This is a genomic window from Lapidilactobacillus dextrinicus DSM 20335 (assembly GCF_001436095.1).
Lineage (GTDB): Bacteria > Bacillota > Bacilli > Lactobacillales > Lactobacillaceae > Lapidilactobacillus > Lapidilactobacillus dextrinicus.
Genome location: NZ_AYYK01000017.1, coordinates 1 through 57,671, shown reverse-complemented (window position 1 = coordinate 57,671; position 57,671 = coordinate 1). Strand labels below are relative to the sequence as shown.

Below are 57,671 nucleotides of genomic sequence, written 5' to 3'. Positions count from 1 at the left end.
AAAATGGCTTTTTACTGGCGACTTAGATCGTGCTGGTGAATTGGCCATCACTAAAAAATATCCAACGTTAACAGTTGATTACTTAAAAGCTGGTCATCATGGGAGTAAAACATCTAATGATCCTGGCTTTATTTCTCAAATCAATCCTCGGTTAGTTGTGATTTCGTCGGGACGAAATAATCGTTATCACCATCCTAGTCAAGAAACTTTAACCACTCTTAAACAGTTACAAGTCCCGTATTTAAACACTGCTCAATATGGTATGATTGAATGGTATTTTAAACCGTTAACCAAGCAAAGTCAGTTACGAACAAAATTAGTAGGGAATGAACAAAACAGTGGCCAATAAGAAAGCCAATCGTATTTCTGTTACACAACTAAAGAAAATGTCATTGACTGATTTACCACCAGTCGTTTTAGTCTTGGGCCAAGAACAAGCTTTATTAGATCAAGCCAAAGCTTATTTTGAACAGCTATTGTCACCTGAAGAGCAAGAGATGAATTATGGTCGCTACGATTTATCTGAGGACAGCATTGGGACGGCTTTAGATGATGCAGCTTCAATTCCGTTTTTTGGAGATTGGCGAGTTGTGATGCTAACCCAACCCACTTTTTTAACAGGTGAAGCGCGTAAAAATAAAGTTGATCATGAATTTGATGCGTTAATTGACTATTTGGCACAGCCTCAACCAAGTACAAAACTTATTTTTTGGGCCAATTATGAAAAGCTAGATGAGCGTAAAAAAGTCACTAAGGCAGTTGAAAAGCAGGCTTTGATCGTTGATGCCAGTAAACTTCAGGGCTACCAATTAACCAAAGCACTACAACAATTGTGCCAAGAACAAAAGATTCAAATTGAGACAGCGGCTTTGGAGTTATTGCAACATCGCGTAGATGATCAATATACTTTAGCGGCTAAGCAATTACAGCAACTGGCATTGTATGTAGGTCCGGGACAAAAAATTACCATGGCAGATGTTGATCAAGTCGTTGAGCAGGTGGTTGATGATGATGTTTTTAGTCTAGTCGCTAATACACTTAATGGCCAGCAAAGGGCAGCTTTAACCACTTATCGGCAATTATTGATTAATGGCAATGAACCAATCCAATTATTATCGTTAATTACTTCTCAAGTTCGTTTACTGTTACAAACTAAAATTTTACGCCAAAATGGTTTTTCTCAAGGCGATATTGCCGGCCAATTAAAGGTTCATCCTTATCGGGTTAAACTAGCCCTTCAACAAGAACGCCAATTTGGCTTGCAACAACTAAAGGATATGTCGTTAGAATTAGTTAACTTGGATTATCAAATTAAATCAGGGCGCGCAAACAAGGAACAAGCTTTACAATTACTCATTATTAAATTTTCCAGTCGTAATCATTCCCAGACAAGAAAATAAAATCAATTATGTAATCAGCTGATTTAACAATGATTGGCATAATAAAGCACACACTTTTTAATAAAGTTACTTGCATATCTAGCGTAGTTTGGTATAATATTTAACGTTGAGTTTGAATTAGTCTATTCTGGAGGTGACCTTAATGCCACAAATCAAATCTGCAATCAAACGTGTAAAAACAAACGAAAAAGCTCGTTTAGCAAATGCTAGCCAAAAAGCTGCTATGCGTACAACAGTTAAGAAATTCGAAACTGCTAATGCTGCTAACGCTGAAAATACTGATGCTTTGTACAAGGATGCTATTCGTTCAGTCGATATGGCCGCTTCCAAAGGCTTAATCAAAGCTAACAAAGCTGCTCGCGACAAATCACGTTTGACAAAATTAAACAACGCTAACTAAGAATGATTCGGGAGACCGAATCTTTTTTTATACTTGCTTTTTTAGTGAATTTTCGCTAAAGTAATATTGTTCACCAATTACTTAGTTCTGCGACTCACCGACGCTTTACTAAGTTCTTGGAATAAAAAAATGAGGTGGAAGAAACATGGCTATTTCTCAAACAGAGAAGAACGAAATCATTAAAAAGTACGCTCGCCACGAAGGCGATACTGGTTCTCCAGAAGTACAAATCGCAGTATTGACTGCTGATATTAATGCATTGAACGATCACTTGAAGTCACATAAGAAGGATCATCATTCATATGTTGGTCTTTTGAAGAAGATCGGTCATCGTCGTAACTTATTAGCATATTTACGTGAAAAAGATGTTGTTCGCTATCGTGAACTTATCAAGAGCTTAGGCTTACGTCGTTAAGCTTATCCAAGCGAGATCATATCGATCTCGCTTTCTTTATACATAGAATTACAAATCCAAGTAAAGGAAGCACAACTTATGGAACAAACTAAACGTGTTTTTAAGCTCGAATGGGCAGGTAAACCGCTGCAAGTTGAAATTGGTCAAGTCGCAAAACAAGCCAATGGCGCTGTTTTAGTCCGTTATGGCGAAACGGTTGTTTTAAGCGCAGTTGTCGGCAAACCAGCTAAAGCAAATCAAGATTTTTTCCCATTGACTATCAATTATGATGAGAAAATGTTCGCTGCTGGTAAAATCCCTGGTGGTTTTAATAAACGTGAAGGTAAGCCTAGTACCCATGCGACTTTAACGGCACGTTTAATTGATCGTCCCATTCGCCCGTTATTCCCCGAGGGTTTTGTTGACGATGTTCAAATTACGAATATCGTCTTTAGTGCTGATCCTGAAGCTGGTCCTGAATTAATGGCCATGTTAGGTTCATCGCTAGCATTAGGTATTTCTGATATTCCGTTTGCTGGACCAATTGCTGGGGTTAAGGTTGCCCGTGTTAATGGGGAACTACAATTAAATTCACACTCCGAAGAATTAACTGACTCTGATCTAGACTTAACAGTTGCAGGAACTGAAGAAGCCATGAACATGGTTGAAGCCGGCGGCGATGAGATTCCCGAACCTGAGATTTTAGAAGCATTACAGTTTGGTTTTGAAAAGGTTCAAGAGTTATGTCAGTTTGAAAAACAAATCATTGCTGAAGTTGGCAAAGAGAAAATTAAATTTACTTCACCAAGTGCGCCTGCAGATTTAGCTGCAGAAATTCAAACCAACTATTATTCAACAATGCGTGAAGCCATTATCACAGAAGATAAGTTGCAACGCGATGAGAATATTGAAGCAGTTAAGGCTCTTGCTCATGAGCATTACGCTTCTTTAAGTGGCGCTGATGACGACCCAGCTTTCCTAAATCAAGTTGATGAACTAATGGCTGAATTAGAGCGGCAAGTTTTACGGGAGCTGATCGTTAAGGATAAAGTTCGTCCTGATGGTCGTCAACTAGATGAAGTACGTCAATTAAGTGCAGAAGTAGGCCTCTTACCTCGTGCACATGGTTCGGGTCTCTTTGACCGTGGACAGACTCAAGTGCTCTCTGCGCTCACGCTAGCACCTTTAGCAGAGGCACAGACGATTGATGGCTTAACTTCCGAATATCATAAAACATTTGTCCATCATTATAATTTTCCACAGTTTTCTGTTGGTGAAACTGGGCGTTATGGTGCGCCAGGTCGCCGTGAAATTGGTCATGGGGCTTTAGGTGAACGGGCTTTAAAACCAATTATTCCTAATACTGAAGATTTTCCGTATGCAATTCGTTTAGTTGCCAATGTACTGGAGTCTAATGGCTCTTCATCACAAGCAAGTATTTGTGCCGGTACCTTAGCTTTAATGGATGGTGGCGTACCGATTAAAGCACCTGTTGCTGGTATTGCCATGGGTTTAGTTAAAGAAGGCGCTGATTACACGATCCTAACAGATATTCAAGGTATTGAAGATCACTTGGGAGATATGGATTTCAAAGTTGCCGGTACAAGTTCTGGTATTACCGCTTTACAAATGGATATTAAAGCTGACGGTGTGACAGAAACGATTCTGGCTGAAGCTTTAGCACAAGCCAAAAAGGCACGTTTACAAATTCTTGATGTCATTCAAGCAACCTTATCTGAACCACGGCTATCTTTAAGTAAATATGCACCAAAAATTGTTCAAATGACAATTGATCCAGCTAAGATTAAAGATGTTATCGGTCGCGGTGGCGAGACGATTAACGAGATTATTGACAAGACTGGTGTTAAAATCGATATAGAGCAATCTGGTGCGGTCACAATTAGTTCTGATGATGAGGAAGCTATTGAAGAAGCCAAGCAAATCATCAGTGATTTAACGCGTGAAATTAAAGTCGGCGAAGTTTATATGGGCACAGTTAATCGAATTGAACCATTTGGTGCTTTTGTAGAGTTAGCTAAGGGTAAGAACGCACTGATTCATATTTCGCAATTAACTGCTGGTCACTTAGATAAAGTTGAAAATGCTGTTAAGCTAGGTGATCAATTGTTAGTCAAAGTTGTTAGCATTGATGGTAAGGGCCGAATTAACGCCTCACGTAAAGCATTACTTTCAGATGAAAATTAATAGTTTAGCGATGTGGAATTTTACGATGGCATCACCAGTGAAATTCCACTTTTTGCTAAGCATTGAAAAAATAAACAAGGAGTTCATATGTTACAAAATTTAAGAGTTATTCCATTAGGCGGCGTTCGCGAAAATGGAAAGAATATGTACGCCGTTGAAGTTGAAGATGAAATTTACATCCTCGACTGCGGCTTAATGTACCCAGAAAATGAGTTGTTGGGAATTGACGTTGTTATTCCTGACTTTACTTACGTAAAAGAAAACATCGACAAAGTTGTCGGTATCTTCTTAACTCATGGTCATGCAGATGCAATCGGTGCTTTGCCATACTTTTTGGTTGAAAACCAAGTTCCCGTTTTTGGCTCTGAAATGACAATTGCTTTGGCTAAAATTGCTGTTTCTAGTGAGAAGAAGTTACGACGGTTTGATGATTTTCATATCATTGACGAGAAAACAGCAATTGATTTTAAAAACGCAACTGTTTCATTCTTTAAGACGACGCATTCAATTCCTGGCTCTTTGGGGATTGACTTAAAGACTAGTGCAGGTCACGTGGTTTATACAGGTGATTTTAAATTCGATCAAGTTGCAACACCTGAATATCAAACTGATTTTGGTCGTTTAGCTGATATTGGTCGCGATCATGTTTTAATGTTACTCAGTGATTCTTCCAATGCTGAGTCACCTTATGAAACTAGCAGCGAACGTGATATTTCAAGCTATATCTTAGAAACATTTAAATATCATGAAGGCCGTATTATTGTGGCCTCGGTGGCTAGCAATATTGTGCGGATTCAACAGATTTTAAATGCGGCGGCTCAAATTGGTCGCCGAGTAGTGCTAACTGGCCGTGACTTAGAAAAAATCGTTAAAACGGCCTTAAAACTGAATTACTTAACTTTGCCAGATCCTAACCTGTTAGCAACAACTAAGGAATTACGAGAATTACCACCAGAAAAAACAGTCGTTTTAGAAACTGGTAAGATGGGCGAGCCGATCAAGTCATTAAGCAAAATGGCGACTAATCGTCACCGCTTATTGCACATTAAAGAAGGCGATTTAGTTTTCATTACCACAACGCCTTCCCATGCCATGGAAACTAACGTCGCTAAGATGCGTGATTTAGTCTATCGTGCTGGTGGTACTGTTAAGGCCATTAGCGATGATATGCATTCATCTGGCCATGCTAATAAATCTAACTTGCAATTAATGTTGAATTTATTACATCCTGATTATTTAATGCCAATTCAAGGCGAGTATCGTTTGCTTGATGCTCATGCTAATATTGCCGAAGAAACTGGTATGCCTGCTGATCATATCTTTATTACGAAGATGGGTGACGTGGTTAAATATAACAAGGGCGGTTTCCATTTAGGCGCTGCTGTTAATGCTGGCGATACCATGATTGATGGTAGTGGTGTTGGTGATATTGGTAATATTGTCTTGCGTGATCGGCGTTTATTGGCTGACGATGGCATTTTTATCGCAGTGGTAACCATTGATCGTCGTAAGAAGAAGATTGTTGCTAAGCCAAAATTAACATCACGGGGCTTTGTTTACGTGAAAGCTAATCGTAACTTAATGGCAGAGAGTTCTGACATTGTTGTGAAAGCTATTGAAAATAATTTAGCGAATAAAGAATTTGATTGGAACGACTTAAAACAAGATGTCCGTGAAGATTTAAGTAAATATCTATTTGAGCAGACTAAACGCCATCCGGTAATTTTGCCTGTGATTATGGAAGTTAACCAAAATCGACATCGTTAGTCATAAATAGGACCCATTTTTATCTTTTAGATAAGGGTGAGTTCTATTTTTTATTAGGAGGTGTTGAAGATCGCACAATATACGGAGTCCATTGCTAATCTGGTTGGTTTGGCTCAAGAGGCTGAGCAAAATAAAAACAGGCTACAGGCAAAAAAATATTTTCAACGAGCACTGGAACTAGCCCAACCATTTGAATTAGTACAACAGTATTTTGATTTTCTACAACGTAGCCAGGATTTTGCTGAAGCGCGTCAATTGTTAGCGGATTTTGAGCAGGAGTTTTTGAGAAATGGGCAGTTAACGGATTATTGGCAAAAATTATGGCTGATTGCTGATTATGTAATCTTGGATCAAAGCTACCAGCGGTTACAGTATCAGCATTACCAATTCTCTGCTGTTGAAAAGAAACAGTGGCAAGGTTTACAGCAACAATTGGCAACAGTTGTCATAGAACCAGATAAAATTGCTCAGTTAACAGCCAACTTACTTCAAGCCGCAACAACAAAAACAGGTGGCAACGCAGCAGTTGTCTTAGCAAAAATGCAATCTCTGACACCAGACGCCTATGTCCAAGTGGCGCAACCTACTTTAGCAAGTCCAATGTTGAATCCGGAAGTGCGGGTTAAGTTGCTTGATGAAATCAGTTTGTTTTCAGCAACCTATTCACTGACGTTGAATTGGCGTGGTGAATTACGTTTGTTATCAACCGATCAGTTAACTCCAATGCAATATGTACCAGAGTTAGAACAGTTTGCGGTTGACTTTGCCCAAGCTCAATTTGACCAGACACCTGATACAGTTGACCAACAATTGGCGATGAGTAATTTATTGACTTATATTTTATTGACTTATCCATTTTGTGAACAAGAATTACAACCCCACGAAATTTGGCGTCAATTTTTAAGTAAGGGTCAAATTCCAGCAACGGCTAACGCAAAAGAGGTCAAGGAATTAAGTTATTGGCAAGAACAAGAACGTAATTTGCTCAATAATTTGAATGCCTAGCCATTTTACAGTCAATTATGCGAAATATTTTTGAAATCTTAGGTCAAAAGTGTTTACAATTTCAATAACTCTCCGTATAATCAGAGAGGATATTTCTCTAAGGATAACCGTTGGTTTTCTGGACGAGAAGTAGTATAATTAAACATAAAGGATTTTCAGCTACACATTGTCGGGCTGATTTTTACTTGTGAATATTACAGGAGGTTCATTTTATAATGGCAGAAAAAGAGCATTACGAAAGAACTAAGCCCCATGTAAACATTGGGACAATCGGCCACGTCGATCATGGTAAGACTACATTGACGGCCGCAATCACTAAAGTATTGGCATCAAAGGGTCTCGCTAAAGCAGAAGATTACGCTGATATCGATGCAGCTCCAGAAGAAAAGGAACGTGGCATTACAATCAACACAGCCCACGTTGAATACGAAACTGAGAAGCGTCATTACGCACATATCGATGCCCCAGGACATGCTGACTACGTTAAGAACATGATCACTGGTGCCGCTCAAATGGATGGTGCTATCTTAGTTGTAGCCGCAACTGATGGCCCTATGCCACAAACTCGTGAGCATATCTTACTTGCTCGCCAGGTCGGCGTTGACTATCTTGTTGTCTTCTTAAACAAGATTGACTTAGTTGATGACGAAGAATTAATCGACTTAGTTGAAATGGAAGTTCGTGAATTATTATCTGAATACGATTACCCTGGTGACGATATTCCTGTTCTCCGTGGTTCAGCTTTGAAGGCTCTTGAAGGCGACCCAGAACAAGAAAAAGTTATCTTGGAATTAATGGATACTATTGACGAATATATCCCAACTCCAGAACGTGACACTGACAAGCCATTCTTGATGCCTGTCGAAGATGTCTTCACAATTACTGGTCGTGGTACTGTTGCTTCTGGCCGTATTGATCGTGGTACTGTTAAAGTCGGCGATGAAGTTGAAGTTATCGGTTTGAAGCCAGAAATCTTGAAGACAACTGTTACTGGTTTGGAAATGTTCCGTAAGACCCTTGATTTAGGTGAAGCCGGCGATAACGTTGGTGCCCTTCTTCGTGGTGTTAACCGTGACCAAGTAGAACGTGGCCAAGTTCTTGCTAAGCCAGGTTCAATCCAAACTCATAACAAGTTCAAAGGCGAAGTTTATATCTTAACTAAAGATGAAGGTGGCCGTCATACACCATTCTTCTCAAACTATCGTCCTCAATTCTACTTCCATACAACTGACGTTACTGGCGTTATCGAATTACCAGAAGGTACTGAAATGGTAATGCCTGGCGACCACGTTACTTTCGAAGTAGACTTGATCGCTCCAGTTGCTATCGAAAAGGGTACTAAGTTTACTGTCCGTGAAGGTGGACGTACTGTTGGTGCCGGCCAAGTAACTGAAATCTTAGACTAATTTATTAAGCTAAAATTATAAGAGACTAGAACATTTATGTTCTAGTCTTTTTTTATCGGTAAATTTATCAAGTAGTCTACTTTTAGTGGTGACATTCTTAATTGTTTTTACGTCGCTAAACAGATATACTTAAATTGGTATTATAGTACAGTATGAAAGTTGTTGTTATATTCGCACATGTTGTAAAGATATGTGCTGAGTTTAAACAGCGTTCTAGGGAGTTGATGATTTTTTGGCGACGAAACATGAAGAAATCATTCATTATTTAGAGAAGCTACCAATTGGTCGTAAGGTTTCTGTACGAGCAATTGCTCGTGACTTAAAAGTTAGTGAAGGCACGGCTTATCGAGCCATTAAATCAGCTGAAACAAACGGTTTAGTAGCGACAATTGAGCGGGTTGGGACAGTTCGAATTGAAAAGGATCGTCCTAAAAAAATCGATGAATTATCTTTTGCAGATGTTTTAGATGTTATTGATGGTCGCGTTCTTGGTGGTGCTAATGGTCTGGATAAAGAATTAAACAAGTTTGTCATTGGAGCAATGACCGAGACAGCGATGATTCCTTATATTTCGCCAATGTCGTTAGTGATTGTTGGTAACCGTGATGAAGCACAGAAGATTGCTTTAACACATGGTGCAGCTGTACTGATTACTGGTGGTTTTGATGCAACTAAGGAAAATATTGATTTAGCCGATGAAGCGGCTTTACCATTAATTAGCACTAATTACGATACTTTTACCGTGGCTAGTTTAATTAATCGGGAAATCTCTAACAAGAATATTCAACAAGAGATTATGACCGTTGCGGATGTTTTTGCTCCAGTTGATCAAATTCAAGTATTGCGGCAAACGCAAAAAGTTGCTGATTATCAAGCTTTGCGTCGCAGCACGAATAATACGCGCTTTGCGGTAGTTACTGACAAAGGGCGTTTGGTTGGCGTGGTAACTTTACAAGATGTTAAGGGCTTTTCTGAAGGGACCCTTTTGGATAAAGTGATGGTCAAAAATCCGATTACCGTTACTCGTCATACGTCTTTAGCCAATGCAATTCATTTACTGACGTCGAATTCAATTGACTTATTGCCAGTTGTTAATCGTAATTTTGATTTAGTTGGTGTGGTTAATCGCAATAATGTTCAGGCCTTAGATCAACCGTTGTCTCATGAGCGGACTTGGACCTTGCAATATCAGATTAGTGAGTCAATGTATACAATAGAACACGAGCAAGTAGAGACAGATGCTATTTTTCCCGATTGGGGTGTTCATACCACACCACAAATGGCAAACGAACTTGGTGCATTATCGATTGGGGTTTTATCCGAATTTATCACGTTAGCTACAACTCGTTCGTTGCGGATTTATCAGCAAAAAGCTAGTATGGTTGATCAAATCGATTTGAATTATTTCCGCTTAGTGCAAATTGATCACGATTTAGAAATACATTTAAATGTCGTTAATGAAAATCGACGTCTGGCTACGTTTGATGTGGATATGATTTCAGACCATACGTTGGTTGCTAAGGCATTGGTAACTTGTCAGATTATTGAGGAGATATAAGTAATGGATACAAATACAACATTTTCAGAAATTATTGCTAAAATTGCAGCTAGTGATAAAATTGTGATTCATCGTCACGTTAATCCTGATCCAGATGCCTTAGGTTCACAGGCTGGATTAGCAGAAACAATTAAAAATAGTTTTCCCGCTAAAGATGTTCGCATTGTCGGCAGTTCAGTTGGTGATCTAACTTGGATTAATCAACCTGAAGAAGTTCCTGATAGCTTTTATGAAGGGGCTTTGGTTATTGTCACTGATACGGCCGATACGCCACGGGTTAGCGATCCTCGTTTCAATCAAGGCAGCTATTTAATCAAGATTGACCATCATCCTAATGATGATGCTTACGGTGATCTTTATTATGTTAATACTGATGCATCAAGCTGTTCAGAAATTATTGTTGACCTGATTAATGCTAGTGAAGGTCAACTAAAGTTAACTACTGAGGCCGCTCGCGTATTATACGCAGGGATTATTGGTGATACTGGTCGTTTCTTATACAACGCCACAACCGAGCACACTTTTAACGTTGCTGCTCAATTGGTTAGTTTTGGTTTTGACCACAGCCAAGTTAGTCAAAATCTTAACGAAGTAACACTAAATCAAGCTAAGTTACAATCAGTTGTTTATGATCAATTACAATTTGATGGTAACGGCGCAGCACACATGGTGATTACTCGCGCTTTATTAGCTAAGTTAGGTGTTGCTGATGATCAGGTTAATTCTGTCGTTTCCACACCTGGTCATTTACGTGAAGTATTGTTGTGGAGTATGTATGTAGAAAAGGAAGATGGCACTTATCGCGTTCACTTCCGTTCTAAAGGTCCAATCATTAACGGTATTGCTAAAGCTCATCATGGTGGTGGTCATCCATTAGCAAGTGGCGGTAATGCAGTTGACGTCGAAGAAATTAATCAAATCGTCAGCGAGATGAAAGCAGCTGGCGCGGCATATCAAATTGGCCAATAAGTGCCAACGAAAGGAATTTTATGGAAACAACATTTGCAACATTTAATTTAAAAGATTCATTGGTAGCGGGTTTGGCAAAAATCCATTTTACTAAACCAACACCAGTTCAAGAACAGGTCATTCCAATTCTGTTAAAGGGTCAGGATGCCATTGTTCAATCACAAACGGGTAGTGGCAAGACTCACGCCTTTTTATTACCATTCTTTAGTCAGTTAAAGGTAAATCAAGATTTACCACAATTAGTTATTACATCACCAAGTCGTGAATTAGCCAATCAAACTTATGAATTGGCCAAACAGTTATTAGAGGCTAGTGGCGAAACTTTCCGGATGCATTTATATGTTGGCGGTAGTGACAAGGAACGCCAGATTGAAAAACTGTCTCATCAACAACCAGATATTGTCATTGGGACGCCTGGTCGAATTCTAGATTTAATTTCTAGTTCCGCATTACGTGTCGATCAAGTTCGTTTCTTAGTGATTGATGAGGCCGATATGACATTAGATATGGGCTTCTTAAAAGATGTTGACGCGATTGCCAGTAAAATGCCCGAACAATTACAGACCGCCGTCTTCTCGGCAACAATTCCTGATAAGTTACAACCATTTCTACGTAAATATTTAAATGCACCCCAACAAGTAAAATTAGCACCTAAATCAGTCATCAACCCCAATGTTCAAAACTGGTTATTTGCGACTAGAGGGAAGAATAAAGCAGATTTAGTAGCCAAATTATTAACCGTGGGTCAGCCCTATTTAGCTTTGGTTTTCACCAATACGAAAAAAACTGCAGACGAATTAACGGCTAAATTAAAGTCTAAGGGCTTCAAAGTTGCTAAAATTCATGGCGGTTTACAGCCTCGTGAGCGTAAACGCATTATGAAGCAAGTTGAAAACTTAGAATATCAATACGTTGTTGCTACTGATTTAGCTGCTCGAGGAATTGATATTCCTGGGGCCTCACTTGTCATCAACTATGAAATTCCGAAGGATTTAGAATATTTTGTTCATCGAGTTGGCCGAACTGGCCGTAATGGTCTTGAAGGTACTGCGATTACTTTGTATGGTCCTGATGACGAGCATCAAGTTAGTGAGATTGAAGCATTAGGCATTAAGTTTACACCTAAGGCTTTAGCTAACGGTCAAATTGTTGATTCTTATGATCGCAGACGTCGGACTAATCGCCAGGCAACTAAAGAGAAACTTGATCCTAAAATGGTCGGCATGGTTAAAAAGCAACAACGCAAACATAAGCCAGGCTATCGTAATAAGATTAAGAAAGCTTTGTCTGAAGATCGCCGTGCTAAACGTAAGATTGAAAATCGGCAAGAGCAACGGGCAATTCGACGGTCACATAAGCGATGAACGAACAAGAAATTTATTTACCCCAATGGCAGGCACTTTCTAATCAGCGGCGGTTAGATATATTTCGGCAAATTATTCGTTATTTCGTTCGGCCTCTATGGCCAGTAACTAATATTCGTTCACTTAAAATGCAATATGGTCAAATAATCATTGATAGTTGCCAGGCGGACTTGAATCAACAGACTTTTATTTTTGTACCCGGCAACTTACAGGGACATTTTGCGGACGGTATTAAAGCAATTAGTCCATTTATGATTGCACGAACAGCAACAACTGCTAATTTGTGGTTGATTGGTGAACTAAATACTATTACTGGTGAAATTCAAGGCGATCAAGCAGCTTTAAAGCCTTATGCTAGTGAGATTGATGCTTTTCTTTATCGCCGTAAACATTCTTTAGACCCTTTTACAACAACTCAGCAAACTACTGAAGTTGGGCAACTGGTTTTTCAGACAACCACGGGAGATAATATTGCACTAGCGGTTAAAAAGAACTGGTCGTATCGGAAGTTACGCCGTCATTTACGAGCGGTGGGTTGTAATTTAGCTACCAAAAACCAATGGGAGTATAGTGCTAATGGCAATTTAAGCCCTTTTGAGTTACCAATTAATCAAGATTGGTTAACAACAGATTATTATCAAACTGGTTATGGCGTTGCGTTTCCAACGGCTCAAAATCATGAATTACTTAATGACTCTGGGATTGTTAAGGCCAATCCCTTTGCAGTGGAAGCCGATTCTAAAGAAATTGTGGCACAGTTAATCAATGCAGATTTAGAAATTGATTTGCCAGAGACTTTAACAGCTAATTTTGTTTATCGACCGGTGATTAACGTTCAGTTGGATTGACTTTAGGCACAATGTTCACTATAATAATTTTTGACTTGGAATATGTTGTTAGTTGTCTTGTTCAGGGAGAGGCCGGTTAGTGTGAGGTCTTCAATACAGCTAATTAATGCTCTCCATCGATTATTTAAATAGATTAATTAAGTGGTTAACGAATCGCATCGTTGCAATCAAGGTGGTACCGCGCATTGGCGTCCTTGAAATTGCAGCGGTGTTTTTTATTTTCTACGAAGTTTCTTGTTTGGAATTATTAAGTTGTAGTTCTTCATACCTACACAAGATTGCATATGGAACGTGGTAGACATCGATTTGAGCCAATTTAAAATCCAATTATCTTAAATACGAATCTTGTTGTAAGCAATAAATTGCTAACAACAATTTCACTACTGCTGGCAACTTTGCTTCGGCATTGACAGACGAGAGTTAAACTATTGAAAATTTCCAGTACGTATTTCTCAGAGGCACGAAGAACCACTATTCAGAAATGCATTTATTATGCTAATAAGTATTTATCTAAAGGAGAATATTAATGAAAAAATTATCGAGTGCTGAATTTCGGCAAATGTTTCTCGACTTTTTTAAATCAAAAGGTCACGATGTTGAACCAAGTGCATCATTAGTTCCTAAGGATGATCCCACATTATTGTGGATTAATTCTGGTGTTGCCACGTTAAAGAAATATTTCGATGGGACAGTTGTGCCTAAGAATCCTCGAATTACTAATGCCCAAAAAAGTATTCGTACGAACGATATTGAAAATGTCGGTAAAACAGCACGCCATCATACTTTCTTTGAAATGCTAGGTAACTTCTCGGTTGGTGATTATTTCAAAGAAGATGCGATTCCTTGGGCTTGGGAATTATTAACTTCACCTAAATGGTTAGCTATGGATCCAGAACGTTTATTTGTGACTGTCTATCCTAAAGATACGGAAGCTTATCGAATTTGGCATGAAGTGGTTGGCTTACCAGAAGATCATATTATTAAAGTTGAAGATAATTTCTGGGATATTGGTGAGGGTCCTAGTGGTCCCGATTCAGAAATTTTTTATGACCGTGGCCAAGAATTCAATAACGTTGCAGATGATGACCCTGAGAATTATCCTGGTGGCGAAAATGAACGTTATTTAGAAATTTGGAACATTGTCTTTTCTGAATTTAATCACTTACCAGACGGCAGTTTCGTTGAACAACCCCATAAAAACATTGATACGGGTATGGGCTTAGAACGAGTAGTTTCAATTATTCAAGATGCACCAACTAACTTTGAAACTGATTTATTTATGCCTTTAATTCATAAAACTGAAGCCATGAGCGGTCAATTCAAATATGGTCAAGATCCAAAAACTGACATCGCGTTTAAGATTATTGCTGACCACGCTCGAGCTGTCAGCTTCGCTATTGGCGATGGCGCAATGCCTTCAAATGAAGGACGCGGTTATGTTTTACGGCGCTTAATTCGTCGGGCTGTTCTAAATGGTCGTCGTTTAGGGATTAATCAATCATTCTTGTATCAACTAGTACCAGTTGTCGGCAAAATTATGGAAAGCTATTACCCAGAAGTTCGCGATCAACAAGCTTTCATTGCTAAAGTTATTAAGTCTGAAGAAGAACGTTTCAGTGAAACCTTAACTGATGGTTTAGCCTTATTGAATGATTTAATTGCTAAGCAAAAAGCTGCTGGTCAAACTGTCATTGGCGGTCGTGATGCTTTCAAATTATTTGATACTTATGGCTTCCCAATTGAATTAACTGTTGAATATGCTGCTGACGAAGGTTTGACTGTTAATGAAGGCGAATTTGATGAAGCTATGGCTGAACAGAAGAACCGCGCCCGCGCTGCTCGTGGCAATCGTCAATCAATGGGTTCTCAAGATGAAACTTTATTGAACATTAAAGTCGATAGCCAATTTGACGGTTACCAACATTTAGCCATTGATGATGCTAAATTGGTTGCTGCCGTTGCTAATGATCAAGAAATTCAAACTGTTGCCTCAGGAACGGCAGGTTTGATTTTTGATCGAACACCATTTTATGCTGAAATGGGTGGTCAAGTTGCCGATCAAGGTGTGATTTTAAATCGCGCTGGCGAACAAGTAGCAGTGGTCAAAGATGTTCAACATGCTCCTAATGGTCAAAATATTCACACGGTTGAAGCTAGTCAACCTTTAACAGTCGGTGAAACCTACCAATTACGAGTTGATGAAACGTTCCGTAAAAAAGTTCGGCGTAATCATACGGCAACGCATTTGTTGGACCAAGCATTGCGTGATGTTTTAGGCGAACACACCCATCAAGCTGGTTCTTTAGTTGAACCCAATTATTTACGTTTTGACTTTAACAACATTGGTCAAGTCACTCGTGAACAATTAGATCAAGTTGAGAAGATTGTTAATGAGAAGATTTGGGCAGAAATTCCAGTCACAACGACAGAAATGCCATTGGCAGATGCTAAAAAATTAGGAGCTATTGCTTTATTTAGTGAGAAATATGGTGATCGTGTCCGCGTTGTTCAAGTTGGCGATTATTCAATGGAACTTTGTGGCGGGACTCATGTTCAAAACACAGCCGAAATTGGTTTATTCAAGATCACTTCTGAATCCGGAACAGCTGCAGGTATTCGTCGAATTGAAGCAGTAACGGCTCAAGAAGCCTTTGAATATTTGAATAACGAAGATAAGATGTTACATGATTTAGCAACAGATTTAAAAGTGACGCAATTAAAGGAGTTACCAAATAAAGCTGAACATTTACAACAAGAATTAAAAGATGCACAACGTGACTTACAAAACTTGAAGGCTAAAATGGCCCAAGCACAAGCTAATGATGCCCTACAAACTGAAACAGTTGGTCAATGGCAATTAACTAGCGCGGTTGTACCTAATGTGACGATGAATGAGTTGCGGCAATTAGCTGATAATTGGCGTGACAAACCAACTGGTGATATTCTAATTTTGGGGACAGCTCAAAATGACAAGGCTAACTTATTAGTGGCAACAACACCAGATGCTGTTAAACGTGGTGCTAAGGCCGGAGACTTGATTAAAAACATTGCCCCAGTGATTGGTGGCGGCGGTGGTGGTCGCCCTGACATGGCTCAAGCAGGCGGTAAGAAACCTGATCAACTACCAGCAGCTTTACAAGCAGCTAAGACATATCTAACAAAATAATGGTGTAAAATGAATTAACCAAAACAATCTTCAAAAATTCTCGGAATAAGCTAGCTTCCGAGAATTTTTTCGTCAAGTTAATCCTAGTGAAGTAGTTGAGCAGTAGTTAAAATCTATTTCAAATTTCAAGTAAGAATCATTTTATGAATTTTATTATTTATATTGTGGTTAGGTTACACAACGGTAACAAAGATTGTTTTTTGTGTTTCTTTCATGTATCATCAGTGTTAAGCGAGGTGACGGTCATGAGCGAATTGGATAAAACGATGTCCTTTTCTTTTGATGATAACGAGTCAAAGAATGTTAAAGATACACTAGAAAATGTTTATCAAGCATTAGAAGAAAAAGGTTACAATCCGATCAATCAAATTGTCGGGTATCTTTTGTCTGGGGATCCAGCGTATATTCCTCGGCACAATGATGCTCGTAACTTGATTCTCAAACACGAACGTGACGAAATTATTGAAGAATTAGTCCGTAACTATTTAAACAAGGAGCGTTAAGATGCGCTTAATGGGACTAGATGTCGGCTCTAAAACAGTCGGCGTTGCGATTAGTGATGAACTAGGTTGGACTGCGCAAGGTGTGGAGATTATTCCCATCGATGAAGCCAATGAGAATCTTGGTTTAAAGCGGGTCAAACAATTAGTTGAAGATTATCAAGTAACCGGTTTTGTATTAGGTTTACCTAAAAACATGAATAACACTTTAGGACCACGTGCAGAGCGTTCGAAATATTATGGTGAGCGTTTAGTTCACAAGTTTAATTTGCCCGTTGATTTTCAAGATGAACGATTAACAACGGTTGAGGCAGAGCGCATGCTTATTGAAGACGGTAACGTGTCTCGTAAGAAGCGGAAACAAGTTATCGATAAACTAGCTGCAGTTTTTATTCTGCAAAATTATTTAGATGCCAAAGGCAAATTAACGCAACAATCAAATTAGTGCTACCAATAGGAGGAACTATGGCTGATCAAAACAAGAATATCGTTGACTTTAGCGATTTAGATGATGACCAACGACAAATTACATTAGTTGATGAAAAGGGTAATGAAGAACTTTACGAAATTCTATTTACCTTTGATTCTGAAGACTTCAACCGTTCTTATGTATTGTTAATTCCAGCAGGTGCTCAAGAAGATGAGCAGGTCGATATTTACCCATTTGCTTATACACCAGATGAGAATGGCGATGCTACTTCCGGTGACTTGCAACCCATCGAAGATGATGATGAGTGGGATATGGTTCAAGGCGTCTTAGACGTGTTCTTACATGATGAGAACCTTAGTGACTAATCATGATAATATCCGTAATGAATATTAATTAAAGGAGTGGACAGGATTAGTATGTTGATCCTGTCCTTTTCTTAGGTTTAAGCACGATGTATTATTAATGAAGTTTTGAAAAGTAAGGTTATCTTTAATTTATCTTGGTTGACTGGTTGAATAGTCGATTTAGTGATAAACTATTTCTATTCAATTTAACTGATTGGGCTGCTAGCCGATTAATATTAGGCTTAGATTTTAAGGGGACCGCAGTTCGAATAGAATGAACCGATCAAACTAAATGTCATGAAGAGGTTTTTATGCTTAGTTTTCTAATTTTGATTGTATTTGCCTATAATATTTATATTGGGGTTAGGCGTGGCTTGTTGTTACAAGCTTTTTACACATTAGGGTACTTGATTACCTTGTTATTTGCTCGCGGTTTTTATCAAGGGCTTAGTACCAGATTAACTTTACTAATTCCTTATCCATCGGCATCGTTGGATAGTAAGTTTACTTTTTTCTCATCTGAATTGGGCTTGGATCTTGATAATGCTTTTTATGCTGGTTGTGCCTTTTTAATTATTGTCGTCATTGGTTGGGCACTCACACATTTAGCAGCTTTATTTTTACACAACCTGATTTTTGTACCAATGGATCCGTTGGTTAATGGTGCGGGTAGTGCCTTTTTAGCGTTTTTTGTAGCTTATACAGCATTATTTTTAATTCTGTATTTGCTGGCTTTAATTCCCGTAGCGGCAATTCAAACAATGCTACAAAAGTCGTGGTTAGCGACGTTAATTGTCCGTTACTCACCAGTCTTAACTAATTGGATTACCCAATTGTGGATTGTACAATAGTTAGATATAAGTATTAGGAATGAGTTTAAAAAGTGTGCCCCAAGGCAGCTAGTTCCGCTTAACGACAAGAAGTCGGACAATTCGTTGCGAATTGTCCGACTTTTGGTATTAATAGACGTTTTTATTGGAGATTTTTAGAAGTTAGAGGTGAAGAAATGAATACCAAAGTATTAACAACACTTGAATTTAATAAGATTAAACAAAAGTTACAACCATATTTACGAACAGGTATGGGCCAAGAGTTAGCTCAGGCATTGGTACCTGTTGCCAAACGAGATCAAGTCCAACAACGACTCGATGAAACAAAAGATGGTGCTGACCTATTACGGGTTAAAGGCGGGTTACCGATTGCCCAATTACAAAGTGTTGCGCCATCTTTAAAACGACTTGACATTGGCGGTAATCTCAATGGTCCTGAATTAGCAGCGATTAGTCGTAATTTACAAGCAACGAGTTCCGTTTTACGCTTTTTCCGTGATTTAGATTTACCATTTCAATTACGCGCCTTACCACATTTAATCGAGCAATTAGTGGGTTTACCTGAACAAACTCAAATGTTACGGCGCAGTATTGATTCTGACGGTGCTGTTTTAGATGAGGCGTCAACCAAGCTAGCGGCTATTCGTAAAACAATTCATAGCACTGAAACCCAAATTCGTAGCAAGATGGACGAATACACACATGGTAGTAATGCGAAATATTTAACTGAGCCGATTGTTACAATTCGTGACGAACGTTATGTAGTGCCCGTTCGTTCTGAATACAAACATCAATTTGGTGGCATTATTCATGACCAAAGTGCAAGTGGTCAAACTTTTTATGTTGAGCCGCAAAGTGTTTTGAATTTAAATAATAAATTGCGCCAAGATCAACTTGCAGAAAAACAAGAGATTGAGCGTATTTTTGCTGAATTGTCAGTTATGTTGGCACCCTATACAAATGAATTACGCCATAACCAAACGGTCATGGGACAGCTTGACTTTATCAATGCTAAAGCCCATTATGCCGCTGAAATTAAGGCGACTGAGCCCATTATTAATGCCAATAATGAAGTGGCATTACGTCAAGCCCGACATCCACTGATTGATCAGAAGAAAGTCGTTAGCAATGACATTGCAATTGGTAAAGACTATCAGGCTATTGTTGTGACTGGCCCCAACACCGGTGGTAAGACGATCACTTTGAAAACCTTAGGCTTAATCCAATTAATGGCACAAGCAGGTTTATTTATCCCAGCCGCTGAAGAAAGTCAGATTGGTATTTTCCGAGAGGTTTTTGCTGACATTGGCGATGAGCAATCAATTGAACAGAATTTGAGTACTTTTTCAGCGCATATGGATAATATTATTCAGATCCTGGATCAAGTTAATGATCAAGATTTAGTTTTATTTGACGAACTCGGTGCTGGAACTGATCCTCAAGAAGGCGCAAGCTTAGCGATTGCAATTCTTGATTATCTTGGTGGGGTTGGTGCCTATGTCGTGGCATCAACGCATTATCCTGAGTTGAAGTTATATGGCTATGAACGCCCAGGGACAATTAACGCTAGTATGGAGTTTGATGTTGAATCGTTACAGCCAACTTATCGTTTATTAATTGGTGTACCTGGTCGTTCGAATGCCTTTGATATTTCTAAGCGCTTAGGTATGCCGGAAGCAATTGTGGCAGCAGCACAGGCATTAATGAATGATGCTAGTCAAGATTTAAATAATATGATTAACGATCTTGAACAACAGCGTAAGCAAACAGAAGCAGCCGGCATAGAGCTGCAGCAACAATTAGCCGATGCTACTGAATTGCATCAAGAATTAAGTCACGCTTGGGCTGACTTCAATGCGCAGCGCGATCAACTCATGAGTAAGGCAGAAGACAAAGCCGATGAACTTGTTAACGATGCTCAAAAACAAGCTGATGAAGTGATTGATGAATTACGACAAATGCGCCTTACTGGGCGAACTGATGTTAAAGAGAATCAATTAATCGATGCTAAGGGAAAGTTAAATAAGTTACATCCAGAGCGTCAATTAGCTCATAATCGTGTTTTACAGCGAGCTAAAAAGAAACAAGAGCTATCAGTCGGCGATGACGTTAAAGTTCTCTCATATGGCCAAACAGGTGTCATTACGCAGAGATTTAATGACAAGCAGTTTGAAGTACAAGTCGGTATTATTAAAATGAAATTACCAGCACGTGATTTAGAAAAAATTAAGCCGGAAAAGACTGCCCCACAACGGCATATTGTGACAGTTCGCGGTAGCAATTCTCATGTCGCGACCCAACTGGATTTACGTGGTCAACGTTATGAAGAAGCACTTGCTAATTTAGATCAATATATTGATTCAGCTTTATTAGCCGGTTATGAAACAGTTACGATTGTTCATGGCAAAGGCACTGGTGCAATTCGTCAGGGTGTACAAGATTATTTGAAACGTAATCGTCGCGTTAAAAAATATGAATATGCACCAGCTTCAGCCGGCGGCAATGGGGCCACTTTAGTTTATTTCAAATAAGTTGGTTGTCTCATAGCTAGATCAATTAAAAAACTTAGTTATTTTTAGTAAGCAAAATAATTGTAATCACTTGAGATTATGCGATAATATAGTGATGTAAGATTTGAATGGAGGTCCTTTAAATGGTTAAGGCTATTACAGATAAAACATTTGCTCAAGAAACAGATCATGGTGTTGTTTTAACTGACTTTTGGGCAACTTGGTGTGGTCCATGTCGGATGCAATCACCAGTTGTGGAAAAACTTGAAGAAGAAATGAAAGACGTTAAGTTTACAAAGATGGATGTCGATGAAAATCCAAATACACCACAATCATTTGGAATTATGGCAATTCCAACTTTGCTCATTAAAAAAGATGGCGAAGTGGTTGAAAAGGTTGTCGGCTATCACAGTAAAGAACAACTTCAAGAAACATTGGCTAAATATACAGCCTAATAAAAAAGCTCAAAGCGTAAATGCTTTGAGCTTTTTTTGTCTATAATTTAAGTAGTTTTTTATTTAATTTCTTTTAAACCGATCCGGCGGCGGCCGTGATTGAACCAAGGACTGACCGTGAAGGCGAGAATATCATTAATAATATAGACCGAGGAATTAATGGCCATTGCTAAAGTGGCATCGCCTTGACTAAAGGTAATGCTCCACAACACAATCTGGAAAATACTACTGAAAGTCCACCAAATATATTGGTTGTTATAGCGCATAAAGCACATAATACCTGCGGTTAAACTAACAGCGAAGCTCAACGCATCAATCCAAGGACGTGGATCGTTAGTGAACGTACCAATTGCCCAACCAGAAATTCCATAGACAACAATGGTACCGATAATGGCAATTAGCCACTGCTTAGTGCCAAACTTACGTAAATGATTAACGGTATCGTTATTCCAAGACTTAACCGATAGCAGAATTGGTAAATCAAGGGTAATAATATAAGCCACTTGTTCAAAAATTGCTAAATAGTTCTTAGCCGACCAACCGGCATAAATAAAACAAGCTGCAGATAATAGACCAAGCCAACCATTGACAGATTTTGCAGCGCTAATACTCAAGATACAAGTTACCCCAAGGGTAGTTCCGATAAAAGTAATCACAGCTACTGTTGTGATGGGATTAGAAACAAGTGTCATAAGTTGTAATCCTAAGCTAAACCAAAATAAATAATAGCTTTGTTGCGGCCAACCTTGTAGTTGCTTACCGAGCCATTTCAAGTACGTTAAAAAATTGTGATGCTGTCTTGCTGTGTGTTCCAAGATTCAATCTTCCTTTCAAATTTAGGTAGCCCCTAGGCTCCTTATCCCACCTTAAAAAAGGGTTTCTAACTAGGTTATCATAAATTTGCAGGAAAATAAATGTAAGTTTCAGAGAAATTATTGTTACTTTCTGAAATTTACAACCAAATTATTCCAATTGAATCTAAAACAAATTAACGATACCATTCATGCCATCACTTGAAAAAAACAACAAAAAAAGAGACAATATAGACTAATTCAAATTCGCGAGGCTTAGAAATATGGCAAATCAGCCAATAGGTTTTTTAGATTCAGGGGTTGGCGGTTTAACGGTAGTTAAAGAAGCACTGCGTCAATTACCACATGAAGATATTGTTTTTATCGGTGACCAAGCACGTCTACCTTATGGGCCGCGGCCAGCTAGTCAAGTACAGGAGTTTACTTGGCAAATGGTGCAGTTCTTATTAAAAAAAGACATTAAAATGTTAGTCATTGCTTGTAATACAGCAACGGCTGCAGCGTTAGAGATGATTAAACCTAAGTTAGATATTCCGGTGGTCGGCGTTATTTTACCAGGAACACGGGCTGCTATTAAGGCGACTCAGAATAATCAGATTGGTATTATTTCAACAGAGGGGACGTATAAGTCTCAAGCTTATGTTAAAGCCCTCCATGACCGTAATGCTCAGTTAAAGGTGACCAGTTTAGCAGCGCCTAAGTTTGTTCCATTAGTGGAAAGTAACGAGTTTGATACACCATTAGCACGTAAAGTCGTTGCAGAAACTTTGGCACCATTTAAACAAACGGCCATTGATACACTGATTCTTGGTTGTACTCACTATCCTTTATTACGACCTTTGATTCAGGAATATTTAGGAGACGATGTGCGGCTGATTGATTCAGGTGCGGAAACAGTTTCGGAAGTTTCTGTATTGCTTGATTATTTCAAATTGGCTAATTTAAATACCGACCGTTTAGCAACTGCTGAATTTTACACAACAGCCGCACCAGAAATGTTTGATTTAATTGGTTCACAGTGGTTAGGACTTAATGATCTTAAAGCGCAACAAGTTCATTTAGAAAAGGAGATTACTGATTAATCATGGAGAAAGTTTTAGTGATTGCAACGCAGAATAATGGCAAAGCTCGAGAATTTCGGGCGGTCTTTGAACCTGCTGGTTGGCAAGTCAAAACATTAAACGATTTTGATCATTTGGCTCAGGTTAATGAAACCGGACGAACTTTTGAAGAAAATGCGCGTCTAAAGGCTGATCACTTTGCTCAGATTTTAAAAACACCAGTTTTGGCAGACGATTCAGGTTTACAGGTTGATTATTTGCATGGACAACCGGGAATTTATTCGGCACGTTACGCGGGAGAGGCGCATAACGATGCTGCTAATAATGCGCGTTTATTGGCCAATCTTGGGGGTGTAGCCCCTGAAGAACGTACGGCTAACTTTCACACAACATTGGTTATGGCTTGGCCCGATCGTCCTGCTGCTGATTTGGTTGTTGAAGGCAATGTTCCTGGCCAAATTTTGACAGTTCCTCGAGGCGATGATGGCTTTGGTTATGATCCATTGTTTTACTTAGCTGAGTTAGATAAAACTTTCGCTGAAATGACGGCTGCAGAGAAAAATCAATATAGTCATCGTGGTGCAGCTATTAAGAACTTATTACCAGTTTGGCAACAATGGTGGCAAGAACAGGAGCAAGTCAAATGAAATTATTGATTGTCAGTGATAGTCATGGCGATGATCAGATTTTACAAACGTTAGTTGAACATTATGAAGGGCAAGTTGACGCACTGATTCATTGTGGTGATTCTGAATTAAGCTGGACGGATCCATTACGATCACATTTCATAATCGTGCAAGGTAATATGGATTTTGACCAAAACTTTCCGCTTCAAGAAACGACAACAATTGCCGACCAGAAAATTCTAGTTGTTCATGGTCATCGTTATGGCGTGAATTTTGGTTTAGAACAGTTATCATTACTCGCACAAGAACAAGCGGCTAACTTAGTATTTTATGGTCATACGCATCAATTAGCTTGTGTGATGGATCAAGGACGACTATTTTTAAATCCAGGTTCAATTAGTCAGCCACGTGGTCGGTTTGTTTCATTGAAAGGTACTTATGCTATTGTGGAAGTAGCAGACGGTCAGATCCAAGTCCAATATTATCAACGTAATTTGCAACCTGTACCCGGTTTAAAATTAACGTTTCAACAAAAAGAACATTAAAAAAGGCCGAGAAAAATTTTCTCGGCCTTTAGCATTATTGTTAATTTTAATCAGTGTGCTATCTTAAGGATGCCAGATTAAAAAGACGTTTTTATAAGTGAAGACAGCTAAAATACCAGCAAGAATTGGAGCAACAACTGGTACCCAAGCGTAATGCCAATGCGAATCACTCTTGTTTTTTAAGGGTAATAAGGCATGTAAAATACGTGGTGATAAATCACGAGCTGGATTCAAGGCTGGACCAGTTGGACCGCCTAATGATGCTACCAAGGTCATCACTAAGAAGCCTAAAGCTAAATGGGCTGTACCTAAGTTGTTATTGAAAAACGGTGCCTTAGTGATACCTAAAGCAGCAAAGACGAGAATGTAAGTACCAACGAATTCGTTGATGAAACCATTGAAGCGACTGTGGGCATTATCAATGGTTGAGAAGGTACCAAGAATGCTATCGGGATTTGTGGTCATGTTATAATAAGGCTTATAAGCCAAGACGACAATTGCTTGACCGACAAAGGCACCTAACAATTGGACGGTAATATAAGGCAGTACTTCATGCCAAGGGAAGAGACCAGAGAAAGCTAGTCCTAAAGTAAAAGCTGGATTGATGTGGTTACCCGAAATACCACCAAAAATCAAAGCGGGAATCATGACCCCGGCACCATAACCTAGTGAGATTAAAATCCAACCACCATGTTCGCCCTTAGTGCCTTTCAAATCAACGTTGGCTACGGAACCATTGCCCAGTAGGACCATGATAGCCGTTCCAATAAATTCTGCTGCTAAACGTATTGCTAATGGATATGTCATTTCTTTCCTCCAAAGAATAGTATACAAGTAAAAATTATACAGGTATTAGCCAGGAATACAATTAAGTTTTGTTTAAATATTGCTGAAAATGGAAAGGATCAATTCTTAATGATTGCCAAATCGATTCAAGATATGTTAGCGGAAAAAGAAAATGGTTTTTTAATTCCTGGAGATAAAGTTGCGTCTGTTCAGGAAGATAATCCGTTGACACATGCATTTCTACTGTTAACCAAAGTGCGTTACTCAAAAATCCCCGTATTGGATGGTCAATCTCATTTATTAGGTCTATTGACGATACCAATGATTACTAACAAGATGATTGAACTTGATGATATTAGTCAGCAACCATTACAAAGCTTGATAGTTAAAGATGTGATGCAAACAGAATTCGATACCGTTAAAGACGATGCGAATATGGATGAAGTGTTACATCTATTAGTAGACAATCCCTTTGTGCCAGTTGTGGATGCCGACAATGTATTCTGTGGTATTTTGACACGTCGGGAAATGATGAAGGCCTTTAACTTTGTGGCCCATAATATTGAGAATAAATATGATGTCACTAAGAAAGCATCAAAAGAATAACCACTAGAGATTAAAGAGATTAAGTGCTGCTAAAGTTTTTACTTTAGCGGCACTTTTTTTGTGGCAATATTGGCTTGAAATATGTCCTATCAGCCAGCTTTTATTCTGAGGATTAAACAAATCACCTTTTTGAATCTACGAACATGTCTAAAGGTTTAAAAAAGTAAAAATCATTAGCAAAAGACGAACAATAAAACTGGATGTAAAATAATTGTTAATAAAATATAGATTTTTATATTTATATGTGCTTTAATATGATTACAAAATATAAAAAACACGAACTAAAAAGGAGACTGATATGGAAAACGTTCAGATCGTCATGGGTTCCATTTCTGATTGGCAAACGCTACAAAAAACGGCCGAAGTTTTAACTGACTTGAAAATCAAGTATGAGACAAAAATTATTTCGGCTCACCGCACACCGGCTCGATTGACGGAATTTGCGGAACTGGCCTTGGCCAACGGTGTCCAATTGATTATTGCTGGTGCCGGTGGGGCAGCACACTTGCCAGGCATGTTGGCGGCCAATACTGTCGTACCTGTGATTGGGGTTCCTGTTCAAAGCCAGACTTTAAATGGCGTTGATTCACTATTAAGTATCGTACAAATGCCAGCTGGTGTTCCTGTTGCGACCATGGCTATCGGTGAAGCTGGGGCTCGTAATGCTGGTTACTTGGCGGCTCAATTATTAGGCATGGCCGATCCTGAGATTCAAAAACAACTCATAAGCGCCCGGCAAAAGATGGCGGCTGATGTTTTGGCCAGTGAAGAGGCGTTACACCATGAAAGTTGACACGATTACACCACCGGCAACAATTGGCATCATTGGCGGCGGTCAGTTAGGCCGAATGATGTCTGAGGCTGCTAAGCCACTAGGTTATAACGTGATCATTCTTGATCCCCAGCCTAATGCACCAGCGGGGCAAGTTGCAGATGACCAAATTGTTGCGGAATATGCTGATCACGTTGCTTTAGCACAATTAGCTCAAAAATGCGATGTTGTGACTTACGAGTTTGAAAATGTTGACTTAGCTGGTTTAGAATCCATTCAAACCAAAGTGGCCATACCACAAGGAACTGAGATTTTACGGATCACTGCTAATCGTTTGTTAGAAAAGACTTTCCTTAAAGAAACCGGTATTCCAGTTACTGAATTTCGCGCTGTCTCCAATTTGCAGGATTTACCTCAGCTAGTTCAAGAAATTGGTTTGCCGGTAATTTTAAAAACAGTCGCCGGCGGCTACGATGGCCATGGTCAGTGGGATATTAATACTTCTGCAGATATTGACGAAATTCTTGCGCATCAGCATGCGTTTGCTGGTTTAGATTTAATCTTAGAAAAGCGGCTATTATTTGATCAAGAGTTAAGCATTATGGTGACGCGTGATGGTCGTGATCAGATTGTGACTTGGCCAGTTGCTCAAAATCAACATCAAGATCATATTTTAAAAATAACCACTGTGAATCAAAATTTGGCACCTCAGCTTCAGAAACAAGCCCAGCAATATGCTGAAAAAATTGCTCGTGCGCTTGATTTACGAGGCGTTCTCGGGATTGAACTTTTCTTAGTCGGGTCAAAACTAGTTGTGAATGAGTTGGCACCACGTCCGCATAATTCCGGTCATTATTCAATTGAAGGGTGTAACGTTTCTCAATTCGAAGGCCATATTCGCAGCATTATGGGGTTGCCAATTGCACCGATCACTTTGATTGATCCAGAGGTGCGGATGATTAATTTGTTAGGCAGTCAAATGATTCAAGCGCGCCATGATTTGGTTGCTCATCCTGAATGGCATTTTCATGATTACCAGAAAGATCAAGTTAAACCTAAGCGCAAGTTAGGCCATATAACCGTCCTAGGACAAAAAAATTGCCAAAACTTACAAATGTGGGAGGAAGTGCATCATGACATCAATTGAAAAAGAAATGATTTTAGCAGATGGCAAGGCCAAAACGATTTATCAAACTAATGATCCCGAAATTGTTTGGGTTCATAGCAAGGATCAAGCCACAGCCCTTAACGGCAAACGCAAAGTTCAAATTACCAACAAAGGTCATTACACGAATCAAATCAGTTGGCGCCTTTTCAAGTATTTACAAGATCGAGGTATTATCAATCATTTCATCGCCGTTAAAAATGACACGGATATTTTAACAAAGAAATTAACGATGATTCCATTGGAAGTTGTTGTTCGCAACTATGCTTCAGGACACTTTGTGACGAAATATCATGTGACACCGATGTTGAAGTTAGAACCAACTGTTTTAGAATTTTATGATAAGTCGGACGCTTTAGATGACCCAATGATGAACGACTTACAGATCCAAGCATTACATATTCTTGATGCCGAACAAATTGCACAAGTTAAAGCACAAGCGTTCCAAATCAATCAGCAACTACAACAGTTATTTGCACAAATGAAGATTGACTTAATTGACATCAAGTTTGAATTCGGCTGGACAGCATCAGGTGCAATAATTTTAGGCGATGAATTATCACCAGATAATATGCGGTTAGTTGATCAACAGACTGGTCATTCCTTAGATAAGGATGTTTTTCGTCAAGAGACGGGTAACTTAGTTGATGGTTATGCCATTGTTTTAGAACGATTACAACAAATATTAGGAGATTAGATGATGTATTTAGGGAAAGTCTACGTTTCATATAAACCTTCAGTTTTTGATCCCCAAGGTGATGTGATCAAAACCAGTTTGCACCAATTAAATTTCCAAGGTGTTGAATCAGTAACTCAAGGTAAATATTTCGAGATTAAACTAGTCGCCACTAATTTAACTGAAGCCACAGCCAATTTAGTTAAAATGGCTGAAGAGTTACTGATCAATCCCAATACCGAAACTTATCAATATGCCATTGATGAAATTGAGGTGTTGTAATGAAAGCGGCGGTGATTCAATTTCCGGGTTCTAACTGTGATTTAGACATGCTGAATGCTTTGCAATTATTCGGTGTTGAGGCCCAAATCGTTTCCCATAAAGCAACCAGTTTAGCCGGTTACGATGCTATTTTTCTACCGGGCGGTTTTTCCTTTGGTGATTACTTGCGTTGTGGGGCAATCGCACGTTTTTCACCAATTATGACAGCAGTCACTACTGCTGCTGCCGCTGGTAAATTGATTGTCGGTGTTTGCAATGGCTTCCAAATTTTGACCGAAGCTGGGTTGTTGCCAGGCCAATTAATGATGAATGAAACACCTGGCTTTATCTGTGCTGAAGTGCCAATTACTGTTATTAATCAACAGTCGCAATTTACTAATCAATACCAACAAGCCACGATTACGTTACCAGTAGCTCATGGCGAAGGGCGTTATTATGCTGACGAAGCCACCATTGCCCAATTAGAAGCTAACCACCAAGTGATTTTTCGTTATCAAACGAACGTCAATGGTTCCGCTGAGCAAATTGCCGGTATCGTGAACGAAAAGGGCAATGTTTTAGGGATGATGCCTCATCCAGAACGGGCCGTTGAAGCAATTATTGGCAATATTGATGGTCAAGATTTTTTCCGCAGTATCTTAAACTAATCAGACAAATAAGTGAGGGTTGAAGTTGTGACAATAATTCCTGAAGCAATGCGTAATGAGCCAACACCAGAAGAAGTACGCGCTAGCCAAGTTTATCTGCAATGGTCATTATCTCAAGACGAATACGAAATGATCTGCCAGCACTTAAATCGCCTACCCAACTATACCGAAACAGGTTTGTTTGCAGCAATGTGGTCGGAACATTGTTCGTATAAGAAGTCTAAACCAGTCTTACGAAAGTTTTGGTCGCAAAATGAGCGCGTTGTTCAAGGCCCCGGTGAAGGTGCTGGGGTTCTAGACATTGGCGACAATCAAGCTGTAGTTTTTAAAGCTGAATCGCATAATCATCCCTCAGCTGTGGAACCTTATCAAGGAGCGGCTACTGGGGTTGGGGGGATCATTCGCGACATTTTCTCAATGGGGGCCCAACCAATTGCGATTTTAGATAGTTTACGCTTTGGTGAATTGCATCATAACACCACAAAGCATTTGTTAAACGGTATCGTATCTGGCATTGCTGATTATGGTAATTCATTAGGCATTCCCACTGTGGGCGGCGATGTCATGTTTGACGCTACCTACCAGCAGAATCCCATTGTTAATGCCATGGCCGTTGGACTGCTCAATCAAGCCGACTTACACGTGGGAAAAGCAGAAGGAATTGGTAATCGAATTTTATATGTCGGTGCCAAAACTGGTCGTGATGGTATTCATGGCGCGACTTTTGCTTCTAGTGATTTTGACAGCAGCACTGATCAGAATCGTTCAGCGGTTCAAGTGGGTGATCCATTCTTAGAAAAGTTATTAATGGACACGACTATTAAGGCGATTCATATTTTTGGAGCTGCTATTGTTGGCGTTCAAGATATGGGCGCCGCTGGGTTAGTATCATCTTCTGCGGAAATGGCAGGTAAAGCTGGTAATGGGATTCACTTGAATCTCAATCAAGTACCGCAACGAGAAACTAATTTAACCCCTTATGAACTGATGTTGTCAGAATCACAGGAACGAATGTTAATGGTGGTACAGGCTGACCACGTCGCTGAAGTGGCGCAATTATTTACAGATGCTGATCTAGCGGCCGTTGATATTGGCGAGGTAACAGCTGATGGTCGTTATCGGCTAGACTTTGATGGCGTTGAAGTGGCTAATATCGATGTTCAGTATTTAATTACACCACCTAAGCAAAACCAGAAGCAACAAGTTCCAGCGCGTTTAACTGCTGAAGCTGATCCTGAATTTGTCCCTGAACTAACTGATGTTACGGCAACCTTTAAAGATTTGTTGGCTCAAAGTACGATTGCCTCTAAAGCTGAAATTTTCAAACATTATGATTGTAGCGTTCGAACGGATACCGTGATTAAACCTGGCGGCGATGCAGCTTTAGTTCGAATTAAGAACACAAGAAAAGTCTTAGCAATGACGACGGATGTGAATGGTCGTTACGTTTATTTAAATCCTCAGGTTGGTGGCCAGTTGGCAGTTGCTGAGGCGGCCCGAAATATCGTGGCAACTGGGGCAACACCAATTGGGATTACCGACTGTCTGAATTTTGGCGATCCTGATGATCCTGAGATTTATTATGAGTTGGCGCAATCATGTGCGGGTATTAATGAAATGGCACAAAAGTTGAACACGCCGATCATTTCGGGTAACGTTTCGCTTTATAACGAAACTGATGGACAAGCTATTTATCCAACCCCAATTATCGGCATGGTTGGGTTGTTAGAAAATATTGACCACGCCACCACCATCAATTTTAAGAATGCTGATGATTTGATTTATCTGATTGGGACGGTTCGCCCTGATTTTAACGGCAGTGAACTACAGAAATTAGTCACGGGGAAAATTAGTGGTCAACTGAAATCTCTTGATTTGAATATTGAAAAACAGCATCAGCAACTTGTTCTGAAGGGCATTGAAGACCAATTGATTAATAGCGCTCATGATGTCGCTGAAGGTGGCGTAGCGGTCACACTAGCAGAAATGGCATTTAAAACACCATTTGGTTGTCAAGTGCAAGCTGATTTTGCTGCTAGTTGGTATTTTGCCGAATCACCATCCTTGTTTGTCGTGACGGTTAGACCTGAGCATCAAGCTGATTTTGAATTATTGGCAAGAACACAGGCACATTTATTAGGCAAAGTGACGGCTGATACCAAACTTGAACTTACTGGTTCTGATCAAACGATTAAAGTGAACCAAGCCGTCGCACAAAAGCTTTATGAGGAGTCGATTAAATGTCAACTCAATCAATAACAACATTGGGATCATTAAACGAAGAGTGTGGGATTTTCGGAGTTTGGGGTGTTCCTGATGCGGCTCATTTAACTTTTTATGGTCTGCACGCTTTGCAGCATCGTGGTCAAGAAGGGGCCGGAATTGTAGCCAATGATGGTGGCCGTTTGTGGCAAGAACGTGGATTAGGATTACTTAGTGTCGCTTTTGCGGATCCTAATAAATTTACTCATTTAACTGGTAAGGCTGCTATTGGCCATGTTCGTTATGCCACTGCCGGATCAGGTGGCATTCGTAATATTCAACCGTTTATGGTGGACTTTGCTGATGATCAAGTTGCGTTAGCTCACAATGGTAATTTAACCAATGCGAAAAGTTTACGGCAACAATTAGAAAATGAGGGAGCAATTTTTCAATCTTCATCAGATACTGAAGTCTTGTTGCACTTGATTCGTCGCTCTAAAAAAGCGACCTTTATTGAACAATTGAAAGAAGCGTTGAATCAAGTTCATGGTGGTTTCGCTTTTCTACTGATGACGCCGGATGCGATTTATGCAGCGTTGGATCCGCATGGATTTCGCCCCTTTGTGATCGGTCAAATGCCTAATGGTGCTTATCTGGCTGCTAGTGAAAGTGCTGCGTTACGGGCAGTCAATGCTAAATTCGTTCGGGATGTTAAACCAGGTGAGTTGATTACGATTAACGATGCAGGGTTAACCATTGATCACTACACGACTCAGACGCATTTAGACATTGACTCAATGGAATATATTTACTTTGCACGGCCTGATTCAGATATTTGTGGGGTCAATGTTCATCAAGCCCGCAAGCGAATGGGGCAACATCTTGCTTATGAGGCACCAGCTGCTGCAGATATTGTCGTGGCAGTACCGAATTCTTCTTCATCGGCCACACTAGGCTATGCAGAAGCAGCGGGGCTCCCTCAAGAAATGGGTTTGATTAAGAATCAATATATTGCGCGGACCTTCATTGAACCAACCCAACAACGACGTGAACAGGCAGTCCGAATGAAATTAAGCGTTGTTCCTGCAGTTTTAAAGGGACAGCGGGTCGTATTGGTTGATGATTCAATTGTCCGTGGCACCACGTCTAAATATATTATCCGCATGTTAAAAGAAGCCGGTGCCACTGAAGTTCATGTGCGTATTGCTTCACCAGCCTTCAAATACCCATCATTTTATGGTGTAGATATGCAGACTAGTGACGAGTTAATGGCCGCACACCTTTCAGTTGCTGAAATGTGCCAAGAAATCGGTGCAGACTCATTGGCCTTTTTATCAACGGCAGGGTTAATTGCTGCCATTGATTTACCTCATGAAGGTAGTGGCTCGGGATTAACAACTGCATATTTTGACGGTCACTATCCGTCACCAATTTATGACTACTATCCTGAACTAGCAAGTGAAGCTGAGCAAAAAATCGTCACATTCGAACCTGAATTGACAGCAAATTAAGGAGGTGCGCTATGGAAGCAGATGCTTATTCAAAAGCTGGTGTCAACATCGAGGCTGGCAACACAGCCGTTCAAGAAATTAAAGCAGCTGTTCAGGCAACATATACACCACAGGTTCTGAGTGGCTTAGGTAATTTTGGTGCCGCTGTTGAACTTCCAGCAGGTTTTCGCCAGCCAGTTTTAATCAGTGGGACTGACGGTGTGGGAACTAAGCTGTTATTGGCGATTGCGGCCAATCGACACGAAACAATCGGCCAAGATTTGGTAGCAATGGTGATGAACGATATTGTAGCTGAGGGTGCGCAGCCATTGTTTCTCCAAGATTATTTAGCAGTTGATCATATTCGGCCCGAGGTTGTTAAAACGATTGTGACGGGGATCGCTCAGGCAACCCAAGCTGTCGGCGCAGCCTTAGTTGGTGGTGAGATGGCTGAACTGCCTGGACTTTATGCAGCTCACCATTACGACTTAGCTGCGTTTGGTGTGGGGATTGCTGAAAAAGATCAGCTTTTGAATTCAGTTGCCCATGCGCAAGCTGGTGACTTATTGCTGGGCTTACCATCATCGGGACTGCATTCTAATGGCTATTCGTTAGTTCGTTCTGTACTGGGTCTGAAAGAAGCAACGGATTTTCAACAATTAACACCAGAATTACAGACGGCCTTGTTAACACCGACGACGTTGTATTATCCATTGGTTCAAGATTTATTAGCGCAACATTTACTAGTTGGTATGAGCCACATTACTGGTGGTGGGATCGTTGGTAATTTGCCGCGTAGTTTTAGTCATGATTTACAGGCTGTTATTCAAACTAACAGTTGGCAGATTCCGGCAATTTTTAAATTATTGAAGCAAAAGGGTCAACTAACGACAGCTGATATGCTGACGACCTTTAATAATGGCGTGGGCATGATTTTAATGGTTAAGCCAACTAACTTACCGGCAGTTTTACAGCATTTCGCGACATTGCAACAACCTATTTATCAATTAGGTTATTTGCAGGCTAAGCCACAAACAGCAGCGAATGCGGTCGTGTTTACAGGAGAATTCTCATGGTAAAAACAACTCGTTTAGCGGTTATGGCTTCAGGTACTGGCACTAATTTTAGTGCTTTGATGGCAGCAATTAAGACACAAAATTTACCCATTCAAATTGTTCGCGTGGTAGTCGATCATGCTAATGCACCCGTGATTCAACGGGCTGCTGCTGAAAATGTACCGGTATTAGTGGTCAGTTATCAAAATGGGAAAGCTGCTGCCGAGGCAAAAATTTTGGCACAATTAGCTACTGACAAAGTGGCTGGAATTATTTTAGCTGGTTATATGCGGATTTTATCAGCTGATTTTGTGCAACAGTATCCCCAACGGATTATTAATTTACACCCAGCTCTTTTGCCCAGTTTTCCCGGACGGAGGGGAATTGAAGACGCCTATCATTATGGCGTTAAAATGACTGGCGTTACCGTTCATTTCGTTAATGCTGGTGTTGATAGTGGTGAGATCATTGCCCAAGCAGCCGTTCCCATTGACGAAGGTGAATCTTTAGCCGCTTTAGAAGCGCAGATTCATCAAGTTGAGCATCAATTATATCCAGCTACCATCAAAAAATTAGTTGAAAAGGGAGTTTTTGAAAAGTGAAAAGAGCATTGATCAGCGTTTCCAATAAAGAGAATATTGTTAACTTTGCCAAAGAATTAGTGGCCAATGATTATGAGATTATTTCGACTGGCGGTACTTATCAATTGCTGCACGAGGCTGGACTACCCGTTCAATCTGTCGAAAGTGTAACTGGTTTTCCCGAAATGTTCGATGGTCGGGTAAAAACGTTACACCCGAAAATTCACGGTGGTATTCTTGCTCGTCGTGATTTGCCAGAACATCAACAACAATTAAAAGAACAACAGATCACACCGATTGATATGGTCGTGGTTAATTTATATCCCTTTAAAGAAACGATTATGGCTGGTGATGTTACACCAGCTGAGGCCATTGAACAAATTGATATTGGTGGGCCATCAATGCTTCGTTCTGCCGCTAAGAATTTTAAAGATGTGCTTGCTGTTGTCGACCCAACTGATTATGAAACAATCATCACCAAGCTTCAATCTGAGACAGATACATACGAATTCCGACGTGAGTTAGCGGCCAAAGTTTTCCGCCACACTGCTGCTTATGACGCGATCATTGCCAAGTATTTCACGGGCGAGGCCTTTACGGAAGAATTCCCTGAAACCTATGAACAATTTGAAAAACTTCGCTATGGAGAAAATGCTCAACAAGCTGCCATGGCTTATCGTGATCCAATTTCTGAACCTTATTCAGTTTTGAACGCTAACATTATGCACGGCAAGAAATTATCGTACAACAATATTCGTGACGCTGATGCCGCATTACGAATCATTGCTGAATTTAAAAAACCTACTGTGGTCACAGTGAAACATATGAATCCTGCGGGAATTGGGATTGCGACTGATATTGAAGCTGCTTGGGACAAAGCGTTTGAAGCTGATGATATTTCTATTTTCGGTGGCATCGTCGCTTTGAATCGGGAGGTTGACTTAGCAACAGCGACTAAGATGAGCAAGATCTTCTTAGAGATTATTATCGCGCCAAGTTTTAGTGCAGAGGCCTACGCGCAATTAGCTAAGAAAAAGAACATTCGCTTGTTGACCGTGCCCTTCACCAATGAGATTCCTCAACATATTGAAACAACTTCGGTTCTAGGTGGCGCTGTCATGCAGGAACGAGACTTGGCTGTAGAATCATTGGCTGATTTAACGGTTGTTTCTGAAAAGCAGCCGACTGAAAAGCAATTAAAGGCTATGCTATTTGCACAAACTGCTGTTAAATACGTTAAGTCTAATGCCATTGTCGTCGCTCAAGATGGGCAAACACTGGGTATCGGTGCTGGTCAGCCGAACCGGATTGATTCGGTTAAGATTGCCATTGAACACGCTCAAACTAAAGCAGGTTTTGCTGACGCTGTTTTAGCCTCAGACGCATTTTTCCCAATGGCTGATTCAGTTGAATACGCGGCTAAACATGGTATTAGTGCCCTAGTTGAGCCCGGTGGTTCGATTCGTGATCAAGACTCCATTAAAAAAGCTAATGAGTTAGGGGTCGTCTTAGTCTTCACCGGCGTTCGTCACTTCAAACATTAGGAGGTTCATCATGGCAAAAGTCTTAATTATTGGTTCCGGTGCGCGTGAGCATGCAATTGCACGAGCTTTTCAGCAGAGTCCCAAAGTAATGGCTGTCTATGCTGCGCCAGGGAATGATGGCATGCGGCGTGAGGGAATCATGACGCTGCCAATTGTCGAGACAGATTTTTCGTCCTTGATTGTAGCGGCTCAAAAATATCAAATCGATTTAACTTTTGTTGGTGGCGAAGTTCCCTTAGTCAACGGCATCGTTGACGCCTTTACGGCAGCAGGACTTTTAATCTTTGGCCCTAAAAAAGCTGCGGCTCAATTAGAGGGCTCTAAAGCCTTTATGAAGAAAATTCTTTTAGATCATCAGATCCCGACTGCCCAAGCGCGGACAGTTACATCATTAGCCGCTGCTCAGGCTGCCGTACAAGCGTTAGGCTATCCTATTGTGATCAAAACTGATGCACTTGCTGCTGGTAAAGGGGTTACCATTCACCGCGATGCTCAAGAAACGGCTAAGTTTTTAGCGGCTTGTTATCAACGGCAGGAAGAGATGACGTTGGTGATTGAAGAATATCTAAGCGGTTTTGAATTTTCACTCTTTTCCTTGGTTGGTCGCAACCAAATTGTTCACGCACCATTGGCTCATGATTATAAGCGACGTTACGATCATGACCAAGGGTTAAATACTGGTGGCATGGGTGCTTATAGCCCAGTACCCGAGATTAATTCAGCTACACTTGAACTGACCATTCGAACATTAGTGATGCCGACATTAGCAGCTCTTCAAGAAATGAACACGCCATTTTCCGGCGTTCTTTATACTGGTGTGATGTTGACGGCATCTGGGCCCAAGGTAATTGAATATAATGTTCGTCTGGGCGATCCAGAGACTCAAGTTGTTTTACCGCAATTAACCAGTGATTTTTATGACTTGATTAGTGGTTTAGTTACTGGGCAAAAAGTAACCCCGCAGTGGCAAACTGAAAAGTCATTTGTTGGCGTTGTTTTGACAGATCCAGATTATCCTCAGGGTGTTAGTGGCAACTATTTATTACCCGATTTAGGAACTGACGTGTTAGTTGACTATACTCATTCAGCGCAAGGACAACAAACATTACTAAGTCATGGTGGCCGCGTAGCAACTGTTGTCAGTAGCGGTGTAAATAAGAAAGAAGCCCGCCAAACCATTTATCAAACTTTACAAGCAGCTGATCTACCATTAGCTTATCGCCACGACATTGCTCAAACAATTAGTGAGGTGACTTATGAAAAGTGATTTGGAAATTGCTCAGACAACAGAAGCTTGGCCGATTGAGCACATTGCCCAAAAAGCCGGTTTAACCGCGGCTGAAATTATTCCTTACGGTCGCCATAAAGCCAAAGTTGATTTTGATCCGGACCAGCATTCACAGGAAAACGGTCAGTTAATTTTGGTAACCTCAATCAATCCCACGCCAGCTGGTGAAGGTAAGTCAACGGTTGCAGTGGGGTTGGCCGACGCCTTAAATCTTACCGGAGCTAAAACCATGTTGGCTTTACGAGAACCATCGTTAGGCCCGGTTATGGGGATGAAAGGTGGGGCAACGGGCGGTGGTTACGCTCAAGTGGTTCCCATGGAAGAAATCAATTTACATTTAACGGGTGATTTTCATGCTTTAACCGTGGCTCAGAACACCCTAGTGGCATTAGTTGATAATAGTATTTATCAAGGAAATCCGTTGCAGATTGATCCTAGTCAAGTGTTATTAAAGCGCGCACTGGATGTTAATGACCGTCAGTTACGCGATATTGTCACTGGTGTAGGTGGTCATCCTAACGGGGTCTTGCGCGAAAGTGGCTTTGAAATTACGGCGGCCTCCGAGTTAATGGCAATTTTAACTTTGGCCACAGATTTAACTGATCTTCAAGAACGAATTGATCGCATTGTGGTTGGGTATACTTACGATCAACAGCCTGTAACCGTTGCTCAATTACAAGTCGGTGGCGCTATCACCGCTTTATTGAAAGACGCGCTGCAACCTAACTTGGTGCAAACCTTAGGCCATACACCAACTTTGATTCACGGTGGACCATTCGCCAATATTGCGCAAGGAACCAATTCAATTCAGGCAACACGAACGGCACTCAAGTTGGCTGATTATGTGGTCACTGAAGCTGGTTTTGGCGCTGATCTTGGTGGTGAGAAATTTCTTGACGTGAAGACGCCTTTGCTAGGTCAGCACCCTAATGTGATCGTCATTGTCGCTACAGTTCGTGCTTTGAAGATGCACGGCGGTGTGGCCAAAAATAATTTAACTGCTGAAAATATTCCTGCTTTAACTGCTGGCCTGGCTAATTTAGAGCAACATATTTTCAGTATGAAACGTTATGGCGTACCTGTCGTGGTCGCTGTTAATCAGTTTGCAACAGATACAGACGCAGAGTTAAAAGTAGTGACTGATTTTGTGGCAGTTCAACAACTTAAAGTTGCGGTAGCTGATGTTTGGGGTCACGGGGGTCAAGGAGCAACTGATTTAGCGCGCATCGTCTTACAAGCCGCGACTGAACCAGCTGAGTTTCAACCGTTGTATCTACCGACAGCAACCCCAGTTGAAAAGTTAACGCAAATCGTTCAAGTGATTTATGGTGGGAGCGGCGTTACTTTAACCGCTAAAGCTAAGCGACAATTACAAACCTTTCAGGAATTGGGTTGGGCCCAACTGCCGATTATTGTGGCTAAGACGCAATATTCCTTATCTGATGATCCTAAGAAATTAGCAGCACCAACTGATTTCAAAATTCATGTCCGTGAGTTCGTCCCCAAATTAGGCGCTGGATTTTTAGTAGCGCTGACGGGAAAAATTTTGACCATGCCGGGGTTGCCGAAACACCCGGCAGCAGAACAGATCAAAGTTGATTCAACCGGTAAAATTACCGGATTATTCTAACGTTAGTATCTCTTACAACCCAATTAAATAGAATGGAGAATGGCAGATGCTTGAACGATATAGCAGAGAACCAATGAAGGAAATTTGGAGTTTACACAGTCAGTATCAATCCTGGTTAGAAGTCGAGTTAGCCATTGATGAAGCTTGGCATGAATTAGGTGTGATTTCTGATGAAGATATTTTGGCACTACAACAAAATGTTAAGTTTAATGATGCTGAAATTGCTGAATTGGAACAAGTAACTCATCACGATGTCGTTGCTTTTACCCGTAATGTCTCTGAATATTTAGGTCCTGAGAAACGTTGGATTCATTATGGCATGACCAGTACTGATTTAGTTGATACGGCGCAGGCCCTACGTTTAAAAGCTGCTAATAATTTGTTGCGTGCAGATATTGAAACCTTAATTGCTACCTTAAAAACGCAGGCCCTGCGTTATAAAGATACGGTTATGATGGGGCGAACCCATGGTGTACATGCTGAACCAACAACTTTTGGTTTGAAGTTAGCGCGCTGGTATTCAGAAATGCAACGAAATTTAGTTCGTTTTAATCACGTGGCCGATCAAATTGAAACTGGTAAAATTTCTGGAGCCGTTGGTACTTTTGCTAATATTGACCCGCGGGTTGAAGCCTATGTCTGTCAGAAATTTGGTATTCACGCGCAGGAAATTGCCAGCCAAGTTTTGCCACGGGATTTACATGCCGATTATTTGGCCACGTTAGCTTTGATTGGCACGAGTTTAGAGAACTTTGCCACCGAAATTCGAAATTTACAACGAACTGAAATTCATGAGGTTGAAGAACACTTTGCTACTGGTCAAAAAGGTTCCTCAGCGATGCCCCATAAACGCAATCCAATTGGTTCGGAAAATATTACCGGATTAGCTCGAACGCTACGTGGACTGGTGACAACCGCCTATGAAGATGTCACCTTATGGCATGAACGGGACATCTCGCATTCATCAGCTGAACGCATTATTTTGCCAGAAGGAACAACGTTGTTGGATTATATGCTACACCGTTTTAATAATATCCTGAGCAATTTAGACGTTTTTCCGGAACGAATGCTGCAAAATATGAATTTAACGCATGGTTTGATCTACAGCCAACGTGTTTTATTGAAGTTGATTGATCAAGGCTTGAGTCGAGAAGCGGCTTATGATTTAGTTCAACCGTTAACAGCACAGGCTTGGGATCACCAACAGTCCTTTAAGCAGCTGGTTGAAGATAATCAAGAGATTGGGAAATATTTAAGCACTGCGGAAATCGCAGATGCATTTGACTACCATTATCACCTGCAACATGTTGACGATATTTTTCAACGTGTCGGTTTGCTGTAAATAGATGTAAATGAAAAGTCTCCTAAAAATCCAACTACGGATTTTTAGGAGACTTTTTTGATGTTGAGGTTACTTGAAGTTGCTATTCTTCGTGCCTCCGCGAAACGCGCTGGTGGAATGCTATGGGCTCGACTTGAAATCAATCGAAGATTGTTGTCAAGCTCACCCTTCTCGTAAGCAATAAATTGCTAACGAGAACTTTACAGCTGACCGCGATTCCGCCTCGGCACTGTGTAACGAGAGCTGGTAGAATTTGACTGCAGTTTTAGATTTCAAAAGATTGGAATACTTTGAAACTACTTGCTTATCAGAACGCGCAAAGTTTGTACTCGTTAATTAAGTGGCGGTGAAAAAATAGCGCTCAGCGGTGAAATTGTTGTTGGTGCTTTAGCACTTACAACAAGGTCGAGCTTTAAGACAAATTGCTTTCTATTTGGCTTAAAGTCGTTGCCCACGGCGTTCCAGTGCTAAATATTTTTTCACCGCCACGTTATCGACTCGATTCATTCAAAACTTTGCCAAGCGTGAATGGTAACGATACCGTTCAATAGTGAAAATGTTAGTAATTTATTACTTACATTAAAGCGTTTATTTGAGACGATTTGTTTTTTAGTCGGCTCAAATCGACATCCACTACGCTCCAGCGGCGAGTATTGCTTTGCCGCCACGATACCTACAATATTTCACTCAGAACTTTTGCGGAAGCGCGAAGTAGACAATAGCTGAGTATAATAATTAACCCTGCAAATTAAGGGTATTTGTCGGTAAGGTAATGCCCACTTTTTTCAAGTCAGGGAGATAGTGACTAATTAATAGCCGTTGCATGGCAATTTCTGAGCCTTGCTTAGGATTGATTTTAATTTGATAGACCAAACTACCGTTAGGCTGAACATTAACGCCAAGTAATTCTGGTAAAGCCAACAATTCGTCGGTTGTTTTATAAAGCTGCTCATTAACTTGTTGCAATACCTGTTCCAATTCGGCAATATTTGTATCTGATTTAATTCGTAGGTTGATCATTTGCTGGCGATGTCCACGCGAGAAGTTAGCGACAATCGAAATATTACGATTAGGAATATAATGCAGTGTCCCATCGGAAGAACGTACTTGGGTTGTTCGCAGCCCCATAGCGGTAACGGTTCCGTTAATCTCACTAATTGTGACCAAATCACCAACTTCAAATTGCTGCTCAACTAAAATAAAGAACCCAGTCACGATGTCATTAACAAATCCTTGAGCACCAAGGCCAATTGCTAAACTTGCAATGCCGGCACTAGCAATTAGCGTTCCTACAGGCACACCGAAGACAGTTAAAATCGTATAAATATAAAAAATCAACAACGTATAGAAGAGTGCATTTTTTAATAGCGAGTGAATGGTTGAAATTCGATTATTAGCAGTATTTTCTTTATTTAAGTAATGTTCAGTGGTTTGATTGATCAGCTTTTGGCCGAGAATATTTAAAACGTAAAACAGCAACGAGATCAGAATGATTTCGATGGTTTTACTTAAGATGTCCGCGCCAATTTTGCTCCAATCGAATTGATCAAAAACGGTAGCAATTATCAAAATAGCAGAACTCCTTTTCATCTTTATCATTAGTGTATCAAATTTTAGCCGTAAATAAAAAAATTCCTGAACTTTTATAAAAGGGAACGCCTTCATTTATCAATTGCCCCAGACCCGTCTTGGTGTTATTCTTATTAAGTAAGTTTAGATTTATTAAGGAGGTTTTCTATGTCAGGCGGAGAAATCGCAGGATTGATTGCTGCCGGTGCACTGTTGATCTTAGTAATTTTTATTTCGATCTTTTTGATGCGGATTACTAAAGTGATGAAAAACGTTGAAAAAACAGTCGATGGCGTGAATCAATCATTAAACACGGTCACGAAAGACGTTGACGTGTTATCAAGTGAAGTAGAAGGTTTATTAGTTAAAAGCAATACTTTGTTAGACGATGTTAATGGTAAAGTTGCTAATTTGGATCCAGTTTTTAAAGCAATGGGTGAATTGGGAACTTCTGTCTCCGATTTGAATACCTCATCACGTAATTTGGCTTCTAAGATCACAAGTCCCAAGACTGCTCGAAATACAATGGTTACTCGCGTAGCGCGAGCTGTTTTGCGCAAAAAATAAAAGTTAAAATAGATAGGAGCGTTTTATATGGCAAAAGGACATTTCTTTTTAGGATTGGTAATTGGTAGTGCAGCAGCAATTGGTGCTGCGTTGTTCTTAACTCCCGAAACTGCTGACGATTTACGTAAGCATGCTGCAAATAATCGCGACAAAATGAAAGATCGTGCGACAGAATTGTATCAGATTGCAGACGACGCAACTGCTGATTGGCGTGAAGATGCTGCTAAAAAAGTTAACAGTGTTTTGAATGAACATGAGGGTCTTCATTCAGCTATGGATACTTCAGGTCAAGCATTCCAACAAATGAAAGATAATTTTCAAGATGCAACCGCTCAAATGAAATCACAATTTGGCGATGTAACTGATCAATTAAAGAGTAGTTTTGAACAGACAAAAGATAGTGTTGATGAAAGCAATGATTTTGATGATATTGTCTTAGATAGTCAATCTGCTTTTCAAGAAGCTCAAGATGAAGATGACATGATTGCAGACAAGACTGAAGATTTGGTTGATAAAGCTGATGACACATTGGCAGATATTAAAGAAACAGTTGCTGACAGTGACACCGTTGCTGAAGTTAAAGACAATGCTGCCGCTGCTCAAGATCAACTTAAAGAAGTTAGCGACCAAGCAAAAGAAAAAGCTGACGAAGTTAAAGACGATTTAACTAAATAACAGTATTATTAATTTAATGAATTAAAAAAAGCGTTCCTAAATCAGTATCTGCTGACTTAGGAACGCTTTTAATTTATTTAGTGAACAGGAATATGATTCAATGCTTTAGAAGTATGAGTGAAGGCTTTACAGCCATTTTCAGTAACATGAACACAATCTTCAATTCGGACACCAGCAAAACCAGGGATATAAATGCCGGGTTCAATTGAGAAGCACATATCTGGTTGTAATTCTAAGTCATTACCTTCCATGATTGAAGGGAATTCATGATCAGTTGTTCCAATACCATGACCAAGCCGATGAATGAAGTATTCACCATAACCAGCCTTGGTGATAATATCACGAGCAATCTTATCTAGTTCGGCAGCGGTAATACCAGGTTTAACGGCGTCTTGAGCAGCTAATTGTGCTTCTAAACAAACGTCGTAGATTTCGCGTTGCTTATCACTTAATTGACCAAAAGCCACGGTCCGACTAGCATCGCTCATGTAACCCTTATTATTAGTTCCCAAATCAAAGAGAATTAACTGATTAGGTTCAATCTTATGACGTTCCGGACCGCCATGAGGATTAGCAGCGTTGGCGCCAGCTTGGACAATCGTATCAAAGCTCATTTGCATGATACCTTGTTTCATTAAGCCATATTCAATTTCAGCGACAATTTCTTGTTCAGTGCGGCCTTCTTGGATTGCATTAAAACCGATTGAAAAAGCTAGATCAGCTTGTTCACCAGCTTCTTCCATTAAATTAATTTCGCCAGGTGTTTTGAAAAGTTTCATGTGACGAATAAATTCAGAAACATTAACTGGGAAAGAAGCATCAGGGAATTGTTCACGAATTAATTCAAAGCAAAGTTGGTAAAGTAGCCAACACTATTAGGATCACTAATATAAGCGACATCAAGATGTTGTTCTTGGACCCATTTTTGTAGGGCTTCAAGTTTTTTCATAGGGAAAGATTCCTTTCTAGACAAGTTTAGTTCAGTATAACATATTTTAACTAACTCATTTTGATGAAAAGAATCTGAAAGTATTTTTAATGAAAGCGATTTATTTTCATAAAGATAGATAAAAACGCTTGCATTTGTTGCTACATCATGCTAAATTAATATGGAAAACTATGAAAATATGAGGTAACCAAAACAAACATGGAAAAACAAACTATTACAATTTATGATGTTGCGCGCGAAGCAAGTGTTTCAATGGCAACTGTTTCTCGAGTAGTCAATGGCAATCCCAACGTCCGCCCAGACACTCGCGAAAAAGTTTTAAAGGTGATTGAAAAACTTGATTATCGTCCTAATGCTGTTGCTCGGGGTCTTGCTAGTCACCGAACAACAACAGTAGGGGTTATAATTCCTGATATTACGAACATTTTTTATGCGTCCTTAGCACGTGGTATTAATGATGTTGCAACGATGTACAAGTATAATATTATTTTGGCTAGTGCAGATGAAGGTAAGCATAAAGTTAATACTGTTCTAGAAAGTATTTTGGCTAAACAAGTTGATGGTTTGATCTACATGGGTCAAAATATCGATGATTCAACACGTAAAGAATTAGATCGTAGTAAGACACCAGTTGTTTTAGCCGGCACAGTTGATCCAACTGCTAAAATTGGTAGTGTTAACATCGACTATGTAGCTGCTGTTAAAGAAGCAACAGCACGTTTAATTGCTAGTGGCAATCAACATATTGCTTTTGTCACTGGTCCATTGAACGATCCTATTAATGGTCAATATCGTTTAAAGGGTTATCAAGCTGCTTTAGCAGAAGCTAAGATTGCTTATGATGAAAGCTTAGTTTTTGAAACTGAATACAGTTATCGTGCTGGAGAAGCTGTCTGGGATGCTGTTAAACATGCTGGCGCAACTGCTGCTATTGTTACTGATGATGAATTAGCAGTTGGCTTTTTAAACGGTGGTGTTGATACTGGCGTTAAGATCCCTGAAGACTTTGAAATCATTACTAGCAACAACACGATGTTAACTGAGATTGTGCGTCCTAAATTAACATCCATTGCTCAACCCCTTTATGATATCGGTGCCGTAGCCATGCGTTTATTAACTAAGATGATGAACAAAGAAGAAATCGATCAAAATACGATTCTCTTACCACATAGCATTATTACACGTAATTCAACTAGATCAAAATAGTTTAAAAAGTTAGCGGCTTGTTGGCAACTCTTTGTCATTAAACAAGTTTCGGTTTAAATATAAAAAAGAACCTGGAGAATTTTCTCCAGGTTCTTTTTTGATTGCATCATATATTAATCGGTTGTTGTATCGTCGTCATCTGTAACAATGTTGCCGCTACTATCAAGGACGTTACCTTTAGCATCCATCTTAATACTTTGACCATAAGCATTACTAATACCGCTGTAATGATCATAGAAGAGCTTGTAATTCTTATCAGTGCCGCCAATTGCAAATTTGGCTTTCGCATCACTAGCTTCATCATCATTGAATAATGCGGTAACTGTATTACCTTTGAGATTAATTGTATTACCATCCACAGTGACTTTACCATCTTTTGTTCCTGTTGATTCTAAAACGGAATGGGATTTAACGCCACTTGGCTTAGACATCGATTTGTTGAGTTTTAACAAATCTGGCTGGTTGCTATAAATAGCATTGGCCATAGTTGACCAGTAACCTAAGTTGATCGAACTAGCTGTTGTACCTAAGCTATGTTGATTACCATAGAAATTATCATAGCCCATCCAAGTTGCCATCGTAATACCAGGTGTTGAACCAACAAACCAAATATCTTTATTATCATTAGTTGTACCGGTCTTACCCCAAACGTTGTCTGTGCTAAAGTTAAGTCGCCATGATAAGGAATTAGCAGTACCGGATTTAACAACTTGTTTTAGCATATGTTGCATAATATAAGCTGTGCTTGGGCTGTAAACGGAAGTTTTTGTTTCTTTATGTTGGTAAATCACTTTACCATCTGGTGCAGTGATCTTACTGATAACATAAGGATCTACATGATCACCATTGTTAGCATAGGTTGCAAATGCGCTAGCATCTTGTTGAACGGAAATACCTTGAGATGTACCACCTAAGGCGATTCCTAATTCAGATATTTCCTTACTTGTTAAGGTGATACCCATCTTCTTTAAATAATCAGCAGGTTGTACGTTAGTCTTGTTTAACAGGTAGTTGTACAAGTTAACAGCAGGAAGATTATAAGAATGTTCTAGCGCAGTTGTTGCTGAAACAAATTTATTAAGTGATGTCTGACCAAAATCAGATGGCTTGTAACCATTAAAGTCTTGAGGAAAATCGGCAATTTGAGTTTGGGTATTAATAATTTTGTTTTCAACAGCTGGCCCATAAACCAATAATGGTTTCATGGTTGAACCAGGAGAACGCAGAGTATCAAAAGCATGGTTAACTTGATTATCGTCGTAATCACGACCACCCACAAAGGCAAGAACTTTACCTGTTGTATTGTCTAAAACGATACTACCAACTTGAACGGGTTCAGTAATCGTGACTTCTTTTTTCAGATTACTATCATAAGCTGTTTCAGTATAACTTTGTCCAAAAGTATAGCTTGCTTGTGAAGTAGCTGTTTGTAGTTCGTCATAGATTGACTTGTTAATCGTGCTGTCAATCCGATAACCTTTTTGTTTCAATAAAGTGTCGGCTTGATTATAGTACTTCGTATATAACGCATCGTCAGCTTTAACCTTAACTATTTGACGACCGTCTTGTTTAACTAACTGCTTAATTAGAATCGTTCGTGCGCGTGACAATAATAAGTTATAAACATAACCGTATTTGACGGTTTGTTCTGATGCTGTTCCTTTTTCTTGGAATTGACTAACAAGGTCAACTTTTTTAGCTGCTTGGTATTGTTTGTTGGTAATGTCGCCATTACGATACATTCGGAAGAGTACGACATTCTTACGTTTTAATCCCAGTGAGAGATCTTTTTTCAAGCTACCATTTTGTTTATAAGGGGTATAAACTGACGGACTTTGTGGCAATCCGGCGATAAATGCAGCTTGGGGTAAGGATAAGTTCTTGGCACTAACGCCAAACAAACCTTGAGCAGCTTCTTCAACACCGGCAATGTTTTGGCCAGCACTATTACGGCCAAAAGTTGCAACATTTAAGTAAGACTCGAGTACTTCATCCTTACTGAAATATTTATTAACACGCATTGCTAACATAATTTCAGTTGCCTTACGCTTCCAAGTGGTTTCTGAAGATAGCAGCTGCATTTTAACGAGTTGTTGAGTTAAAGTTGAACCACCAGTTTGTACGCTGGCGCCTGCGATTTCACCTAAGACAGCTCGAATCAAGGATTTAGGAACGACCCCGTTATGATTGTAAAAATCACTATCTTCAGTTGCGACAATAGCTTTTTTCAAGTAAGGCGACATTTCTGAAGAAGAGATTTGTTTGCGTAATAGATCACTCTTGACGTTATCAAGTTTGACGTTATTAGCAAAGTATAATTCAGATGATTGTTTAACATCGCTAATCTGTCGTTTCATACTGGCATATGTAGGGACAGATTCTTGACTCATTAAACCACTAAAATAGCCTAATAATAGTCCTAACGCTAGTCCGCCACCAACAAAAAGTAGGGCAATGACAAAGCGCATTAAGGATCGAATCGTACTCATAATTACGTTGAATTTAAATTGCCAATCGTTTGGAGTTGGTTGTTGATTAGCTTCAGTATTCGAACGTGATTGTTGAATGGTACGTTTAGTTAAGTGCACTAAACGCTGACCAAAGTTTTGTAGTGCAGTTAGGAATTTCGTCCACCAATTTTGGGGCTCGTTCAAAGATAACGCCACCTTTTTTCATAGTTACACCTTAGAATTATATAACAATTATCATTCCTAAAGTTTATTTCCTTAAAACTGTTAACAGATTGTTAACTTTCTGAGTCTTTTTTGTGTTAAGGGGCTTACATCAAGCGTTTGGTGCTGCTTTTCAGGCACAAAATGGTTAGTTATGCTATTTTGAGTTAATGTTTGTTTTTAACTCCTGAATCAGCTATTCTTAACTTATGAATGATCGCGAGGAGTAATGAATATGTCAAGTTTAGTCATTTCGAACTTTTGGGAAGCATTTAAGAAAAAATATCCTGATGCTGGGGACAAATATTTAGCTTGGTCTTTTGGCGGGACAGCTGATCAGGCAGATCGCTTAGCTGCCTTAGTTATTTCTGGCAAAAAGACCGCAACGGCATCATTATATCAACTTTATCGTTGGACAAATGAACCTGTTCCTAAAGTTGGTGACTATAATATTATTCTCGATGGTCGACAGGCACCAGTTTGCATTATTCGCACCACGAAAATTGAGGTAGTACCTTTTTCAGAAGTTACGGCTGAACATGCTAAACTTGAAGGCGAAGGGGATTTGAGCCTTGATTATTGGCGTGAAGTTCACTGGGAATTTTTCAGTGAGGAAGCAGAGGCTGCTAATCATCATTTCTTTGAGACGGATCCAGTTGTCTGTGAGGAATTTGAACTACTTTGGCCGACAGAATAGTTGTTGACATCAGAATGCTATCATTAAATGATGACGATGATGTAGATCGTGAAATTAATTTTGAGTGCAAAAAAGGCTAGGATTATTCCTAGCCTTTTTATTGTCTTTAATTATTTGATTAGTTCGTAAATTGCTTCAGCATAAATGGCAGCAGCACGTAAAATATCAGCAACTGGCATGTATTCGTTAGCTTGATGCATCACGTTTGGTTGTCCAGGGAATTGAGCACCAAAAGCAACACCGCGATCTAAGATACGACCGTAAGTACCACCACCGATGATTTGTTCTTCACCCTTTTCACCGGTTTGTTTTTCATAAACGCTCAATAACGTTTTAACCAATGGATCATCAGCTGGTACATAATGTGGTGTTTCTACGCGACCATAAACTTCGCTGTTGACGTTAGCATGTTTGATTGTCTTATTGATATTAGTATTAATTTCTTCAGCAGTAATGCCTTGTGGGAAACGAACGTTTAAAACAATATGTCCACCGTTTTCAATATCGTAGCGGAAGATATCAGGGCTAGCAGTTAATTCGCCCATTAACTTATCTGTATATTTAATACCAGCGTGATCACCACGAGAATCTAAGTGGAAGTAGTCTTTAATAACACTAACGTATTCATGTCCTGCTGGATCTAATGATAAATCACTTAAAAAAGTTGCCAAGTAAGTGGCAGCATTAAGACCAGCACGTGGTTCTAAGGCATGGGCCCCCTTACCTGTTAAAGTCAAGATTGTTTGGTGATCTTTAACCTCAACGTCAGCAACTAAACCATTTTCAGCAGCAAAAGCGACAAATTGATCACTTAATTGTCCTAATTGGTGACCTTCAATTGTGGCAGTAGCAGTTTGTGGAACCATGTTATCACGCAAACCACTATGAAAACTCATTAAACGAATTTCGCCGACGGTTGATAATTCTGGCTTAAAGCTAATCTTAAAGTCAGTAATTCCTTTTTCACCGTTGATGATTGGGAATTCAGCATCAGGTGAGAAACCAAAGTCAGGTGCTGGTTCAACTTCTAAGTAACGTTCAATACCAACCCATTCGCTTTCTTCGTCAGTACCGAAGATGTAGTGAACTTTTTTAGAAACAGGTAAGTCTAAGTCTTTGATAATCTTCAAAGCATAATAAGCAGCCATAGCTGGTCCTTTATCGTCGGCACTACCACGGGCAATTAAATTACCATCTTTAATAGTAGGTTCGAATGGATCAGTTTCCCAACCGTCACCAGCAGGTACAACGTCCATATGCGATAAAATACCTAATGTTTCAGCGCCTTCACCAAATTCAATGCGACCAGCAACGTTTTCAACGTTCTTAGTTGTGAAACCGTCACGTTCAGCAATAGCTAACATTTGTTTCAATGCTTCTGCAGGACCTGCACCAAGTGGGTATTCCTTTGTTGCGTGTTCAACATCGCGTTCACTGTGGATACGTAAAATTGAACCTAAATCATCTAATAATGCGTCTTGCCGTTTTTCTACTTCTGCTTGCCAATCAATCATGCTAATTCCTCTTTTCATTATTTTATTATTCGTTAATATGAGCAATACCACTCTTAAAGATGGTCATGACGTGGTCATCTGCTAATGAATAGTAGACTTCCTTGCCAGATTTGCGATTTTTGACCAACTTGGCTTGCTTTAATAACCGTAATTGATGGGAGACACTGGATTGTGAAAGTCCCAAAATTGCGACAATATCATAAACACGTAATTCAGATTCATAGAGTGCATATAATATTTTAGCCCGCGTCGGATCGCCTAACATTTTAAAGAATGAGGAGATCGATTCAGTAATTTCATCAGCGGGTAAAGTCGCTTTAACCGTTTCAATTAACTGTTCATGGTCGATTTCACTGGGCTCGTCTTCATCATCCCAGTCTTTCATTAGCTGGCACCTCACTATAAAATTGATTTCATAATAACTTGATTATAATGGAAGTAGGCTAACATTTGCCACTTATTTTGTTTTTTTACTGGGATTTGGCCAATTTTTGGTTGGGGAATTGTAGTGAAAGCTAATTTTTGAGCCGGTTTTAATTGCTGATATGCGCGCCAATTAGCACTATTGTGATCAAAATCAATTAAAACATCATGCCCCTTTAACCAGCCTTGTTTAGTCTGTAACCAAAGCTGACCATTAATAATTTGGACGGCTTTAATTGTGTAGTGTTGTTTTGGCAGAAGCTCATGTTTAAGTGCTGTCGGTGCATAAGGCTGATCATAAAATGGTACGTGTAACAGATCTGCTTTTAATTGGAGATGCTGATTAAGATAAGGTGAGACTTTAACAACCTCATTAGTTGGATTAACGCCAGTTGCTTCAATGAAGCGATTTGTTCCAATTTGATAATAGGCATGACCTTGGCTCCAAACCAAATGATCAACATGATAGGTAGTCAAAGGCTGCACGGTATTTTTTTGTAGGGTAAGGTTATAGGGATTTTCGTAGCTTTTAACTTGATAGTTACTTAATAGCGTGACATCTCGAGAAATCCTTTTTGAAGTGGCTTTGGTTTTAGCGTCTTGGTACTGTTTCCCAGTTGCAGGATAATTAGTTACAACGCCGTCAATTGGGAGATTTACTAACCAATTCCAACGACTGGCACTTTCGTTCATATGATCCCAGACATAAACTTTTTGCTTGGCAGCGTGTAATTGTTTGATGATTTGGGCGTTAACTAGTTCCGAGGAAATATTAACACCAGTAGAAGTAGTAAAGGTTTCAAAATTAATACGTTTCAAACTACCAGCGATAAAAATTCTTGGTACAGTAGGCAACAAGGTTTTCAAAGTCTGCAAACTCGATAATGAGAAAGAATGAAACATCACCCGATTGGTCATGTGGTATTGTTTGATTAATGCAGCTACTAAAGGTTCCATATTTTTGGGATTGCCTTTTTTGGTCTTTTTAGTTTCGATGAGGAATTTAGTTTGGGGCTTATCTTGATAGTAGGCAAAAATATCAGCCAGTGAATGCATTGGTTCACCGTTTGCCTGTTTAAAGGTTTTTAAAGTTGCCCAAGGTGTCTGTGAGACAATGGCATTATGACCAGTAATGCGTTCCAGGTTACGGTCATGAGAAACAACCAACACATTGTCTTGTGACACGTGAAGATCTAATTCGACATAGTCAGCCCCCTCGCTAAAAGCGTGGTTAAAACTTGCAAGGGTTTCTTCGGGTTCATTAATAGGATCACCGCGATGACCAATGACTGTAAAGCCACAAGTTAGCCACCATAGTGCCAAAATAGTCATTAATTTAATCAGAGGTACTTGCTTCAAGGAAAAGCCTACTTTCTTTACGCATGATATTGTTACTTTAATGATATAGTGTTACTTAACCAACATGTTTCATACAAGTAGATTAATGTTAGTTTAATAGTTACTAAATTTGAAATTTTACCGTTAGTCTAGCAGTACTTAAGCAATGATTTGATTTTCCACCGCTGTTTAAAAATGTTACACTTAGTATGTTTTGGAGGTATATGATGGCCGAAAAATATCAAACTTTAGATTTAATCGAGCTTATTACACGTAACGATGGTACTCAATACTACGAGATTGCCAACATGTTTATGAATGGCCGAGCAGAATTGGCCGCAGTGCGCGGCTTCATCAAAGAAGTTCGCATTTTGCAATTAAATATTCCGCATTCAAATGCCGTCCAAGATTATGAAAAGTATATCAACTCTCATTATACAATGCCTACCGAAGATTTCACGGAATGGGTTGAATGGGAGAAGCCAGAAGGTAAGATTGCTGATGATGTTAAGGAGATTTTACGAGCTAATCACATTGGCTAATCGTTACTTGGATAAGGGAGTTAAGACATGGCAATAAATTTAAACACGCCTGAAGAGATGCCAACACCGGTTCTTAAAGTTGAACCAGGTGTATTTAATGTTAAGCATGATAGTTCTGCTGACGATTTATCATTCGGTGAAGAAATAGCACAACCAGTGCCAATCAAAGAAACTGATCGCGATGAGCATGAATATCGTGGAATTGTCGTTAAAGTGAAAGATGCTGATAATATCTTTATTGGCAATCATCATTATCGACTGGTATATCAATATCGCAATGGCTTTGATGCCGAACGATTAGGACAGCGTTTTGAAACAATTTTAAATAAATACGATTATGTTGTGGGTGATTGGGGCTTTGAGCAGCTACGCCTGCGTGGATTTTATGATGAACGGCACCACACAGCTAATCGTGATCAAAGCATTGCAACACTGCAAGATTATATTAATGAGTATTGTAATTTTGGTTGTGCATTTTTTGTTTTAGAAAAGGCGGAATCAGATAACGCTGACCGTAATCTGCATCGTCACAGTAATAATCGTCGCCGTAAACGTACAGTTAATAGTAGTAAAACAGGCGCTGTTAATGCTAAAACGCCTAAACCACAGCAAAATAAGTCAGCAAAAAAACAATCTGAACAGCGAACCAATCAAGCTGCTAAGCACTCGGCACAAACGAGAACTACGGATCGTTCTCGATCAACTAATGATCGATCCGACCGCAAGGGACAACAAGGTAAGCCTAACGGTCAAAAAAAGCAGCGTCGTTCAGAGAAAAATAAAACCAGTAAAGCAACCCCACACAATAATTTTACAATGCATACCTTAACCAACACCGCAACACCTCATCAGTCTCAGCGCCAATCAGAACCCAAAGCTAAGCGTCAATCAACAACTAATCAACCTAGAGTAGTGGACAAGCGGTCAGGACAAAGTCGAGCACCACATGAATTTCATATTCGGCAACTAGAAGATTAGTGATTAATGTCGTTGTCGACTAAGACAACGTTAAATTTTTAATATTGGAGCGTTTATATTTTGAAATCTTATTCAGCATATTTAATTGATCTTGATGGCACGATTTATCGGGGGAGCGATCGCATTCCGGCAGCTAAGCGTTTTGTAGAACGTTTGCAAGCTAAACACATTCCGTTTTTGTTTTTAACGAATAACACAACGAAGACACCGGCAGCAGTTGCAGAAAACCTGAGCAAAAATCACGATATTCATGTTCAAGTAGACCAAATCTATACGCCTTCTTTGGCAACGGTAAGTTATCTCAAGGCCAAAAACCAAGGTGATCTATCCGGGAAAACGGTCTACGTTATTGGTGAAATTGGTTTAGTCAGTGCTTTATTAGGTGCGGGTATGAAGCTAGCCGAGCAAAATCCTGATTATACTGTCGTTGGTCTGGACTACGACGTGACTTATCATAAGTTTGAAGTGGCAACGTTAGCGGTTCGAGCAGGCTCAACTTTTATTGGCACTAACGCAGATACTAACTTACCCAATGAGCGTGGTTTAGTTCCTGGTGCAGGTTCTGTTATTTCGCTAGTAGAACATGCTACTCAACAACAGGCAACATATATTGGCAAGCCTGAAGCGATCATTGTCAATGCAGCATTGGCTGTTTTGGGCCAAGAAGCTGAAAATACTTTAATCGTTGGCGACAATTATGAAACCGATATTCGTGCGGGAATTAATGCCGGCGTGGACTCATTATTAGTCTATACAGGTGTCAGCAAACCAGAAGTTGTTGCCCAAAAGGAGATTCAACCAACTCATCAAGTTAATTCCTTGGACGAATGGGAAGTCTAATGAAGGCCGAACTTAAAAATGGGGCTAATTGGTTAGCCACGATTCTGTTTTGTATTAGTTTAGCAGTTGTCTTAACGTTACTAGGCAGTTATTTACTTTTCCCAATTGATGCTGCTATTTATCAAGTGCGGCAATACTGGCCGATATCTGCTGGTGCGTTGTACCATAATTTTTTGCAATTAATGGCTTATTTGCAATTACCTTGGATTGGGCAACTGCAATTGACTGATTTTCCAGTTTCTCAAAGCGGTGCGCAACATTTTGCTGACGTGAAGCAACTTTTTATCTTGGCTTGGATCATTTTATTGGTATCGGCGCCGTTTGCCGTGCGCTTTTTGCATCAGATAAAAAAACAAGGTCAAGAATATCGTCTGTTACGTCCTGCTCAGATTGGCTTTTTATTGCCGTTGCTCTTAGCTGGTCTGGCGTCTTTAAACTTTAATCAATTCTTTGTGACCTTTCACGAGTTATTTTTCCGGAATCAAGATTGGTTATTCGATCCGGCTCAAGATCCCATTATTTTAGTTTTACCAGAAGAATTCTTCATGCACTGTTTCATCTTGGCGTTTGTTCTATTTGAATTATTGATGATCAGTGGGTGGTTAGTTGCCCATCGTTCAATTAAGAAATTACGAGCGACTCATGATAAATAATAAAAACCCCAGCTATTATAAATAGCTGGGGTTTTAGTTTAATCTGTGTAAATATCTTGGTCATCTTCTAGTTCGGGATGCTGGTGTGCTAGACGACTTGCTGCCGCTGCTGCAGTTGCACCAATTAAATCGTCAAGAAAAGTATGAATAATACCAGGTTCATGAGCGTTTAAGACTTGCAGAATACCTGGCTTAACTTTATCAATATAACCATAGTTGGTAAAACCAATCGTACCATAGACATTAACAATCGCTAAAGCCATGATTTCATCAATACCATATAGTCCTTCGTCTTTTTCAAGAATTTCTTGGAGTGGCTGATCCAGCTGATGCTTCTCAGCTAACTCGTCCAACTGGATACCAGTCATAATGGCATTTTGAACTTCGCGTTTCTGTAAGACGATGCGCACACTTTCGGCTGCATCTGCATGAGTTAAGCCGTGAATATAATCCTTTTGTAAAAAGATAACAAGATCGGCGATATCATCAACAGTAACACCGCGTTTTTTTAATAGCTCGATAACATGATTAAATAACATTTCGTGATTACCAATCATAATAAGAACTCCTTTCAATACTTGAATCTTGAGGTTAAAAGATTAACGGTAACTAATTAAACAAGCTGGTACTGTGTAATGGTTGTACTTTTTCTGGATAGATGGTTTCTAAAGCTGTTGTCACTGCGATCGGGGCTTCGCCATAGCCAGTGGCGATTAAGTTCATTTTACCAGGATAATCGGCTGCGTCGCCAATTGCGTAAACTTTTGGTCGACTTGTTTCCATTTTCGTGTTGACTTTAACTTTAACACCATTAAGATAAAGATCCCACTTGCGTAAAATTCGACTATCTGCAGTAAAACCATAATTAACAATTAACTTATCAACTGTGAGTGTTTCAATATCTGTCGTTTTAACTTTCTTTAAATCAATTTGTAATTGTTGTGCTTGTTGTCGCAAATCATTTAATAAGAAAGGCGTTTTAATTTGAACACTTGAAGCATTCATTTGCGCAACACTTGATTCTAGTGCGCGGAACTGATCACGGCGATGAATAATCGTGACACTTTTGGCGATTGGTTCAAGAGCTAGGGCACAATCAATTGCAGAATCACCGCCGCCAGCGATTGCGACATTTTTATCTCGGTATTGATTTAATTCAGTAATAAAGTAGTTGATCATACCGTTATCTTCCAATTGTTGATCGTAATCAAAAGCTAATTTTCTCGGGGCAAAGGCACCATTACCAATAGCAATAATAATCGCTTTTGCTTGAATTTCACCTTGTGTAGTGGTGATGATAAAATCATCGTCAGCGTCATTAGCAATATCTGTCACTGAAGTATCTAAAAAGACTTTAGGTGAAAAAGCTTCTAATTGAACTAATTGTTGCTTAATGAGATCTTTAGCTTTAATACTTGGAATACCACCCAGGTCGTAAATGTTTTTCTCGGGGAACAGGGCGGCAACTTGTCCACCTAATTGGGGCAAACTTTCAACAATGGCGACGTCAGCATTACGCATTCCGGCGAAATACGCAGCAAAAAGGCCAACCGGACCGCCACCAATAATTAATAGATCGTACTTGTGCTTCAAAATATCCACTTCCTACATATGTGATCAGGTAAACTCAGCGCAATAACTTTAACATAGTTTAGCTTAAGATTCGAATATTATCTTATAAGTAGTATTCGAAATAAGAATAAGTACTTTTTATTTATCTTCGGCATGATTCCTGATAAAATGAAATAGATTCAGAATTAGGAGGCAGACAAAGTGAGTTATCGAATTGGTGATGTACTTGTCGGACAAGTGACGGGTATTCAACCCTATGGTGTATTTATCTTATTAGATGATCAAACGCAAGGCCTCATTCATATTTCTGAATGTTCTGCAGGTTATGTTGAAGATTTACACAGCATCGTTCGTGTGGGCGATGTGGTTAAAGTATTAGTTTTAGACATTGATGAGTATTCGCAAAAAATTAGCTTATCACTGCGTGCATTGATGAATAATGGCCCTGAAAGCGATTTTCGTAGAAAAAAGTTTTTCTGGACCAATCAGCGTACAAACACCGGTTTTAAGCCGATTGCGGACGCAAAAGAGCAATGGATTTCAGAGGCATTATCATTTTTTAACTAGTTTTTTTAAATTTCTTATTGACGTACTAAAGTCAAATTGATAAGATAGTTTAGGTTGTTAGCGACGAGCATTATGAAGCGTTGCCTTTATTGTCAGTTCAACATTCAAACGAAAAAAAGTTTTGAAAAAAGTTGTTGACATTGAAAAAGACAACATGCTATACTAATTGAGTTGCTGTTGCGACACAGTAGACCTTTGAAAACTGAACAAAGTTTCGAGTAATGTGCAGGGTTTATTACATTAGTAAT

The 57,671-nt window shown here is 39.7% G+C and carries 53 protein-coding genes and 2 pseudogenes (1 of these 55 running past the window's edge); 44 read left to right on the top strand and 11 right to left on the bottom strand.

Features of this window, described 5'->3' with window-relative positions:
• From FC84_RS07555 to trxA, 19 genes are all read left to right on the top strand, one after another.
• Nucleotides 1–349: the 3' portion of a DNA internalization-related competence protein ComEC/Rec2 gene (locus FC84_RS07555; protein ID WP_162257973.1), read on the top strand. 1,934 nt of this gene lie to the left of the window's left edge; only the last 349 of its 2,283 coding nucleotides appear in the window; the start codon falls outside the window, past its left edge; its stop codon occupies nt 347–349.
• A complete protein-coding gene (gene holA, locus FC84_RS07550; RefSeq protein WP_083479586.1) occupies nt 327–1,400 on the top strand; it encodes a DNA polymerase III subunit delta in 1,074 nt (357 codons plus the stop codon). Before FC84_RS07555 ends, holA begins: the two co-directional genes overlap by 23 nt.
• A 142-nt stretch (nt 1,401–1,542) precedes the next feature.
• The gene (rpsT, locus tag FC84_RS07545) at nt 1,543–1,800 is read left to right on the top strand and encodes a 30S ribosomal protein S20 (protein ID WP_057757400.1); all 258 of its coding nucleotides are present in this window, start codon (nt 1,543–1,545) and stop codon (nt 1,798–1,800) included.
• A 145-nt stretch (nt 1,801–1,945) separates the two neighbouring features.
• Entirely contained in the window at nt 1,946–2,215 is a 270-nt protein-coding gene (rpsO, locus tag FC84_RS07540; RefSeq protein ID WP_057757398.1) for a 30S ribosomal protein S15, read from the top strand.
• 78 nt (nt 2,216–2,293) lie between these two features.
• Complete coding sequence (gene pnp, locus FC84_RS07535; protein WP_057757396.1) at nt 2,294–4,399, top strand: polyribonucleotide nucleotidyltransferase; 2,106 nt, start codon at nt 2,294–2,296, stop codon at nt 4,397–4,399.
• Nucleotides 4,400–4,486: 87 nt separating this feature from the next.
• Nucleotides 4,487–6,166 carry a ribonuclease J gene (locus FC84_RS07530; protein WP_057757395.1) on the top strand — a complete coding sequence of 560 codons (1,680 nt, stop codon included), beginning with the start codon at nt 4,487–4,489 and terminating at the stop codon, nt 6,164–6,166.
• A 63-nt stretch (nt 6,167–6,229) separates the two neighbouring features.
• Nucleotides 6,230–7,171: a hypothetical protein gene (locus FC84_RS07525; protein ID WP_057757392.1), complete on the top strand. Its 942-nt coding sequence runs from the start codon at nt 6,230–6,232 to the stop codon at nt 7,169–7,171.
• 215 nt (nt 7,172–7,386) lie between these two features.
• The gene (gene tuf / locus FC84_RS07520; protein ID WP_057757390.1) at nt 7,387–8,577 is read left to right on the top strand and encodes an elongation factor Tu; all 1,191 of its coding nucleotides are present in this window, start codon (nt 7,387–7,389) and stop codon (nt 8,575–8,577) included.
• 232 nt (nt 8,578–8,809) lie between these two features.
• The gene (locus FC84_RS07515; protein ID WP_057757388.1) at nt 8,810–10,135 is read left to right on the top strand and encodes a DRTGG domain-containing protein; all 1,326 of its coding nucleotides are present in this window, start codon (nt 8,810–8,812) and stop codon (nt 10,133–10,135) included.
• Nucleotides 10,136–10,138: 3 nt separating this feature from the next.
• A complete protein-coding gene (locus tag FC84_RS07510) occupies nt 10,139–11,104 on the top strand; it encodes a DHH family phosphoesterase (RefSeq protein WP_057757386.1) in 966 nt (321 codons plus the stop codon).
• Between the two features lie 20 nt (nt 11,105–11,124).
• On the top strand, nt 11,125–12,468 hold the full coding sequence (locus tag FC84_RS07505) for a DEAD/DEAH box helicase (RefSeq protein ID WP_057757383.1): 1,344 nt from the start codon (nt 11,125–11,127) through the stop codon (nt 12,466–12,468).
• Nucleotides 12,465–13,316: a hypothetical protein gene (locus FC84_RS07500; RefSeq protein WP_057757381.1), complete on the top strand. Its 852-nt coding sequence runs from the start codon at nt 12,465–12,467 to the stop codon at nt 13,314–13,316. Before FC84_RS07505 ends, FC84_RS07500 begins: the two co-directional genes overlap by 4 nt.
• A 526-nt stretch (nt 13,317–13,842) precedes the next feature.
• Complete coding sequence (alaS, locus tag FC84_RS07495; RefSeq protein ID WP_057757379.1) at nt 13,843–16,482, top strand: alanine--tRNA ligase; 2,640 nt, start codon at nt 13,843–13,845, stop codon at nt 16,480–16,482.
• A gap of 245 nt (nt 16,483–16,727) precedes the next feature.
• Nucleotides 16,728–16,985 (top strand): IreB family regulatory phosphoprotein, encoded by a 258-nt coding sequence (locus FC84_RS07490; protein WP_057757377.1) that lies wholly within the window; start codon nt 16,728–16,730, stop codon nt 16,983–16,985.
• 1 nt (nt 16,986) lies between these two features.
• Nucleotides 16,987–17,427 carry a Holliday junction resolvase RuvX gene (gene ruvX, locus FC84_RS07485; RefSeq protein WP_057757375.1) on the top strand — a complete coding sequence of 147 codons (441 nt, stop codon included), beginning with the start codon at nt 16,987–16,989 and terminating at the stop codon, nt 17,425–17,427.
• Between the two features lie 20 nt (nt 17,428–17,447).
• Nucleotides 17,448–17,777, top strand: coding sequence for a DUF1292 domain-containing protein (locus FC84_RS07480; RefSeq protein WP_057757373.1), 330 nt, complete (start codon nt 17,448–17,450; stop codon nt 17,775–17,777).
• Between the two features lie 290 nt (nt 17,778–18,067).
• Nucleotides 18,068–18,607 carry a CvpA family protein gene (locus FC84_RS07475; RefSeq protein WP_057757371.1) on the top strand — a complete coding sequence of 180 codons (540 nt, stop codon included), beginning with the start codon at nt 18,068–18,070 and terminating at the stop codon, nt 18,605–18,607.
• 155 nt (nt 18,608–18,762) lie between these two features.
• Nucleotides 18,763–21,117, top strand: coding sequence for an endonuclease MutS2 (locus tag FC84_RS07470; protein WP_057757369.1), 2,355 nt, complete (start codon nt 18,763–18,765; stop codon nt 21,115–21,117).
• A gap of 122 nt (nt 21,118–21,239) precedes the next feature.
• Nucleotides 21,240–21,551, top strand: a complete 312-nt coding sequence (gene trxA / locus FC84_RS07465; protein ID WP_057757367.1) for a thioredoxin — start codon at nt 21,240–21,242, stop codon at nt 21,549–21,551.
• Nucleotides 21,552–21,610: 59 nt separating this feature from the next.
• On the opposite strand, the gene pnuC is transcribed toward trxA, so the two are convergent.
• Nucleotides 21,611–22,366 carry a nicotinamide riboside transporter PnuC gene (gene pnuC, locus FC84_RS07460; RefSeq protein WP_057757365.1) on the bottom strand — a complete coding sequence of 252 codons (756 nt, stop codon included), beginning with the start codon at nt 22,364–22,366 and terminating at the stop codon, nt 21,611–21,613.
• A gap of 260 nt (nt 22,367–22,626) precedes the next feature.
• Here pnuC and racE point away from each other — a divergent pair.
• Nucleotides 22,627–24,071, top strand: a pseudogene (racE, locus tag FC84_RS09100) (glutamate racemase).
• Nucleotides 24,068–24,595, top strand: coding sequence for a metallophosphoesterase (locus FC84_RS07445; protein WP_057757359.1), 528 nt, complete (start codon nt 24,068–24,070; stop codon nt 24,593–24,595). Before racE ends, FC84_RS07445 begins: the two are co-directional and overlap by 4 nt.
• Before the next feature lie 63 nt (nt 24,596–24,658).
• Here FC84_RS07445 and FC84_RS07440 read toward each other — a convergent pair whose 3' ends face one another.
• A complete protein-coding gene (locus tag FC84_RS07440) occupies nt 24,659–25,402 on the bottom strand; it encodes an MIP/aquaporin family protein (protein WP_057757357.1) in 744 nt (247 codons plus the stop codon).
• 108 nt (nt 25,403–25,510) lie between these two features.
• Between FC84_RS07440 and cbpB the strand changes: the two genes are divergently transcribed.
• The 14 genes from cbpB to purB all read left to right on the top strand — a co-directional run bounded on the left by cbpB (nt 25,511) and on the right by purB (nt 40,661).
• Nucleotides 25,511–25,987 (top strand): cyclic-di-AMP-binding protein CbpB, encoded by a 477-nt coding sequence (gene cbpB / locus FC84_RS07435; protein ID WP_057757354.1) that lies wholly within the window; start codon nt 25,511–25,513, stop codon nt 25,985–25,987.
• Nucleotides 25,988–26,285: 298 nt separating this feature from the next.
• Entirely contained in the window at nt 26,286–26,780 is a 495-nt protein-coding gene (purE, locus tag FC84_RS07430; protein ID WP_057757352.1) for a 5-(carboxyamino)imidazole ribonucleotide mutase, read from the top strand.
• A complete protein-coding gene (gene purK / locus FC84_RS07425) occupies nt 26,770–27,906 on the top strand; it encodes a 5-(carboxyamino)imidazole ribonucleotide synthase (protein ID WP_057757351.1) in 1,137 nt (378 codons plus the stop codon). The genes purE and purK overlap by 11 nt, the downstream gene beginning before the upstream one ends.
• Nucleotides 27,893–28,621 carry a phosphoribosylaminoimidazolesuccinocarboxamide synthase gene (locus FC84_RS07420; protein ID WP_057757349.1) on the top strand — a complete coding sequence of 243 codons (729 nt, stop codon included), beginning with the start codon at nt 27,893–27,895 and terminating at the stop codon, nt 28,619–28,621. Before purK ends, FC84_RS07420 begins: the two co-directional genes overlap by 14 nt.
• A gap of 3 nt (nt 28,622–28,624) precedes the next feature.
• On the top strand, nt 28,625–28,882 hold the full coding sequence (gene purS, locus FC84_RS07415) for a phosphoribosylformylglycinamidine synthase subunit PurS (RefSeq protein ID WP_057757347.1): 258 nt from the start codon (nt 28,625–28,627) through the stop codon (nt 28,880–28,882).
• A complete protein-coding gene (gene purQ / locus FC84_RS07410) occupies nt 28,882–29,529 on the top strand; it encodes a phosphoribosylformylglycinamidine synthase subunit PurQ (RefSeq protein ID WP_057757345.1) in 648 nt (215 codons plus the stop codon). Before purS ends, purQ begins: the two co-directional genes overlap by 1 nt.
• 48 nt (nt 29,530–29,577) lie before the next feature.
• Nucleotides 29,578–31,788, top strand: coding sequence for a phosphoribosylformylglycinamidine synthase subunit PurL (purL, locus tag FC84_RS07405; protein WP_057757436.1), 2,211 nt, complete (start codon nt 29,578–29,580; stop codon nt 31,786–31,788).
• Nucleotides 31,770–33,242 carry an amidophosphoribosyltransferase gene (gene purF / locus FC84_RS07400; RefSeq protein WP_083479585.1) on the top strand — a complete coding sequence of 491 codons (1,473 nt, stop codon included), beginning with the start codon at nt 31,770–31,772 and terminating at the stop codon, nt 33,240–33,242. Before purL ends, purF begins: the two co-directional genes overlap by 19 nt.
• A gap of 11 nt (nt 33,243–33,253) precedes the next feature.
• Entirely contained in the window at nt 33,254–34,300 is a 1,047-nt protein-coding gene (gene purM / locus FC84_RS07395) for a phosphoribosylformylglycinamidine cyclo-ligase (RefSeq protein ID WP_057757343.1), read from the top strand.
• Nucleotides 34,294–34,878: a phosphoribosylglycinamide formyltransferase gene (gene purN / locus FC84_RS07390; protein WP_057757341.1), complete on the top strand. Its 585-nt coding sequence runs from the start codon at nt 34,294–34,296 to the stop codon at nt 34,876–34,878. Before purM ends, purN begins: the two co-directional genes overlap by 7 nt.
• A complete protein-coding gene (gene purH / locus FC84_RS07385) occupies nt 34,875–36,401 on the top strand; it encodes a bifunctional phosphoribosylaminoimidazolecarboxamide formyltransferase/IMP cyclohydrolase (protein WP_057757339.1) in 1,527 nt (508 codons plus the stop codon). Before purN ends, purH begins: the two co-directional genes overlap by 4 nt.
• A 10-nt stretch (nt 36,402–36,411) precedes the next feature.
• Nucleotides 36,412–37,668, top strand: a complete 1,257-nt coding sequence (gene purD / locus FC84_RS07380; protein WP_057757337.1) for a phosphoribosylamine--glycine ligase — start codon at nt 36,412–36,414, stop codon at nt 37,666–37,668.
• On the top strand, nt 37,658–39,319 hold the full coding sequence (locus FC84_RS07375; RefSeq protein WP_057757335.1) for a formate--tetrahydrofolate ligase: 1,662 nt from the start codon (nt 37,658–37,660) through the stop codon (nt 39,317–39,319). The genes purD and FC84_RS07375 overlap by 11 nt, the downstream gene beginning before the upstream one ends.
• 46 nt (nt 39,320–39,365) lie before the next feature.
• Nucleotides 39,366–40,661: an adenylosuccinate lyase gene (gene purB / locus FC84_RS07370; protein WP_057757333.1), complete on the top strand. Its 1,296-nt coding sequence runs from the start codon at nt 39,366–39,368 to the stop codon at nt 40,659–40,661.
• 735 nt (nt 40,662–41,396) lie between these two features.
• Here the strand turns inward: purB and FC84_RS07365 are convergent.
• The gene (locus tag FC84_RS07365) at nt 41,397–42,230 is read right to left on the bottom strand and encodes a mechanosensitive ion channel family protein (protein WP_057757331.1); all 834 of its coding nucleotides are present in this window, start codon (nt 42,228–42,230) and stop codon (nt 41,397–41,399) included.
• A gap of 168 nt (nt 42,231–42,398) precedes the next feature.
• Between FC84_RS07365 and FC84_RS07360 the strand changes: the two genes are divergently transcribed.
• Together FC84_RS07360 and FC84_RS07355 are read left to right on the top strand one after the other, a co-directional pair.
• A complete protein-coding gene (locus FC84_RS07360; protein ID WP_057757329.1) occupies nt 42,399–42,797 on the top strand; it encodes a DUF948 domain-containing protein in 399 nt (132 codons plus the stop codon).
• Nucleotides 42,798–42,824: 27 nt separating this feature from the next.
• Nucleotides 42,825–43,472 carry a YtxH domain-containing protein gene (locus tag FC84_RS07355; RefSeq protein ID WP_057757327.1) on the top strand — a complete coding sequence of 216 codons (648 nt, stop codon included), beginning with the start codon at nt 42,825–42,827 and terminating at the stop codon, nt 43,470–43,472.
• A gap of 77 nt (nt 43,473–43,549) precedes the next feature.
• Here FC84_RS07355 and FC84_RS07350 read toward each other — a convergent pair.
• A pseudogene (locus tag FC84_RS07350) lies at nt 43,550–44,320 on the bottom strand (M24 family metallopeptidase); the annotation flags it as partial.
• A complete protein-coding gene (locus tag FC84_RS09220; RefSeq protein WP_201780886.1) occupies nt 44,311–44,421 on the bottom strand; it encodes an aminopeptidase P family N-terminal domain-containing protein in 111 nt (36 codons plus the stop codon). The gene FC84_RS09220 and the pseudogene FC84_RS07350, both read right to left, overlap by 10 nt.
• Before the next feature lie 198 nt (nt 44,422–44,619).
• Here FC84_RS09220 and ccpA point away from each other — a divergent pair, with 198 nt between their 5' ends.
• Nucleotides 44,620–45,627 (top strand): catabolite control protein A, encoded by a 1,008-nt coding sequence (gene ccpA / locus FC84_RS07345; protein WP_057757325.1) that lies wholly within the window; start codon nt 44,620–44,622, stop codon nt 45,625–45,627.
• A 113-nt stretch (nt 45,628–45,740) separates the two neighbouring features.
• Here the strand turns inward: ccpA and FC84_RS07340 are convergent, their stop codons facing one another.
• On the bottom strand, nt 45,741–48,281 hold the full coding sequence (locus tag FC84_RS07340) for a transglycosylase domain-containing protein (RefSeq protein ID WP_057757323.1): 2,541 nt from the start codon (nt 48,279–48,281) through the stop codon (nt 45,741–45,743).
• A gap of 253 nt (nt 48,282–48,534) precedes the next feature.
• Between FC84_RS07340 and FC84_RS07335 the strand changes: the two genes are divergently transcribed.
• A complete protein-coding gene (locus tag FC84_RS07335; RefSeq protein WP_057757322.1) occupies nt 48,535–48,996 on the top strand; it encodes an ASCH domain-containing protein in 462 nt (153 codons plus the stop codon).
• A 110-nt stretch (nt 48,997–49,106) separates the two neighbouring features.
• Here the strand turns inward: FC84_RS07335 and pepV are convergent, their stop codons facing one another.
• Genes pepV through FC84_RS07320 form a run of 3 tightly spaced genes read right to left on the bottom strand, consistent with a single transcriptional unit; the run spans nt 49,107 to nt 52,292 of the window.
• Nucleotides 49,107–50,510, bottom strand: coding sequence for a dipeptidase PepV (gene pepV, locus FC84_RS07330; RefSeq protein ID WP_057757320.1), 1,404 nt, complete (start codon nt 50,508–50,510; stop codon nt 49,107–49,109).
• Between the two features lie 25 nt (nt 50,511–50,535).
• Nucleotides 50,536–50,895 carry an ArsR/SmtB family transcription factor gene (locus FC84_RS07325; RefSeq protein WP_057757318.1) on the bottom strand — a complete coding sequence of 120 codons (360 nt, stop codon included), beginning with the start codon at nt 50,893–50,895 and terminating at the stop codon, nt 50,536–50,538.
• A 14-nt stretch (nt 50,896–50,909) separates the two neighbouring features.
• Nucleotides 50,910–52,292 carry a glycerophosphodiester phosphodiesterase gene (locus FC84_RS07320; RefSeq protein ID WP_057757316.1) on the bottom strand — a complete coding sequence of 461 codons (1,383 nt, stop codon included), beginning with the start codon at nt 52,290–52,292 and terminating at the stop codon, nt 50,910–50,912.
• Between the two features lie 206 nt (nt 52,293–52,498).
• On the opposite strand from FC84_RS07320, the gene FC84_RS07315 reads away from it, so the two are divergent.
• The 4 genes from FC84_RS07315 to FC84_RS07300 are packed head-to-tail and all read left to right on the top strand — an operon-like array spanning nt 52,499 to nt 55,284.
• Nucleotides 52,499–52,813 carry a hypothetical protein gene (locus tag FC84_RS07315; RefSeq protein ID WP_057757314.1) on the top strand — a complete coding sequence of 105 codons (315 nt, stop codon included), beginning with the start codon at nt 52,499–52,501 and terminating at the stop codon, nt 52,811–52,813.
• Nucleotides 52,814–52,840: 27 nt separating this feature from the next.
• Nucleotides 52,841–53,791 (top strand): YutD-like domain-containing protein, encoded by a 951-nt coding sequence (locus FC84_RS09215; protein ID WP_057757312.1) that lies wholly within the window; start codon nt 52,841–52,843, stop codon nt 53,789–53,791.
• A 57-nt stretch (nt 53,792–53,848) separates the two neighbouring features.
• Nucleotides 53,849–54,631, top strand: coding sequence for a TIGR01457 family HAD-type hydrolase (locus FC84_RS07305; RefSeq protein WP_057757310.1), 783 nt, complete (start codon nt 53,849–53,851; stop codon nt 54,629–54,631).
• Entirely contained in the window at nt 54,631–55,284 is a 654-nt protein-coding gene (locus FC84_RS07300) for a TIGR01906 family membrane protein (protein ID WP_057757308.1), read from the top strand. The genes FC84_RS07305 and FC84_RS07300 overlap by 1 nt, the downstream gene beginning before the upstream one ends.
• Nucleotides 55,285–55,322: 38 nt before the next feature.
• Here the strand turns inward: FC84_RS07300 and FC84_RS07295 are convergent, their stop codons facing one another.
• Together FC84_RS07295 and FC84_RS07290 are read right to left on the bottom strand one after the other, a co-directional pair.
• Nucleotides 55,323–55,841, bottom strand: a complete 519-nt coding sequence (locus FC84_RS07295) for a phosphatidylglycerophosphatase A family protein (protein WP_057757307.1) — start codon at nt 55,839–55,841, stop codon at nt 55,323–55,325.
• Between the two features lie 52 nt (nt 55,842–55,893).
• On the bottom strand, nt 55,894–56,877 hold the full coding sequence (locus FC84_RS07290) for an NAD(P)/FAD-dependent oxidoreductase (protein WP_151425859.1): 984 nt from the start codon (nt 56,875–56,877) through the stop codon (nt 55,894–55,896).
• Nucleotides 56,878–57,057: 180 nt separating this feature from the next.
• Between FC84_RS07290 and FC84_RS07285 the strand changes: the two genes are divergently transcribed.
• Nucleotides 57,058–57,423 carry a CvfD/Ygs/GSP13 family RNA-binding post-transcriptional regulator gene (locus FC84_RS07285; RefSeq protein ID WP_057757304.1) on the top strand — a complete coding sequence of 122 codons (366 nt, stop codon included), beginning with the start codon at nt 57,058–57,060 and terminating at the stop codon, nt 57,421–57,423.
• Nucleotides 57,424–57,671 lie beyond the last annotated feature (248 nt).

Excerpts from the sequence above, each read along its gene's own strand:
- FC84_RS07300 (WP_057757308.1), top strand. The coding sequence starts at position 54,631 with ATGAAGGCCGAACTTAAAAATGGGGCTAATTGGTTAGCCACGATTCTG.
- ruvX (WP_057757375.1), top strand. The coding sequence starts at position 16,987 with ATGCGCTTAATGGGACTAGATGTCGGCTCTAAAACAGTCGGCGTTGCG.
- FC84_RS07480 (WP_057757373.1), top strand. The coding sequence starts at position 17,448 with ATGGCTGATCAAAACAAGAATATCGTTGACTTTAGCGATTTAGATGAT.
- purK (WP_057757351.1), top strand. The coding sequence starts at position 26,770 with ATGAAAGTTGACACGATTACACCACCGGCAACAATTGGCATCATTGGC.
- tuf (WP_057757390.1), top strand. The coding sequence starts at position 7,387 with ATGGCAGAAAAAGAGCATTACGAAAGAACTAAGCCCCATGTAAACATT.
- FC84_RS07475 (WP_057757371.1), top strand. The coding sequence starts at position 18,068 with ATGCTTAGTTTTCTAATTTTGATTGTATTTGCCTATAATATTTATATT.
- rpsT (WP_057757400.1), top strand. The coding sequence starts at position 1,543 with ATGCCACAAATCAAATCTGCAATCAAACGTGTAAAAACAAACGAAAAA.
- trxA (WP_057757367.1), top strand. The coding sequence starts at position 21,240 with ATGGTTAAGGCTATTACAGATAAAACATTTGCTCAAGAAACAGATCAT.
- FC84_RS07500 (WP_057757381.1), top strand. The coding sequence starts at position 12,465 with ATGAACGAACAAGAAATTTATTTACCCCAATGGCAGGCACTTTCTAAT.
- purD (WP_057757337.1), top strand. The coding sequence starts at position 36,412 with ATGGCAAAAGTCTTAATTATTGGTTCCGGTGCGCGTGAGCATGCAATT.
- purB (WP_057757333.1), top strand. The coding sequence starts at position 39,366 with ATGCTTGAACGATATAGCAGAGAACCAATGAAGGAAATTTGGAGTTTA.
- FC84_RS07530 (WP_057757395.1), top strand. The coding sequence starts at position 4,487 with ATGTTACAAAATTTAAGAGTTATTCCATTAGGCGGCGTTCGCGAAAAT.
- FC84_RS09215 (WP_057757312.1), top strand. The coding sequence starts at position 52,841 with ATGGCAATAAATTTAAACACGCCTGAAGAGATGCCAACACCGGTTCTT.
- ccpA (WP_057757325.1), top strand. The coding sequence starts at position 44,620 with ATGGAAAAACAAACTATTACAATTTATGATGTTGCGCGCGAAGCAAGT.
- FC84_RS07360 (WP_057757329.1), top strand. The coding sequence starts at position 42,399 with ATGTCAGGCGGAGAAATCGCAGGATTGATTGCTGCCGGTGCACTGTTG.
- FC84_RS07470 (WP_057757369.1), top strand. The coding sequence starts at position 18,763 with ATGAATACCAAAGTATTAACAACACTTGAATTTAATAAGATTAAACAA.
- rpsO (WP_057757398.1), top strand. The coding sequence starts at position 1,946 with ATGGCTATTTCTCAAACAGAGAAGAACGAAATCATTAAAAAGTACGCT.
- FC84_RS07510 (WP_057757386.1), top strand. The coding sequence starts at position 10,139 with ATGGATACAAATACAACATTTTCAGAAATTATTGCTAAAATTGCAGCT.
- FC84_RS07295 (WP_057757307.1), bottom strand. The coding sequence starts at position 55,841 with ATGATTGGTAATCACGAAATGTTATTTAATCATGTTATCGAGCTATTA.
- purE (WP_057757352.1), top strand. The coding sequence starts at position 26,286 with ATGGAAAACGTTCAGATCGTCATGGGTTCCATTTCTGATTGGCAAACG.
- FC84_RS07335 (WP_057757322.1), top strand. The coding sequence starts at position 48,535 with ATGTCAAGTTTAGTCATTTCGAACTTTTGGGAAGCATTTAAGAAAAAA.
- pepV (WP_057757320.1), bottom strand. The coding sequence starts at position 50,510 with ATGATTGATTGGCAAGCAGAAGTAGAAAAACGGCAAGACGCATTATTA.
- FC84_RS07375 (WP_057757335.1), top strand. The coding sequence starts at position 37,658 with ATGAAAAGTGATTTGGAAATTGCTCAGACAACAGAAGCTTGGCCGATT.
- FC84_RS07325 (WP_057757318.1), bottom strand. The coding sequence starts at position 50,895 with ATGAAAGACTGGGATGATGAAGACGAGCCCAGTGAAATCGACCATGAA.
- purM (WP_057757343.1), top strand. The coding sequence starts at position 33,254 with ATGGAAGCAGATGCTTATTCAAAAGCTGGTGTCAACATCGAGGCTGGC.
- purF (WP_083479585.1), top strand. The coding sequence starts at position 31,770 with ATGTCAACTCAATCAATAACAACATTGGGATCATTAAACGAAGAGTGT.
- FC84_RS07445 (WP_057757359.1), top strand. The coding sequence starts at position 24,068 with ATGAAATTATTGATTGTCAGTGATAGTCATGGCGATGATCAGATTTTA.
- FC84_RS07440 (WP_057757357.1), bottom strand. The coding sequence starts at position 25,402 with ATGACATATCCATTAGCAATACGTTTAGCAGCAGAATTTATTGGAACG.
- FC84_RS07355 (WP_057757327.1), top strand. The coding sequence starts at position 42,825 with ATGGCAAAAGGACATTTCTTTTTAGGATTGGTAATTGGTAGTGCAGCA.
- FC84_RS07315 (WP_057757314.1), top strand. The coding sequence starts at position 52,499 with ATGGCCGAAAAATATCAAACTTTAGATTTAATCGAGCTTATTACACGT.
- cbpB (WP_057757354.1), top strand. The coding sequence starts at position 25,511 with ATGATTGCCAAATCGATTCAAGATATGTTAGCGGAAAAAGAAAATGGT.
- FC84_RS07420 (WP_057757349.1), top strand. The coding sequence starts at position 27,893 with ATGACATCAATTGAAAAAGAAATGATTTTAGCAGATGGCAAGGCCAAA.
- purQ (WP_057757345.1), top strand. The coding sequence starts at position 28,882 with ATGAAAGCGGCGGTGATTCAATTTCCGGGTTCTAACTGTGATTTAGAC.
- purS (WP_057757347.1), top strand. The coding sequence starts at position 28,625 with ATGTATTTAGGGAAAGTCTACGTTTCATATAAACCTTCAGTTTTTGAT.
- pnp (WP_057757396.1), top strand. The coding sequence starts at position 2,294 with ATGGAACAAACTAAACGTGTTTTTAAGCTCGAATGGGCAGGTAAACCG.
- holA (WP_083479586.1), top strand. The coding sequence starts at position 327 with ATGAACAAAACAGTGGCCAATAAGAAAGCCAATCGTATTTCTGTTACA.
- FC84_RS07505 (WP_057757383.1), top strand. The coding sequence starts at position 11,125 with ATGGAAACAACATTTGCAACATTTAATTTAAAAGATTCATTGGTAGCG.
- purN (WP_057757341.1), top strand. The coding sequence starts at position 34,294 with ATGGTAAAAACAACTCGTTTAGCGGTTATGGCTTCAGGTACTGGCACT.
- FC84_RS07490 (WP_057757377.1), top strand. The coding sequence starts at position 16,728 with ATGAGCGAATTGGATAAAACGATGTCCTTTTCTTTTGATGATAACGAG.
- FC84_RS09220 (WP_201780886.1), bottom strand. The coding sequence starts at position 44,421 with ATGAAAAAACTTGAAGCCCTACAAAAATGGGTCCAAGAACAACATCTT.
- alaS (WP_057757379.1), top strand. The coding sequence starts at position 13,843 with ATGAAAAAATTATCGAGTGCTGAATTTCGGCAAATGTTTCTCGACTTT.
- purL (WP_057757436.1), top strand. The coding sequence starts at position 29,578 with ATGCGTAATGAGCCAACACCAGAAGAAGTACGCGCTAGCCAAGTTTAT.